At 70.0% G+C, this 56,742-nt stretch carries 49 protein-coding genes; 29 read left to right on the forward strand and 20 right to left on the reverse strand.

Annotation, left to right across the window (positions count from 1 at the left end):
• Window positions 1–201 precede the first annotated feature (201 nt).
• Complete coding sequence (locus ACFWNN_RS42980) at window positions 202–1,161, reverse strand: zinc-binding dehydrogenase (protein WP_382445755.1); 960 nt, start codon at window positions 1,159–1,161, stop codon at window positions 202–204.
• Window positions 1,162–1,230: 69 nt separating this feature from the next.
• Window positions 1,231–2,697 (reverse strand): aromatic amino acid ammonia-lyase, encoded by a 1,467-nt coding sequence (locus ACFWNN_RS42985; protein WP_382445756.1) that lies wholly within the window; start codon window positions 2,695–2,697, stop codon window positions 1,231–1,233.
• Window positions 2,698–2,727: 30 nt separating this feature from the next.
• On the opposite strand from ACFWNN_RS42985, the gene ACFWNN_RS42990 reads away from it, so the two are divergent.
• Window positions 2,728–5,706, forward strand: coding sequence for a DEAD/DEAH box helicase (locus ACFWNN_RS42990; RefSeq protein WP_382445757.1), 2,979 nt, complete (start codon window positions 2,728–2,730; stop codon window positions 5,704–5,706).
• Window positions 5,699–6,526, forward strand: coding sequence for an SWIM zinc finger family protein (locus ACFWNN_RS42995; RefSeq protein ID WP_382445758.1), 828 nt, complete (start codon window positions 5,699–5,701; stop codon window positions 6,524–6,526). The genes ACFWNN_RS42990 and ACFWNN_RS42995 overlap by 8 nt, the downstream gene beginning before the upstream one ends.
• Here ACFWNN_RS42995 and ACFWNN_RS43000 read toward each other — a convergent pair.
• The 3 genes from ACFWNN_RS43000 to ACFWNN_RS43010 all read right to left on the reverse strand — a co-directional run bounded on the left by ACFWNN_RS43000 (window position 6,523) and on the right by ACFWNN_RS43010 (window position 11,662).
• Window positions 6,523–8,346, reverse strand: coding sequence for an esterase-like activity of phytase family protein (locus tag ACFWNN_RS43000; protein ID WP_382445759.1), 1,824 nt, complete (start codon window positions 8,344–8,346; stop codon window positions 6,523–6,525). The genes ACFWNN_RS42995 and ACFWNN_RS43000 overlap by 4 nt on opposite strands.
• A gap of 1,643 nt (window positions 8,347–9,989) precedes the next feature.
• Window positions 9,990–10,472 (reverse strand): hypothetical protein, encoded by a 483-nt coding sequence (locus ACFWNN_RS43005; protein WP_382445760.1) that lies wholly within the window; start codon window positions 10,470–10,472, stop codon window positions 9,990–9,992.
• 143 nt (window positions 10,473–10,615) lie between these two features.
• Entirely contained in the window at window positions 10,616–11,662 is a 1,047-nt protein-coding gene (locus ACFWNN_RS43010; protein WP_382445761.1) for a DUF2786 domain-containing protein, read from the reverse strand.
• A gap of 62 nt (window positions 11,663–11,724) precedes the next feature.
• Between ACFWNN_RS43010 and folP the strand changes: the two genes are divergently transcribed.
• Genes folP through ACFWNN_RS43025 form a run of 3 tightly spaced genes read left to right on the forward strand, consistent with a single transcriptional unit; the run spans window position 11,725 to window position 13,835 of the window.
• Complete coding sequence (gene folP, locus ACFWNN_RS43015) at window positions 11,725–12,549, forward strand: dihydropteroate synthase (protein ID WP_382445762.1); 825 nt, start codon at window positions 11,725–11,727, stop codon at window positions 12,547–12,549.
• A 14-nt stretch (window positions 12,550–12,563) separates the two neighbouring features.
• Complete coding sequence (locus ACFWNN_RS43020; RefSeq protein WP_382445763.1) at window positions 12,564–13,502, forward strand: hypothetical protein; 939 nt, start codon at window positions 12,564–12,566, stop codon at window positions 13,500–13,502.
• A gap of 48 nt (window positions 13,503–13,550) precedes the next feature.
• The gene (locus tag ACFWNN_RS43025) at window positions 13,551–13,835 is read left to right on the forward strand and encodes a hypothetical protein (RefSeq protein WP_285638247.1); all 285 of its coding nucleotides are present in this window, start codon (window positions 13,551–13,553) and stop codon (window positions 13,833–13,835) included.
• On the opposite strand, the gene ACFWNN_RS43030 is transcribed toward ACFWNN_RS43025, so the two are convergent.
• Complete coding sequence (locus ACFWNN_RS43030; protein ID WP_382445764.1) at window positions 13,792–14,751, reverse strand: cytochrome P450; 960 nt, start codon at window positions 14,749–14,751, stop codon at window positions 13,792–13,794. The genes ACFWNN_RS43025 and ACFWNN_RS43030 overlap by 44 nt on opposite strands.
• A gap of 177 nt (window positions 14,752–14,928) precedes the next feature.
• Here ACFWNN_RS43030 and ACFWNN_RS43035 point away from each other — a divergent pair, with 177 nt between their 5' ends.
• The 3 genes from ACFWNN_RS43035 to ACFWNN_RS43045 are packed head-to-tail and all read left to right on the forward strand — an operon-like array spanning window position 14,929 to window position 18,258.
• Entirely contained in the window at window positions 14,929–17,211 is a 2,283-nt protein-coding gene (locus tag ACFWNN_RS43035) for a LuxR C-terminal-related transcriptional regulator (RefSeq protein WP_382445765.1), read from the forward strand.
• Between the two features lie 31 nt (window positions 17,212–17,242).
• Window positions 17,243–17,743 carry a hypothetical protein gene (locus ACFWNN_RS43040; protein ID WP_382445766.1) on the forward strand — a complete coding sequence of 167 codons (501 nt, stop codon included), beginning with the start codon at window positions 17,243–17,245 and terminating at the stop codon, window positions 17,741–17,743.
• Window positions 17,740–18,258, forward strand: coding sequence for a hypothetical protein (locus ACFWNN_RS43045; protein ID WP_382445767.1), 519 nt, complete (start codon window positions 17,740–17,742; stop codon window positions 18,256–18,258). The genes ACFWNN_RS43040 and ACFWNN_RS43045 overlap by 4 nt, the downstream gene beginning before the upstream one ends.
• Here ACFWNN_RS43045 and ACFWNN_RS43050 read toward each other — a convergent pair.
• From ACFWNN_RS43050 to ACFWNN_RS43060, 3 genes are read right to left on the reverse strand one after another with little or no spacing between them, the layout of a single operon-like run.
• Window positions 18,242–22,018, reverse strand: a complete 3,777-nt coding sequence (locus tag ACFWNN_RS43050; RefSeq protein ID WP_382445768.1) for an SbcC/MukB-like Walker B domain-containing protein — start codon at window positions 22,016–22,018, stop codon at window positions 18,242–18,244. The two genes, ACFWNN_RS43045 and ACFWNN_RS43050, sit on opposite strands and share 17 nt — an antisense overlap.
• Window positions 22,011–23,060, reverse strand: a complete 1,050-nt coding sequence (locus ACFWNN_RS43055) for a TIGR02678 family protein (protein WP_382445769.1) — start codon at window positions 23,058–23,060, stop codon at window positions 22,011–22,013. Before ACFWNN_RS43055 ends, ACFWNN_RS43050 begins: the two co-directional genes overlap by 8 nt.
• Window positions 23,057–24,463 carry a TIGR02677 family protein gene (locus ACFWNN_RS43060; protein ID WP_382445770.1) on the reverse strand — a complete coding sequence of 469 codons (1,407 nt, stop codon included), beginning with the start codon at window positions 24,461–24,463 and terminating at the stop codon, window positions 23,057–23,059. The genes ACFWNN_RS43055 and ACFWNN_RS43060 overlap by 4 nt, the downstream gene beginning before the upstream one ends.
• Window positions 24,464–24,637: 174 nt before the next feature.
• Here ACFWNN_RS43060 and ACFWNN_RS43065 point away from each other — a divergent pair, with 174 nt between their 5' ends.
• From ACFWNN_RS43065 to ACFWNN_RS43085, 5 genes are all read left to right on the forward strand, one after another.
• Window positions 24,638–25,249: a hypothetical protein gene (locus tag ACFWNN_RS43065; protein ID WP_382445771.1), complete on the forward strand. Its 612-nt coding sequence runs from the start codon at window positions 24,638–24,640 to the stop codon at window positions 25,247–25,249.
• A 115-nt stretch (window positions 25,250–25,364) separates the two neighbouring features.
• Complete coding sequence (locus ACFWNN_RS43070; protein ID WP_382445772.1) at window positions 25,365–26,681, forward strand: purine-cytosine permease family protein; 1,317 nt, start codon at window positions 25,365–25,367, stop codon at window positions 26,679–26,681.
• Between the two features lies 1 nt (window position 26,682).
• The gene (locus ACFWNN_RS43075; protein WP_382445773.1) at window positions 26,683–28,212 is read left to right on the forward strand and encodes a hydantoinase/oxoprolinase N-terminal domain-containing protein; all 1,530 of its coding nucleotides are present in this window, start codon (window positions 26,683–26,685) and stop codon (window positions 28,210–28,212) included.
• Between the two features lie 10 nt (window positions 28,213–28,222).
• Window positions 28,223–29,284 carry a DUF917 domain-containing protein gene (locus ACFWNN_RS43080; protein WP_382445774.1) on the forward strand — a complete coding sequence of 354 codons (1,062 nt, stop codon included), beginning with the start codon at window positions 28,223–28,225 and terminating at the stop codon, window positions 29,282–29,284.
• Window positions 29,281–30,807, forward strand: a complete 1,527-nt coding sequence (locus ACFWNN_RS43085) for a helix-turn-helix domain-containing protein (protein WP_382445775.1) — start codon at window positions 29,281–29,283, stop codon at window positions 30,805–30,807. Before ACFWNN_RS43080 ends, ACFWNN_RS43085 begins: the two co-directional genes overlap by 4 nt.
• On the opposite strand, the gene ACFWNN_RS43090 is transcribed toward ACFWNN_RS43085, so the two are convergent.
• Entirely contained in the window at window positions 30,808–31,863 is a 1,056-nt protein-coding gene (locus ACFWNN_RS43090; RefSeq protein WP_382445776.1) for a sensor histidine kinase, read from the reverse strand.
• Window positions 31,864–31,988: 125 nt separating this feature from the next.
• A complete protein-coding gene (locus ACFWNN_RS43095; protein WP_382445777.1) occupies window positions 31,989–32,672 on the reverse strand; it encodes a class I SAM-dependent methyltransferase in 684 nt (227 codons plus the stop codon).
• Window positions 32,673–32,814: 142 nt separating this feature from the next.
• Here ACFWNN_RS43095 and ACFWNN_RS43100 point away from each other — a divergent pair, with 142 nt between their 5' ends.
• Window positions 32,815–34,275, forward strand: coding sequence for an ABC-F family ATP-binding cassette domain-containing protein (locus ACFWNN_RS43100; protein WP_382445778.1), 1,461 nt, complete (start codon window positions 32,815–32,817; stop codon window positions 34,273–34,275).
• Here the strand turns inward: ACFWNN_RS43100 and ACFWNN_RS43105 are convergent.
• Window positions 34,235–34,606 (reverse strand): nuclear transport factor 2 family protein, encoded by a 372-nt coding sequence (locus tag ACFWNN_RS43105; RefSeq protein ID WP_382445779.1) that lies wholly within the window; start codon window positions 34,604–34,606, stop codon window positions 34,235–34,237. The two genes, ACFWNN_RS43100 and ACFWNN_RS43105, sit on opposite strands and share 41 nt — an antisense overlap.
• A 42-nt stretch (window positions 34,607–34,648) precedes the next feature.
• On the opposite strand from ACFWNN_RS43105, the gene ACFWNN_RS43110 reads away from it, so the two are divergent.
• On the forward strand, window positions 34,649–35,104 hold the full coding sequence (locus tag ACFWNN_RS43110; RefSeq protein ID WP_382445800.1) for a MarR family winged helix-turn-helix transcriptional regulator: 456 nt from the start codon (window positions 34,649–34,651) through the stop codon (window positions 35,102–35,104).
• Here ACFWNN_RS43110 and ACFWNN_RS43115 read toward each other — a convergent pair.
• Window positions 35,101–35,931 carry a DUF4082 domain-containing protein gene (locus ACFWNN_RS43115; protein WP_382445780.1) on the reverse strand — a complete coding sequence of 277 codons (831 nt, stop codon included), beginning with the start codon at window positions 35,929–35,931 and terminating at the stop codon, window positions 35,101–35,103. The two genes, ACFWNN_RS43110 and ACFWNN_RS43115, sit on opposite strands and share 4 nt — an antisense overlap.
• A gap of 110 nt (window positions 35,932–36,041) precedes the next feature.
• Between ACFWNN_RS43115 and ACFWNN_RS43120 the strand changes: the two genes are divergently transcribed.
• From ACFWNN_RS43120 to ACFWNN_RS43170, 11 genes are all read left to right on the forward strand, one after another.
• Entirely contained in the window at window positions 36,042–38,255 is a 2,214-nt protein-coding gene (locus ACFWNN_RS43120) for a molybdopterin cofactor-binding domain-containing protein (RefSeq protein ID WP_382445781.1), read from the forward strand.
• Window positions 38,256–38,268: 13 nt separating this feature from the next.
• On the forward strand, window positions 38,269–38,727 hold the full coding sequence (locus tag ACFWNN_RS43125) for a (2Fe-2S)-binding protein (protein WP_382445782.1): 459 nt from the start codon (window positions 38,269–38,271) through the stop codon (window positions 38,725–38,727).
• A 62-nt stretch (window positions 38,728–38,789) separates the two neighbouring features.
• Window positions 38,790–40,031: an SLC13 family permease gene (locus ACFWNN_RS43130; RefSeq protein WP_382445783.1), complete on the forward strand. Its 1,242-nt coding sequence runs from the start codon at window positions 38,790–38,792 to the stop codon at window positions 40,029–40,031.
• A 2-nt stretch (window positions 40,032–40,033) separates the two neighbouring features.
• Window positions 40,034–40,468 carry a universal stress protein gene (locus ACFWNN_RS43135; protein WP_382445784.1) on the forward strand — a complete coding sequence of 145 codons (435 nt, stop codon included), beginning with the start codon at window positions 40,034–40,036 and terminating at the stop codon, window positions 40,466–40,468.
• 53 nt (window positions 40,469–40,521) lie between these two features.
• Window positions 40,522–41,508 carry a hypothetical protein gene (locus ACFWNN_RS43140; RefSeq protein ID WP_382445785.1) on the forward strand — a complete coding sequence of 329 codons (987 nt, stop codon included), beginning with the start codon at window positions 40,522–40,524 and terminating at the stop codon, window positions 41,506–41,508.
• Between the two features lie 43 nt (window positions 41,509–41,551).
• On the forward strand, window positions 41,552–42,337 hold the full coding sequence (locus ACFWNN_RS43145) for a TIGR02452 family protein (protein WP_382445786.1): 786 nt from the start codon (window positions 41,552–41,554) through the stop codon (window positions 42,335–42,337).
• 191 nt (window positions 42,338–42,528) lie between these two features.
• Window positions 42,529–43,050: a ribbon-helix-helix protein, CopG family gene (locus ACFWNN_RS43150; protein WP_382445787.1), complete on the forward strand. Its 522-nt coding sequence runs from the start codon at window positions 42,529–42,531 to the stop codon at window positions 43,048–43,050.
• Between the two features lie 68 nt (window positions 43,051–43,118).
• The gene (locus tag ACFWNN_RS43155) at window positions 43,119–43,961 is read left to right on the forward strand and encodes a DUF4097 domain-containing protein (RefSeq protein WP_382445788.1); all 843 of its coding nucleotides are present in this window, start codon (window positions 43,119–43,121) and stop codon (window positions 43,959–43,961) included.
• 11 nt (window positions 43,962–43,972) lie between these two features.
• Window positions 43,973–44,908: an ATP-binding cassette domain-containing protein gene (locus ACFWNN_RS43160; RefSeq protein ID WP_382445789.1), complete on the forward strand. Its 936-nt coding sequence runs from the start codon at window positions 43,973–43,975 to the stop codon at window positions 44,906–44,908.
• Entirely contained in the window at window positions 44,905–45,687 is a 783-nt protein-coding gene (locus tag ACFWNN_RS43165; RefSeq protein WP_382445790.1) for an ABC transporter permease, read from the forward strand. Before ACFWNN_RS43160 ends, ACFWNN_RS43165 begins: the two co-directional genes overlap by 4 nt.
• Window positions 45,688–45,701: 14 nt before the next feature.
• Entirely contained in the window at window positions 45,702–46,895 is a 1,194-nt protein-coding gene (locus ACFWNN_RS43170) for a cytochrome P450 (RefSeq protein ID WP_382445791.1), read from the forward strand.
• 3 nt (window positions 46,896–46,898) lie between these two features.
• On the opposite strand, the gene ACFWNN_RS43175 is transcribed toward ACFWNN_RS43170, so the two are convergent.
• The 4 genes from ACFWNN_RS43175 to ACFWNN_RS43190 are packed head-to-tail and all read right to left on the reverse strand — an operon-like array spanning window position 46,899 to window position 50,808.
• Entirely contained in the window at window positions 46,899–47,600 is a 702-nt protein-coding gene (locus tag ACFWNN_RS43175) for an SDR family oxidoreductase (protein WP_382445792.1), read from the reverse strand.
• Between the two features lie 51 nt (window positions 47,601–47,651).
• Window positions 47,652–49,514 (reverse strand): hypothetical protein, encoded by a 1,863-nt coding sequence (locus tag ACFWNN_RS43180; protein ID WP_382445793.1) that lies wholly within the window; start codon window positions 49,512–49,514, stop codon window positions 47,652–47,654.
• A gap of 51 nt (window positions 49,515–49,565) precedes the next feature.
• Entirely contained in the window at window positions 49,566–50,570 is a 1,005-nt protein-coding gene (locus tag ACFWNN_RS43185; protein ID WP_382445794.1) for a fatty acid desaturase family protein, read from the reverse strand.
• A gap of 31 nt (window positions 50,571–50,601) precedes the next feature.
• Window positions 50,602–50,808, reverse strand: a complete 207-nt coding sequence (locus tag ACFWNN_RS43190) for a hypothetical protein (protein WP_382445802.1) — start codon at window positions 50,806–50,808, stop codon at window positions 50,602–50,604.
• Between the two features lie 25 nt (window positions 50,809–50,833).
• On the opposite strand from ACFWNN_RS43190, the gene ACFWNN_RS43195 reads away from it, so the two are divergent.
• Together ACFWNN_RS43195 and ACFWNN_RS43200 are read left to right on the forward strand one after the other, a co-directional pair.
• Complete coding sequence (locus tag ACFWNN_RS43195) at window positions 50,834–51,931, forward strand: 4-hydroxybenzoate 3-monooxygenase (protein ID WP_382445801.1); 1,098 nt, start codon at window positions 50,834–50,836, stop codon at window positions 51,929–51,931.
• 19 nt (window positions 51,932–51,950) lie between these two features.
• A complete protein-coding gene (locus ACFWNN_RS43200) occupies window positions 51,951–53,603 on the forward strand; it encodes a methyltransferase (RefSeq protein ID WP_382445795.1) in 1,653 nt (550 codons plus the stop codon).
• A 1-nt stretch (window position 53,604) separates the two neighbouring features.
• On the opposite strand, the gene ACFWNN_RS43205 is transcribed toward ACFWNN_RS43200, so the two are convergent.
• From ACFWNN_RS43205 to sigK, 3 genes are read right to left on the reverse strand one after another with little or no spacing between them, the layout of a single operon-like run.
• Entirely contained in the window at window positions 53,605–53,955 is a 351-nt protein-coding gene (locus ACFWNN_RS43205; RefSeq protein WP_382445796.1) for a VOC family protein, read from the reverse strand.
• Window positions 53,956–54,000: 45 nt separating this feature from the next.
• Complete coding sequence (locus ACFWNN_RS43210; protein WP_382445797.1) at window positions 54,001–54,726, reverse strand: anti-sigma factor domain-containing protein; 726 nt, start codon at window positions 54,724–54,726, stop codon at window positions 54,001–54,003.
• Window positions 54,723–55,322, reverse strand: a complete 600-nt coding sequence (gene sigK, locus ACFWNN_RS43215; RefSeq protein ID WP_382445798.1) for an ECF RNA polymerase sigma factor SigK — start codon at window positions 55,320–55,322, stop codon at window positions 54,723–54,725. The genes ACFWNN_RS43210 and sigK overlap by 4 nt, the downstream gene beginning before the upstream one ends.
• A gap of 295 nt (window positions 55,323–55,617) precedes the next feature.
• Between sigK and ACFWNN_RS43220 the strand changes: the two genes are divergently transcribed.
• On the forward strand, window positions 55,618–56,268 hold the full coding sequence (locus ACFWNN_RS43220) for a fasciclin domain-containing protein (RefSeq protein WP_382445799.1): 651 nt from the start codon (window positions 55,618–55,620) through the stop codon (window positions 56,266–56,268).
• Window positions 56,269–56,742 lie beyond the last annotated feature (474 nt).

Below are 56,742 nucleotides of genomic sequence, written 5' to 3' on the forward strand. Positions count from 1 at the left end.
GCTTTTCAGCCCGGCCTTTTCCGGCCGATGAGCGCCTCGCAAGGGCCCCGAAGTCAAGCCCCAATCTCTATCGACGCGCCAGCGGCGATGACGCAACCAAAACTCGTCAAAGTCTTTGCGCCCCAACGCAACCACCCAACAAAGGTGACGCACCCGACAGGGCTCGACGGGGCGAGGTCCCGAGCCCCCACCCCACCTCACCTAAACCAGCAGGAGCGACTTGCCAAGCGTCACGCGCTCCTCCAACGCCCGATGAGCCTTCTCCACCTCCACCAACGGATAAGTAGCACTGATCACCGGCCGGATGCGCCCCTCAACCGCAAGAGCAAGCGCATCAGCAAGGAGCCCCCGCACAACCTCAGGCCCCGGAGCCCCAGCCCCCAACACGTCGTCCACCACCACCCGCCGCCGCCCAGCCTCGGCCGGATCGATCGTGGTGAGCCCGTCCGACGAGCCGTAGGTGACGAACCGCCCGCCGTCCGCCACCGCCTCGAACGTGGCCTGGCCGAGTGCGCCGCCCGCGCCGTCGTAGGCGAGACCGACGCCGCCCGTCACCCCGCGGACCTCGTGCTGCCAGCCGTCCACCGAGTAGTCGACGGCCGCCTCGGCGCCCAGCTCACGAACCAGGTCCAGCTTGCGCTGACCACGAGCGGCGGCGATGACGCGTGCCCCCGCGCCGCGCAGCAGTTGGACGAGCAACGAACCCGCCCCGCCGGCCGCTGCCGAGACCAGCACCCAGGACCCGGCGGTGATCTCCGTGCGGCGCAGGAGCAGCAGGGCGGTGGCGCCGTCGTGGATCATGGCGGCCGCCGTCGTGGAGGGCAGGTCGGGAGGCACGGCCACGAGGTTCTCCGCCGCGAAGGCGACCTGCTCGGCGTAGGCGCCGGCACCTCGGGCGATGACGCGCCGGCCCACCCAGCCCGGGGAGACGCCCTCGCCCACCGACAGCACCACGCCTGCTCCGCCCAGGCCGGGGACGTACGGCAGGGTCAGCGGGAAGTACTCCTGGCCCCAGCCGCCGCGCAGCAGGGTGTCCAGGAAGATCACGTCGGCGACCTCCAGCGCCACCACGGCCTGTCCCGGGCCCACGGAAGGCGCGTCGATCTCTTCCACCCGGAGCGCTGAGGCTCCACCGAACTCGTGTACGCGGACAGCACGCATGAGCCAACCCCCACCTCGAACAACCTGGTCGGACCCACCGTAAAAGCTCCAGATTGGTCGAGATCAAGCTCAGACGGCCGCGAAGTCGTCCAGCAGCGCCGATGCCACCTCCACGTCCGGGCTCAGCTGGCGGTCGGACATGTCCGGGTTGAGTTTTGCCTCCGCCGCTTCGAAGGCGGCGCGCAAAGCGGCTGTGGCGGGAACGATGCCCCGGAGGCGGAGGGCGCGGACGGCGGCGACGACCTCGCAGGCGAGCACCAGGCGGAAGGCGCCCAGGGAGCGCAGCGCCTGGGAGGCGGACTGGAAGGCGAAGCTGGAGTTCTCCTCCTGGCCGCGCGACACCACGGCGTTGCCGATGCTCGCGGGCTCGGCGAGGGTGCGGACTTCGGCCAGGGCCGAGTTGGCGCTGTACTCCAGGATCATCACGCCCGAGCTGCCGCGCACGCCCTCGGCGAGGAACGGGCGCAGGCCCGTGAAGTTCGGTTCGACCAGGGTGGCCAGGCGGGCGGTCGAGATGTGGCCGGTGTGCAGCATCGACAGGCGCAGGCGGTCGAGGGCCTGGCCCAGGTACGCGCTGTGGAACGCGCCGTGGTGGTACGCGGCGTCGTCCTCGGGGCCGAAGTGGTCGGCGACGATCAGCGGGTTCTCTGCGGCGGCGTTGAACTCGACGTCGAGCACACGGCTGAGGTCGGTCGCGGCGTCGACGGCCGGGCCGTGGATCTGCGGGAAGCAGCGGTAGCCGAACGGGTCCTGGATGCGGGCCGGCGGACGCGGGGGATCGCCGATCAGGCGGCGCATCTCGGCGGCGACCGCGACCTGGCCGGGGTGCGGGCGGCCCAGGTGGACGCGTTCGTCGTAGGCCTCGACGGCCCCGTCGACCGCGAGGAACGACAGCGCGGCCACGACCTGGGTCGCCTTCAGCAGGCGGTGCGCGTCCTGCCAGGCGAGGCCCGCCATGCCGATCGTCAGGGCGTTGCTGCTGATCAACGCCAGCGCGTCGCCCGAGTCGAGCTCGATCGGGTCCGGGGTCTGGGTGGAGCCGAGCCAGTAGCGCTCGCCGAGCAACGTCAGGCCCGTCTCGGCCAGCGCGGTCAGGTCGCCGGTACCGATCGCGCCGTACTCGTGCACGCCGGGGTAGCAGCTGCTGTTCAACGCGGCCAGCAGTGCGTCGGCGACGGCCATCCGCACGCCGGCGCCGCCCGCCAGCAGCTGGTTCAGCCGGACGACCATCATCGCCCGCACCTGCTCCTCGGGCAGCATGCCGCCGAGACCGCCGGCGTGACTGCGCAGCAGGCGCAGGCCGTGCTCGGCCCACCCCTCCGTGCTGACGATCTGGTCGCGGTTCGCGCCCACGCCCGTCGTACGGCCGTACACCTGTCGTCGCACCACAAGACGCTGACTGGCCTGCCACGACGCATCGAGCCGTGCGAGTCCATCAGCGTGGAGGGTCACCGGGGCGTGATACCGCGCAACGCGCACCACGTCGTCGGCGCTCAGGGACTGACCGTCCAGCACGACAGGGGAGTCTTCGACCATGGCACCAATGTGAGCACATAGGGTTCAAAGGTGCTCGTACTGCATGGCCTCTGCACGACCGACGGCGTCCTCGCGCTGTGGGCCGAGGACTCCGGGCTGCCCGCCCGCAGCGAGAGCACGCGACGCGACGCGCCCCACCCGTTCGCCGCGAACGCCGAGTCGCTGGCCGCCGCCCTCGGGCTGGAGCCGCTCAAGACGACCACTCGCGCGTTGCTGCTGCCGTCGTACGCGTCGGGTCCGATGGCCTCGCCGGAGCTGGTCCGAGACCCGCTCACGGCCGGGCGGGCGCCGCGCGGCAAGGTGGCGCTGCGGCAGTGGGGCGTGCCCACGGTCCGCCTGCACGGCACTCCGGAACGCCCTGCGGAGATGCGCCTGAGCGACTCGGCGCGGTTCGTGTTCGACGTCGCCGGATTCGCCGCTGACCTGGTCGAACGCGGCCGCGTGCTGCCGTCGGTCGCGCCCGATCAGCCACGGGCCCGGTGGGTGCCGGTGCTGTCCGGCACGGACTCGGCGCGCTTCGCCGCGTTGCAGGCCGCGATGCCGCCCGCCTGCCGGTGCGAGGAGATCGTCAGCGACCCCGCCGAACTCGTGCGTGCGGCGCTCACGACAGCGGTGGACGAGCAGGTGCGCGCCCGTCTCGCCGGCGTCGCCCTCGCACCGAAACGACGCGGGCGCGTGACCACGGCCGAGGCGTGGCTGGCCGCGCTCACCGACGAGCCAGTGTTCGACGCCGACCCCGTGGAGCTCTACGAACTGCGCGAGCAGCTCGACCGGTGGCGGGACAGCGCGGGCAACGAGAGCCCGGTGCGCACGTGCTTCCGGCTGCGCTCGCCCGAGCAGCGCAACGACGAGGAGTGGGCCGTCGAGTTCCTGCTGCAGGCCGTCGACGAACCGAGCGTGCTCGTGCCGGCGCAGCAGGTGTGGTTCGCGGACGACGGCGTGCTGCGACGCTGGATTCCGGCGCCCCAGGAGCACCTGCTCGCCGATCTCGGGCGCGCCGGCAAGCTGCACCCGGACCTGGACGAGGCGTTGCGCGGGCAGCACCCGTCCGAGCTGGAGGTCGGCGCGGAGGGCGCGTACCGGTTCTTGACCGCGGCGCCCGCGCTGGCGCAGGCCGGGTTCGGCGTGCTGCTGCCGTCGTGGTGGCAGCAGACGACGAAGCTCGGCCTGAAGCTCACCACGAAGAGCCGCGGCACGGCCGGGACCGTCGCCAAGGAGAGCGAGATCGGCCTCAAGTCCATCGTGGACTACAAGTGGGAGCTCGCCCTCGGCGAGGACACGCTGACCGACGCGGAGCTCGCCGAGCTGGCCAGGGCGAAGGTGCCGCTGGTCAAGGTGCGCGGCCAGTGGGTGCAGGTCGACCAGAAGCGGCTCGCGGCCGGGCTCGCGTTCCTCAAACGGGGCGGTGGCCAGATGACCGCGGCCGAGGTGATGCTCCACAGTGGACTCAGTGAGGCGGACGAGAGCCTGCCGCTGCCACTGGTGGACGTCGAGGCGGACGGCTGGCTCGGCGACCTGCTCACCGGGAAGGCCGACGAACAGCTGGAACCCGTCGACCCGCCGGAGAGCTTCGGCGCGCGGCTGCGCCCGTACCAGCAGCGCGGCCTGGCCTGGCTCGCGTTCCTCGACAGGATCGGCCTGGGTGCGTGCCTCGCTGACGACATGGGCCTCGGCAAGACCGTGCAGCTGCTGGCGCTGGAGGCGCTGAACCGCGCGCAGGGCGAGCGGCCGCCGACGTTGCTGATCTGCCCGATGTCGGTCGTCGGCAACTGGCAGCGCGAGGTGGCGCGGTTCACCCCGGAGCTCAGGGTGCACGTGCACCACGGCGCGGACCGGCTGGACGGCGACGCGCTGCGCGAGGCCGTGGAGAGTCATGATCTCGTGCTCACCACCTACGCACTGGCCGCACGCGACGCGGATGCGTTGGGGGACTTGACTTTCGACCGCGTGGTGCTGGACGAGGCGCAGAACATCAAGAACAGCGCCACCCGGCAGTCGCAGGCCGTGCGACAGCTCAAGGCACGGCACCGCGTCGCGCTCACCGGCACGCCCGTCGAGAACCGGCTGGCCGAGCTGTGGTCGATCATGGACTTCGCGAACCCCGGCGTGCTCGGCACGGTCAACACGTTCCGCGCCCGCTACGCCGTTCCGGTGGAGCGGCACAACGACCAGGAAGCCGCCGAACGCCTGCGCAAGATCACGAACCCGTTCGTGCTGCGGCGGGTGAAGACCGACCCGCGCATCATCAGCGACCTGCCGGACAAGGTCGAGATGCGCCAGCTGTGCAACCTCACCACCGAGCAGGCGTCGCTGTACCAGGCCGTCGTCAACGACATGCTGGAGAAGATCGAGGAAGCGGACGAGGGCATCGAGCGGCGCGGGCTGGTGCTCGCGACCATGTCGAAGCTCAAGCAGGTCTGCAACCACCCCGCCCACTTCCTGGGCGACGGTTCCCGCGTCGCGGGCCGGTCCGGCAAGCTCACGCGGCTGGAGGAGGTGCTGGAGGAGGTGCTCGCCGAGGGCGACAAGGCGTTGTGCTTCACGCAGTTCACCGAGTTCGGCAGCATGCTCGTGCCGTACCTGGCCGCGCGCTTCGACACCGAGGTGATGTTCCTGCACGGCGGCACTTCCAAGGCTTCGCGTGATCGCATGGTGGAGCGCTTCCAGGACCGGAAGGGGCCGTCGCTGTTCCTGTTGTCGTTGAAGGCGGGCGGGACCGGGCTCAACCTCACCGCCGCGAACCACGTGATCCACCTGGACCGCTGGTGGAACCCGGCCGTCGAGGACCAGGCGACCGACCGGGCGTTCCGGATCGGGCAGCAGCGCAACGTGCAGGTGCGCAAGTTCGTGTGCATCGGCACGCTGGAGGAGCGCATCGACGCCATGATCGAGGAGAAGCGCGCGTTGGCGCAGCTCGTGGTCGGTGCCGGCGAGAACTGGCTGACCGAGCTGTCGACGTCCCAGCTGCGCGACCTGTTGACGTTGTCGGGGGAGGCCGTCGGTGAGTGAGCACTGGTCCGGCGAGAAGCCCCGCTACGGCAGGACCATCAAGGCGGACAACGGGATCAAGGCGCGGTCGAAACGCGGTGACATCGGTGCGACGTGGTGGTCGCGGCGGTTCATCGAGGTGCTGGAGTCGTTCGGGATGGGCGGGCGGCTCACGCGGGGCCGCAACTACGCACGGCAGGGCCAGGTCCTGTCGCTGTCGTTGTCCACGAGCATGGTCATCGCGCTGGTGCAGGGGTCGCGGCCGACGCCGTACAAGGCGCGCATCGCGATCAAGTCGTTCACCGGTGCCGAGTGGCAGCGGATTGAGCACGCTTTGGCCGGGAAAGCCTTGTACGCGGCCAAGTTGCTGGCCGGCGAGATGCCGTCGGACATCGAGTCGTTGTTCGCGTCGCTGGGGCTGGGACTGTTCCCGGCGACGCAGCGCGAGATGCAGATGGACTGCACGTGCCCGGACTGGGAGGTGCCGTGCAAGCACCTCGCGGCCGCCTGCTACCTGCTGGCGGAGTCGTTCGACAACGACCCGTTCGAGATCCTCGCGTGGCGCGGACGCGGTCGTGAGGAACTGCTGGAGCGGCTGCGGATGCTGCGCGGCACGACGCTGGCGGCTGCGACGCGCGAGGAGGCGCCGCCGTTGACCAGGTGCCTGGACACGTTCTGGAGCCGGCAGACCACGACGAACCTGAGCCTCGGTGATCCGACCGCGGTGGTGCGGACGGACGCGGTGCTCGACCAGCTCGACTCCGTGCCCATCACGGTGGGGGGAGCGTCGCTGGCCGAGCTCGTGCGTCCGGCCTATCTGGCGTTGAAGCCTGCCGACTAGCGGATCCAGCCGAGGCGCAGGAAGACCGACTCGCCCGGCGCGTCCTCGAGGCCGTCGTTGTCGACGACGCCGACGAGGCGCTGAAGCGGCCAGGTGCCGATGACGGCGAGGCCTTCCGGCTTGTCGTGCGTGGCGGCGCCGTCGGCCTTCAGCGCGGGGACGAGGTCCTCGGCGAGCTTCTTGGTGACCACCGGCTTCTCGGTGCCGGCGGGGACCGGCTTCAGGTTGCCGATGTCGACGCGGAAGACCTTCTTGGTCCTGGCAGCGTCACCGCGCTGGTTGTCGCGTTCGAGGACCAGCAGCGTGCGGTCGTTCAACGCCGTGATCTCGGACAGGCCGATCCACGCACCGGCCTGCGGCGCGTCGAGCGGGTACGCGGCGAACGCCCACTCGCCGGTCGCCGGCGTGTAGCGGGCCAGCGTGGCCTGGCCGGGATTGTCGGCCTTCCACTCGCGCTGGACCGCCAGCCACACCTGTTCGGTGCGGCCGCTGCCGACGGTGGTCACGCCCTCGAAACCGTTGCTGGTGGCGGTCTTCGCGACGGCCTCGGGCAGCGGGATCTCCTTGGTGACGGCGCCGTTCGCGCCGACTTCGAGCAGCAGGTTCGGCTTCTGCTTGCCGTCGCCCTCGACCGCGACCCAGTACCCACCGGCCTTGCGCGCGGCGATGCCCTCACCGTCGTAGCTCGCCGGCTGACCGTCCTTGGTGAGCGTCAGCTCCTTGCGGACCTTGGCGGGGGCCTGGACCGTGTCGATCGTCAGGATGCGGGTCGGCGTGTAGGCGGCGTCCGTGATGGACACGACGTCGCGGTAGTTGCCGGGGATGCCCGAAAGTCCAGACAGCGCACCGAAGTTGATGCCGTCCGACACGATCGAAGGCGTGCCTTGGTTGCGCTGCAACGACACCGCGAGCGGCGTGCGCGTGAGCTCGTAGCCGCTCAGCGATGACCGGATGCCGTCCTCGGCCGAGTCCTCCTCCGCCGCGACGACGAGCGTCCGGGTGGCGGGGATCGGCAGCAGGCCCTCCGGCCCCACCCCGGTCGGCAGCGCCTGCAGGAACCGCGGCTTGCGGGGGTTGTTCACGTCGTACACCGCGACGAGGTTCGCGCGCTCCAAGCCGACGAACGCGTACTTGTCCTTGCCGAAGGTCGCGACTGCCAGACCCTCCGGCTCCACACCCTTGTTGTCCGACCGGCCGTCCGGGTACTGGCCCTGCTTGACGGCGATCTGCTGCAACTCGTTGCCCGACGAGAACACGACCTTGCCGGAGTCGGCGTCGAACACGGTCCACGTGCGTGACCCACCGAGGTAGTCACCTTCATCGGCGGTGCCGAGCGTGTGGTCGTCGAGCCACGCGACGGCGTCCGGCTCGCGCGCGGCCGTGATGGTCTCGCTCGGGTCGAACTTGCCGTCGTCCTTGGTGTCGGTGTTGCTGACGGTCGCCGTGCCTGCGGAGAAGTGCTTCACGATGTTGCCGGACTTGAGGTCCACGATCGCGATGTGGTTGTTCTCCTGCAACGTGACCGCTACCTGGTTGCGGCCGTTGATGCTCACGTACTCGGGCTCGGGGTCGGTGGGGGCGACCTCGGCGATGTTCGTGAGCTCGACCTTGCGGAGCTGGTACTTCTTCGGGTCCTTCGTGAGGTCCACGATGGTGAGGTAGCCGGCCGGCGCCTGGGGGATGGCGCCGTCGTTGACGTCCTCGTCCCGTTCGTTCTCGATGGCGATGGCCGCGTATCGGCCGTCCTTCGAGATGTCGATGGAGTCCGGTTGGCCGCCCAGTTCGTAGGTTGCGACTACTGCCCGGGTTTTGAGGTCCACCAACAGGAGTTGGCCGGACGGGGTGGTGAAGGATTGTGAGGTGTTCACCGCTACCAGGGCCAGGTTGCCTTGGATGTCCACCGACGTTGGCTCGCCTGGCATTGCGAGTACGCCGTCTGGGGTCAGCTTTGTGCCGGCTTTCGCGTCGGTCCTCGTGAAGCCGATTCGTCTGCCTGGTGAGTCGGTGTAGACGATCAGTTTGCCGTCTGGGGTGGCGGCGGCGATTTCGGATGCGGTGTGTTCGGATTCGGAGGTGTTGCGGAACACCGACATCGTGTCGAACCGCTGGAAGCGTTGTGGTGTTGATGCTTGGGCTGGGGCGGCGGATGCCAGCAACACTGCGGCCACCAGGCCTGTGCACAACCGGACCACTGGTCCTCCTCGATTGGGGCGGAGGCGCGCATTGTGGCTGACGGAGTGGGCTGGTGGGTGAACGTTTGCTGATCATCTGGGGTGGGTTGCGTTGGGTTGCAAAGACGAACTGCGGACGAGCCTTGGTCACGTCATCGCCGCTGCGCGACGATAGAGATTGGGGCTTGACTTCGGGGCCCTTGCGAGGCGCTCATCGGCCGGAAAAGGCCGGGCTGAAAAGCGCCCGGCCGAGCTCGAGAAGCTAGCACCTCGCACCCAAAGTCAAGCCCCAATCTCTTTGCAGCGTGGGCACGTTGGGCGGGTACGTCACCCCATACCGCTTGCCGTGATTCGCCCAGGAGGGACGCCTCGCCTTCGGCATTGCGTTGAGGTCAGGTAGCTCGGCTTCGCCATTGCGTTCGCGCGCTCTGACGGGCTCGCCTTCGGCTTCGCATGTCCTAAAGCCATTGGTACCCGGCAAGGCTCCATCCGTCTTGGCTCACCACACCTGCCGCCGCATCTCGCCCGGCACGTCTGGCTCACCACATCTCATCCGGCGTACCTGCCCGCCACACCTGGCTAGCCATTGCTGCCGCACCTGGCTAGCCATTGCTGCCGCACCTGGCTAGCCATTGCTGCCGCCTCATCTCGCCCGACGTGCCTGCCGCCACACCTGGCCAGTCGTTGCTGCCGACGTATCTTGCTCGGCACGCGCGCTCACCACGTCTCGCCGCCGTGCTCGCTCTCCGGCCTCCTCCTGCATGCCGCGCTGCATCGGTTCTTTGTGCCTCGGCTCGCTGCCCTGCCTGGGTCACCCCGTCTTGCTCGCTGCGCCTCGGTTGGCCTTGGCTTGTGGCGCCGCCCTGACCCGTTGGTGCCTGGCTGGCCTGCGCTGGGGCTTGGGTGCGCTTGGCGGGCCTGGCGGCTTGGGTCTGGCGGCGGTTGGGGTTGGGGTGGGTTAGCGGGGGAGTTTTGGCTTTGAGCGGTTGGCCCAGAGGGTTACGCCTGCTCCGGCCAGGCCCACTTGGAGGGCCAGTTCGATCCAGTCGATTCCCGGGGTGTCCGCTACTCCCAGGACTGTGGCGGCTGCCGTGCCCAGCAGGGCGGCGACTATGCCTACGAGGATGGTTGCCAGCAGGGAGACGTGTTGCCTGCCTGGGATCACCAGGCGGCCCAGGCCTCCGATGATGGCTCCGAAGAGCAGGGCTGTGAACAGGCCGCCGATTTCCACTGGGTACCCCCTGAGAGTTGTGGTTGCTACTTCAGGGTGTGCTGGGGCTTGGGTTGGCGGATCAGGTTCTTCCCTGACTTTGCCCTGAGGTCGACCCCAGGAGGGTTGCGGCTGCTGGCGAGAGTTCTCGGCCTGGGACGTCCGGGTCGCAGCCGATTCTGGCCAGGCGGGCTCGAATCGCGGTGGCTGAGCGTTGCATGGCGTCGGCGGTCGACCTGATCAGCTTTGCCGCGTCCGGGTCGGTGGTGGTGAGCCAGGCGGTGCGGAGGGTGTCGTCGAGGGTGTCGGTCCAGGGTTGGTTGGCGTTCGCGTGGCGGGACGGGCGGGTGCGCAGGCGGGTGTGGGCCGTCAGGACTCGGGCCAGGAGTTTGCCCACTGTGGCGCCGCCCTCTACTGGGAGGCGCAGGCGGCCGTCCGCCACCACCTCGCCGGAGTCGAGTGCGCCCAGCAGGTCCAGCACCAGTGCGTCGGTCGAGTCGGTGGTCGCGCTCAGGCGGTAGTTGACCTCGCCCAGCTTGGTTTCGTTGTGGTACGTGGATGTCATGGGCTCGACGTTAGGGAGGGGGTCTGACGGGAAATCGGGGGTGGAGGCCTTCGGACGCGTTTGTGGAGGAGGAGTTCACTCGATGGGGTGGCGGGGCTTTCCGCGTGCTCAGCGGGAACGGTGGCGCTCCGCCTGCGCAGGGGTTATTTGGAGGTCACGGACTTGCGGCCGGTGCCGATGTCGGCGACGTCCGCGGCGGCGCGGCCCGCGCCCCAGCCGGCGGCGGAGCGGACCGTCACGCGGGAGGTGCGGGTGCGGGTGAACATCTGCTCGAACAGGGTGTCGACGGCCTGCTTGCGTTCGGCCAGGACGGGCAGCAGTCGTTCGTCGTCCACCTCGGGGACCTCGTCGACGGCCGTCAGCCGCTCGCCGATGCGTGAGGCGTACGCCACCAGGAACGACTTGCGGAACGGTCGTGAGCGAGCCTCGCTGCCCTTTCCGGACTTGCCGCCCACGGCGACCATCGCGCGGGTGGCCTGCACCAGCAGGGACGTCGACAGGAGCTCGATGCTCTCCAGGTCCACCTCGTCGCCCACGAGCGCGACGAACCCGAACCCGTCGTAGGCCACCGCACGGGACCGGAACGCCCCGGACACCACGTGCACCAGCTGCGACTTCTCCTTGAAGTAGCTCTTGTCCAGCCACATCCGCCGCGAGGTCGCGAGGGCGGGCAGGTCGGCGTCGAGCATCGCCCGCTCCAGCGCGTGGCGGTTCATCAGCTCCTGCGCCTTGGCCGACAGCGCCTCGGCCTCCTCCGGGAACGCCGTGGACTCGGCCTTCGCCAGCAGGCCTCGCACGCGGTTGAGCACCTTCGGGTCCAGCCCCGCGCGCACGGCGGACATCAGCGCGTCGCCCGGCAACGGCAGGATGAGCGGCAACGAGGGCATACGACCGATGAACTTCAGCAGCTCGGCCGCTGTGCGTTCGGCGTACGAACGAGTCTCGATGTGCCGCGACGCCCACGCGTCCAGCAGCGGTCCCTCCCACCACACGGTGGCGCCGATCTCGTCCAGCTGAGCCTGCCACCGCGGGTGCACGGTGCTCGCCGCATGCGGCGAACAGGACAAAGCGATCACGTCCACCACGAGCGAGGCGGCGGACTCGTCAAGAGAACGCGACACGATCTCGCGCACGTCGTACGGCAGCCAACCGCGCTCCCACAGCGCATCGACCGCTTTCACCAGTTCCACGCCACGCAGTATGAGACGTCCGCCATGTGCACAGGTCGGGGACCACCTGGTAGACACGGGATGTGATCGAGCTCCAGTTCCGCGGCCGGACGGTCGTCCGCGACCACGCGCTGGTGATGGCGATCATCAACCGCACCCCCGACTCGTTCTACGACAGGGGCGCCACCTACGCCGAGGACGTGGCCATGGAGGCCGTGCACCGCGTGGTGGCCGAGGGCGCGGACATCGTGGACATCGGCGGCGTGAAGGCCGGTCCGGGCGATCTGGTCGACTCCGGCGAGGAAGTGCGTCGCGTCGTGCCGTTCATCGCACGCGTGCGCGCCGCGTACCCGGACCTCATCATCAGCAGCGACACGTGGCGTGCGGACGTCGGCAGGCTCGTCTGCGAGGCCGGCGCCGACCTGCTCAACGACACGTGGGCGGGCGCGGACCCGCAACTGGCGGAGGTCGCCGCGGAGTACGGCGCCGGCTACGTCTGCTCGCACACGGGCGGCGCGCGGCCCCGCACGCGTCCGCATAGGGTTAGTTACCCGAACCTCGTCGCGGACGTCGTCGCGGAGACGACGACGCGCGCGGAACGGGTGGTCGCACTCGGTGTGCCTCGCAAGAGCGTGCTGATCGACCCCACACACGACTTCGGCAAGAACACGTGGCACAGCCTCGCGCTGGTGCGCCACACGGACGCCTTGGTGGCGACGGGGTGGCCGGTGCTGATGGCGCTGTCCAACAAGGACTTCGTCGGGGAGACCCTCGGCGTGGAACTGCACGAGCGCGTCGAGGGCACCCTCGTCGCGACCGCGATCGCGGCGTTGGCGGGCGCCGCGGTCTTTCGCGCGCACGAGGTGGCGCGAACCAGACGAGTACTCGAGTCCGTCGCTCGACTGTGAGCTGGAGGTATCAGGTGGACGACGTCTTCGCCCGGTTTTCGGATGACCGGTGGGACGACTTCCTCGACGAACTCGACAAGATCCGCGTGAGCGTGGTGGATCCCGCGGAACGGCAGCAGCTGAAGGCGACCGCGCGCCGCGACGCACGGGAGGCGGCGGCCCAGCCGTTGCTCGTGCGGATGGCACTCGCGGACCACTACCTGAACCTGCTCGCCGTCGGCGTGTGGGCGGGCGACGAGAGCTGGCGTGCCGAGCTGCGCGACCTGGTCGTCTCTCTCGTGCCCGAGGACGACGAGACGCGCGATGACGCCCTGTTGAGCTCTGTCATCGCCGTGGTGCTCGCACAGCTGCTTCAGGACGCACGGCTGCGTGGTGGCTCCGAGGCCGATGTCATCGCACGGTCGGCGTGGGAGAAGGCCCAGGAGTGGGCCGCCTACGCGGAGGACCGGCATGTGGAACGCCTCCTGCACCACTCCACGGAGGCCGGTGCGCGCGTGGTGACGGCGTCGGAGGTCCAGGAGGTCGTGGAGCTCGCCACGGCCGCCGCGGACGACTCGCACGCCGAGACGATCGCCGCGCTGGAGACCGAGGGCTTCACGGCGGAGTTCATGAACGGCGTGTGGGTCGTGGAGGGTGAGTTCCGCAACGCCGTGCGGGCCGCCGCGCGCGCGATCACGCTCACGGGCCACGGCTGCGTCCTCGCGCGCAACATCCGGCAATCGACCGTGATGTTGTGGCACGAGAACACGCTCGCCATGGCGGACTCGAAGGTTCCGCGCTGGCGCGTCTACCCGATCCTCGCGCCCGTTACGCCGCAATCGAAGTTTTCAGGCGGTGAAGGCCTGCCGTTCACCCGCGAGACACACCCGTTGGCACCCGCTCCAGAAGTCGTGCGCCGGTTGGCCGACGCCGTAGGTGTCAACCTGTCCCATCTGCTGGCTGCATTGCGGTAAAGGGGTGATCTTTGCCTTTCCGCTACCTCGACTCGTTATCTTGGTGTCATGCCCAGATTTGCCGAGTTCGATGTGGAAGGCCTGCGCAAATCCAGCGCTGTCGCCGACTTTCCCTGGTCAGAGACGTGGGTCACGCTGATCCGCGTGGACTCCAAGGGAGTTGTCCGGCAGGCCAAGTCGTTGACTGAGAAAGTGTCTTTGCTGACTGTCGCGTCAGACAAGGACCTCGTCATCGCGTCCTGCCCGGAGATTTACGCTGTCGACGACCTGTCGGCCGCCCGTGCCGCCGTCAAGGCTTCGGTCGCACGCGAAATGATCCCAAGCCTCGGATGAATGACTCCCTCCACTCGGGCTCAGCGGCGAGCACGAGTTCCGGGAATCGCCGAAGGAGCGTTGAGAACGCGATCTCACCCTCGATGCGAGCCAGCCGCGCCCCCACGCAGTAGTGGATGCCGTGACCGAACGCGACGTGTGGGTCTCGACCCAGCTGCAACACGTCCGGATCGGAATACCGGGAAGGATCCCGGTTCGCCGCTCCTAGTGAGACGGTGACCTGCGAAGATCTCGGAATCGTGACCCCTCCGATCTCCACGTCGGCAGTGGCGACACGACCCACGCCCAGGGAGAGAGGCCCGTCGAGGCGCAGGAACTCCTCGACGGCGTCCGGAACCAGGAGCGGGTCCTCGATCAGCGCCCGCCTCAGCGCGGGATCGCGGAGCAGGGCGACCAGGCCGTTGCCGATGAGCTGCACGGTCGTCTCGTGCCCTGCTGTGATGAGCAACACCAGCGTCATCACCAGGTTCGGTTCGTCGCGGAGCTCGGTGATGACGTCGTCGCCGGGCTCCCTGGTCGCCAGCAGGCGCTCGACGTAGGCGGCGAACCTGCCGAACGCGCCGGCCATCGTCGCGGGCGTGATCAGCTCCTCTGACAGCTGCCGGACATCATTTCTGTCCTCTTTGGGCAGACCTAGAAGTTCACAGATGACGGTGATGGGCAAGGGATGGGCGAACGTCTCGATGACGTCCACCTCCTCCGCGCCCTGCCACGCGTCGAGGAGTTCGTTCGTGATCTCCTCGATTCGTGGTCGGAGGGCTTCCATGCGCCGTGTGGAGAACGCGCGCGCGATGGGCTTGCGCAACTGTGTGTGGTCCGGCGGGTCGGTGTGGTTGAGCATGCCGCCGGGGAGGACGGCGCTGCTGAGATCGGGGTGGCCGAGTGCCTGCACGACGTCGTCGTAGCGGCTGATCACCCAGGACCACTGGCCGTCCGGCATCTCGGTCAACGAGGGCCCGCGCTCGCGCCACTCGTCGAAGTACGGGGTCGGATCGGTGTAGAAGCTCATGCGCTCATCGTCGTGTTCACGCTGGTCAGAGGCATGAGTAGGCGATCACCCATCTTGGCTGCGCCCATCACCTAGCCTGACCGCATGGGGTGGCCGTTCGTGGGGAGGGACGCCGAACTGACCGCGGTCCGGCGTGCGGTGCGCGGTGCGGGGCTGATCGTGGCGGGCCCGGCCGGCGTCGGCAAGACACGGCTGTTGGACGAGGTCGAATGCGACGTCCGGTTGCGGGCCACGGCGGCGATGTCGGAGATTCCACTTGGGGTGATGGCGCCCTTCCTGCCGTCGGTGGACCCCTCGCCGTTGGCGATGCTGACCAGCGCACGGTCCGCTTTGCGCAGTCGTGTCGTGGTGGTGGACGACGTTCATCTGCTCGACGACGCGTCGGCGGCGCTGCTGCACCAACTCGTGCAACACCGGGAAGCCGTCGTGGTGGCGACGCTGCGGTCGGGCGAACGCGCACCCGCCCCGGTGGTGGCGCTCTGGAAGGACGAACTGCTGCCGCGCATCGAGCTCGACCCGCTCGGCCGCGCGGCGGTGGTCGAGGTGCTGGAGACGGTGCTCGGCGGGGTGCTGGACAGCGTCACGGCCGATCGGCTGTGGACAGCGTCCGCCGGGAACATGTTGCTGCTGCGAGAGATGCACTTCGCCGCGCAGTGGGTGTCGCACGGCGGTGTGTGGTCGTTGGACGGTCCGCTGCCGTTGTCGCCACGGCTGGTCGAGCTGATCGAGGCACACCTCGCCGCCGTACCCGCCGAGGAACGCCGGGTGCTGGAGCTGCTCGCGTTCGGCGAGCCGCTGGACCTCGCCGCGTCGGAGGCGCTGGACGGGCTCGTGACCGTGACGGACGAGGGGCTGCGGCTCGCGCATCCGTTGTACGGCGAGGTGTTGCGCGCGCAGTGCCCTCCTCTGCGCAAGCGCAACCATCAGCGGCACTTGGCGTCCGTGCTCGATGACCCGTTGCGGGTAGCCGTGCTGCGGCTCGACAGCGGTACGGCCGACGATCCCGCGCTTCTCGTGCAGGCCGCCAGCCTCGCCAGTGCAACGGGTGGTGTTGTTCTGGCAGAACGGCTCGCACGCGCCGCATGGGCCGTCGGTGGTGGTGTGGAGGCCGGACGGCTGCTGGCCCAGGTGCTGCTGTTCACCGACCGCCCGGAAGAGGCCGAGGAGGTCTTCGCGATGGTCGCCGCGGACGACGACCCGGTCGAGGTGCGCACGATGCGGGCGTTGAACCTGGGCTGGGGGCTCGGCCGCAGCGAGGAAGCCGCCGCCATGCTGGAGAACGACCTCGCGCGGTGTGTGCTCCTGTTCCACGCGGGCAAGTACGACGAGGTGCGCGCGCTGCTCTCGTACGACAAGCCGGAGGAGGCGGCGGTCCTCGCGATGGTCGACGTGGTGCAGGGCCGGTACGTCGGCCCGTTCCCGGTCGTCCCGCCGAATCCGGTGGCAGGGCTCGGCGCGGAGACGACCGTGTTCGCCGAGGTGTTCGTGTACTCGATGCACGGCCATCTGGCAGAAGCGGAACGTCTTGCCGTGCAGGCACGCAAGGAGAAGACCGAGTGGGACTCCATGCGGTCGACCTGGACGGTGGCGCTCGCCGGGCTGGCGCGCGCGGGCGGCAGGCTGACGGAGGCGCGCCGGTTGTTGCTGGAGGCACGGCCCGCGCAGCCGTTCGCGCGGCTGTGCGAGCTGGCACTCACGGAGGCGATGCTCGGCAACGACGCGCGACCGCTGCTCGCCCAGGCGGAGGCGGTGGCGCCACCGGGGATGCGGCCCTACCGCCACGGGTTGTGGCTGGCGCGGATCTGGGCCGGCGGCGTGTCGCCGTTCGAGGCCGCGGCGGACGCCCGTGCGCACGCCGAGTTCGCCGCCGAGGCGACGTACCTGCACGAAGCCGCGCGACTCGGCCAGGCCGCGGAGGCTCTCGACCGGCTGCGGGAGCTCGCCTCGACCACGACCGGACTGCTCGTGGAGATCTTCGCCGCACACGCCGAGGCGTTGGTGCGCAACGACTCCGCCGGGCTCGTGCGAGTGGCGGAGCGGTTCGAGGAGAACGGCTTCCTGCTGTTCGCGGCGGAGGCGGCGGCCGAGTCGGGTGATCGCGCGTTGTGCACGCGGCTCGTGGCGCACTGCGAGGGAGCGCGGACACCGGCGTTGGCGCGGATGACGCTGAACCCGCTGACGCCTCGTGAGCGTGAAGTGGCCGTGCTGGCCGCACGGGGGCTCACGAACAAGGAGATCGCGTCGTCGTTGGTGATCTCCGTGCGGACCGTGGACAACCATCTGTCCAATGCCTACTCGAAGCTCGGCATCACGACCCGCGGCGAGCTCGCGTTGGTCCTATCGGATGACGCGGGCGGGCAGGGATAACGTCCGGCACGGGTCCGAACGACATCCCGGCATGGGCAAGGGGTACGCGGTCGTCGACGTCGCCACCACGGGACCCGCTCCGGGAGACAGGGTGATCGAGGTGGCCGTCGTGCACCTCGACCGGGCGGGCCGCCGCACCGACGAGTGGTGCACGCTCGTCGACCCGCGCCGCGACTTCGGCCCCCGGCACGGCCTCAGCCCCGCCGACGTGCGCAGGGCACCGCAGTTCGCCGGGATCGCCGGCGAGCTCGCCGCCCGTCTGTCCGGCCGGGTGCTGGCAGCCCAGGACCTGGCTTTCTGCCAGGGCTTCCTCACCGCCGAGTACGCCCGTCTGGGCCACGACGTCACCGTCCCGGGGCTCTGCACCGGGCCGCTCGACGTGCCGAAGGGAACGGCGTTGCAGGACGCACGGGCGTCGGCCCGTGTGCTCGTGCGGAGGCTTGACCGCATAGGAGCCGTGGAGACCGTACGGCTTGAGGTGCCGCGGACTGTGCGTGCGTATGCCATGCAACGCAGCGGAGGAGTGCGATGACGGAGGACGTGAGGCGCGTGGCGAAGCTGATCGGGGCGCGCAACAGCATCGACGCGGCGCTGTCCGCGTGCATCCGGCGCCCGGCCACGACCGGGCACCTCGGCGACTGGATCGCGGCCCGGATCCTCGGCATCGCACTGGAGCCGCAGGCCAACGCGAGCATCGACGGACGGCTGCCCGACGGCCGCACCGTGACCATCCGGTGGTACCCGAAGCGGGAGAGCATCCTCGACCTCAAGGAGGAGGGCGGCCCGGAGGTCTACCTCGTCCTGACCGGTCCGAAGTCAGCCCCGGAGAGCTCCGTGGGCACCGCACGGCCGTTGGTCATCGACGCCGTGTACCTGTTCGAGGCCAAGGACCTCATGGACGACCTGCGCGCGCGTGGACGCAGGATCGGTACGGCGTCCAGCGTGCGCGAAGAGCTGTGGGAGGCCGCGGAGATCTACCCGCGACCCCACCCCTTGCTCAACGAAGACCAACGAGAACTGCTGGCGTTGTTCAGTCATCGGCCGTGAGGCTGTGACCGTCCCAAGTGAAGCGCACGGTCGTGACGGCGTCGTCTCCGTCCGTGCCGGTCGTGAGCTGGTGGATGGCGATGCCGGTCAGCTCCCGGTAGTCGCACCACTCGTGGTCCGACGTGAGCACCAGGTCGAGGTCGAAGTTGACCAGCAGCTCCAGCAGTTGTCCGCGGTTGGTCGCGTCGACGCCGACGAACACCTCGTCCAGCAGGATCAGCCGGGGTGCGGTCGGGGTCGCGTGGTAGTGCGCGGCCGCCGCGGCGAACAACGGCAGGTGCAGCACGATGGCCTTCTCACCGCCGGACAACGCGCCGTGCACGCGTTTGGTCACCGGCACCCAGCCTTCGCCCCGGTCGACCTTCACGACGAACTGGTGCCACGTCGTGTAGTCGAGCACCTGGGCGAGTTGTTGTTCCCAGCCCGTTGCGGAGTCGTGTGCGCGTGCCTCTTCCACGCGCTCGCGGAAGAACTGGTGCAGCAACGCGCGTTCGTCGTCGTTCAGGTCTGAACGCAGCAGGAGGTCGCGGGCCTCGCGGGTGCCGGGAGGCAGTTGCGGATCGACCTGCCAGTCGAGCTGCACGCGGATGCCCGACGCGGTCTGGACGCGTTCCAGCCGGTGGTTCATCGTGCCGACCAGCTCGGACGCGCCCTGGATGCGCTGGGCGATGTGCCTGCGGGTGTCGCCGGTGAGGGTCTGGTCGAAGAGGTCGCGCTCGACGTCCGTGATGTGCGTGCGGATGCGGTCGCGTTCGGCCTTCAACGTCTGCAACAACGCGTGTGCGCCCATGCGCGCGCCGTCCAGCGTCGCGGTCAGAACGGTCACGTCGTCGTCGGGGTCCAACGACAGTTCGATGCGTCCGGCCAGTTGCTGCTGCGCCTCGTGCACGGCCATGCCGAGCTTGGACTCCGAGTCGCGGATCAGGCGCGGGTCGATGACGACGTCCGGCACCTCCCCGGCGTCGGCGGGCAGGTGGGCGCTGGTCAGGTGGCGATAGCGCGTTTCGGCCGCTTCGTGCACCACGGTGGCTTCCGCGGCACGTGCGGTGTCCGTTCTGCGCTTCTCCTCCAACGTGCCGAGTGTGCGCGCCAGGCCCGTTTGCTTGTCTTGCAGCAGATCGCGTTGCTCGGCGATGTCGTGTGCCTTGGCGCGCAACGAGATGAGCTGCTGGTCGAGGGCGTGGAACTCCGCGCCCGCCGCCCGTTCGACGGTCTCCAGCGTGATGGCGAGGTCGGTGGCCTCCTGCTGCCGGGCGGCCGACGTCTCCTCGGCCTCGTCGGCCAGCGTGCCGGAGAGCGACGCGCGGCTGCCGGCCTCGACCGCCAGCGCCTCGGTGGTGAACGCGTCGTGCCGGTCGTCGAGCCAGCGGTGGCAGGAGCTGCCGAACGCCGCGAGCTCGTCGGCGTCGGGGACCTCCGTGCTCGCCGTGTGCCGGGCGACGGCGGCCTCCGCCTCGGCCACCAGCCTCGTGGCCGCCGCGACGGCGTCCTCCCGTGCCGCGCACCGCAGCTGGGCCTTGTCGCGCTGCTCCTCGGCGGCCTCCATCGGGTCCTTCGAGGGCTGCCGCGCGAGCTCACCCGCGAGCGTCGCGCGGCGCACGGCGATCTGGTTGCGCGCGGCGTCCACCCCGGACAGATCGGTCGCGAGCTGCTCGATCAGGCCGGTGAGCTCGGCGATCCGGCCGCTGCGGGCGCGCTTGCGGGAGTCGGCGCCGATGTAGGTGGGGAAGGGCTTGGACCAGCTGCCGTGGGCGTTCGCGAGACGCCACGTGCCGTCCGCGCCGATCGCGGCCGAGTGCCCGGCCGCCGTGTCGCCGAACGCGACGGTCTCCAGGAAGCGGTGGCAGCGCTCGTCCTCGGTGACCAGCACCTCCAGCAGCGTCGTGCCGGCAGCGGGGCTGACCAGCAGCGGTTCGCCGAAGCGGTCGTGGTCGCGCACGTCGAACGACGGGTCCTGGGTGATCCACGCGTCGAGCAGGCCGGACGCCTCCAGCGCGGCCTCGACCGCGGCGCACACCGCCGGTGGGGTTCCGGGACGGAAGTCGACCAGCCGCCACAACGGAGCGCCCGCGGCGGACGCGCGATAGGCGCCGTCACGGGTGTAAGGCGCCGGTGGTGGCACGTCGACCTGGTTGGCGAGCTTCTCCCGGATGGACCGGTACTGCAGGAGTTGGCCGTTCAACGACTCGCGCGTCTCGTCCAGCCGTGCCTCGATGCGGCTGAACTCCTCCCGCGCCATCGCGGCGGCCTCGACGATCGCGCCGTGCTCGATGACGTTCAGCTCCGCGCAGCCGCGCGCCCACGTGTCGAAGTCCGCGAGGAACCTCGCAAACGCTTGCTCGAACGCCTTCTGCGCCAGGACCTCCGCCTCGTTGGCCTGCTCCAGCTCGTCGCGGGTCTCATCGAGCCGTCGGCGGGCGGCGTCCCGTGCGTCGACAGCTCTCTTGTGCGCGGCAACGGTCCGCGTGATCGTGTTGATCTCGGCCGAACGGGCCTCGACGGCCGTCGTGAGCAGCTGCCGTGCCGCCCGCGCGTCGGTACCCGACTCGATCTCCTCGAACACGGAGTGCATGCCCGCCGGGTCGGCGGCCTCCCGTGCGAGCGTGGTGGACCGGCGCAGCTCATCAGCGCGTGCGGCCGCATCGGACTTGGCCTGCTGGGACTGCTCCTCGTCGGCCACGGCCCGTGCGCGCAGCTTCGCGGCGTGTGAGGCCGCCTCCGACGCACGCGCGTTCGCGGCGGAAAGCTGCTGCCGCAACAGGTCGAGCTGCTTGCCCTCCTGGTAGCCGGGCAGGTCGGAGATGCCGGAGATCTCCGCGTCGACCGCGCTCGCCTCCCGGCCGAGCGCCGCGAGCTGGTCGAACGCCTCGTCGGTCAGCGTGATCTGACGCTGGTAGCGGCGCTCGCTCATGCGCGCGGCCCTGGTCAGGTCCTCCAACTGCTCGGTGGACGTCTCCAGCGCCCTGGAGGCGACGCCGAGCACCCGCTGGGCGTAGACGCGCTGCACGCCCGCCAGCCGTTCGGCGGTGGTGATCTCGTCGTCGAGCCGCCGCAGCCCCTCGCGCTGGCGGTCGAGGCGTTCGAACCCCTCGGCGATCTCGGTCAGGTCGGACTGGTCGAGCGGCGGAAGTGCCTTGGACAGCAACGACGACAGCACGCTCGGGTCGAGCCGCTCGGACAGCTTCGGCGTCCGCAGCTGGAGCAACGCCGTGATCAGCGAGTCGTACCGTTGCTCGGTCACGCCGGGGAACAACGTCGTCCGCACCGTGTTCCGGTAATCGGCCGGTGAGGTGTGCACGACGCCGTGCTCGCCGATGGCGGCCGCGAGGTCGGTGGTGGTCAGCGGGCGGCCGGACTCGTTCACCAGCGCCAGGTCGCCGACCCGCTGGGACGTCGTGAAGTAGGTGGCGCCGACGTTCGAGGTGTTCGTGGTGGCCTGGAGCCGCGCACCGCACGTGAACCACTGCTCGCCCTGCTGGAACTCCAGCCACACGTACCCGACGCGCGTGCTGTTGCCCTGGGCGCCCTCGCCCATGAGGTTCCAGTGCATCGTGCGGTCCGCACTGCCGAACGTCGACAAACGGTGCGGACGCAGGTTCGCGTCGAACAAGTACGGCAGCAGCAGCTCGAGCGCTTTGGACTTGCCCGTGCCGTTGGGGCCCCTGAGCAGCAGTCTGCCCTGGTAGAACGAGAAGATCTCGTCGTAGTAGCGCCAGACGTTGATGATGCCGGCGCGGCTGGGTTGCCACCGGTCAGTCATGCAGCTCCTCGACCGCGTACCGGGCTGCGGCGGGCAGCCTGTGAACGGTGCCGTTCTCCGTGCGCGCGAGCCCGAACGCCTCCAGCAGTTCGATCCCGTCCGCCGCGAGCCTGTCCGCACCGCCGTCCGACTGGTAGGCCTTCGCCCACGTCCGGAACTTGGTCAGCAGCTCGCGTGATTCCTCGACCAGATCTTCTGTTGTCGCGGGCCCCAGTGCCAACCGGTCGAGCAACAACAACGCGGCGACCTTCGCGTTGTTGTCGTCGTCCGGGAACCTCGTGTCCGTGGCGATGGCGTCGGTGTCCACCACCACGTACCCCTCTTTGCGCTCCTCCAGCGTGCAGCCGGCGAGCGTGATGCCCGTCTGGACGACCTTACGTCCGGCCGGCGAGCTGAGGAACGCGAGTTGGGTGGCGCTCAGGTCGTCCTTGTAGAGCACCGGATCGTCGATGAGCCTGCGCATCACCGAGTGCCGTTGCCACAGGCTGCGGTGCGCGGTGTCGTAGCGGGTCTCGCGGGTGAGATCCTCGAGCGTGTCCACAGTGGAGGGCGGCACCGGCGCGGACAGCAACCGCGTGATCAGCGTCGGATCGGCCTGGACCTGCTCGTTCAGCTCCACCGCGCCGTGTTCTTCGAGGAACGTCAGCACGTCGTTGAACGCGTTGCGATCGCTTCGTCGCGCTGGGTCGAAGTCGGGGAGTTGCGCCGACAGGTCGTCGAGCGTCGTCGTCGGAGTGGTCAGCAGCTCCGCGCACACCAGACACAGCAGCACGTACCGGCGCCGGTCGAACGCCGGACGCGTGCGATCAGGCCGTGACGTCGTCTTGAACAGCCGCGCGTATCCGGCCCGTGGCTCGACCACGACCCGCCAGCCGCAGTAGTAGTCGAACCACTTCGTGATCGGTTCGCGGCGCCTTCTGATGAGGTCGAACCCGTCGCGGTCCTGCCGTGCGGTCAGCAAGGGCCGTGCGAGCAGCAGCCGCACACCCCGTGCGACCTCCTCGCTCTCCAGCCGTGCGAGCTGGTTTCCCGTGCGGCTCATCGGCTCTGCACGTCGATCACGTAGTCAGGCCCGCTCAAGGTGCCCTTCTGGGTGGTCATGGTCGCCCAGCCGCGGGCGTTGCGGAGGTTGATCTGCATCCGGCCGTCGCTCGTGCCGGCCGAGCGCGTGCCGGTGCTGTCCGGATCGCTGCCGAGCGCCCGTCCGACCAGGTCGATCAGCCGGTGGAACGTGTCGTGGTCGAGGTTGGTGAGCGTGGAGATCCGGATCGCGCCGTCCGTCTGGATCAGCGACCACGCGTGCTCCAGCTCCGCGCGCTCCCGTTCCGCCTGCTCACGGCGGTTCCGCCGCACCTCGCCGACGTCGCGGACCTTGCCGGTGGCGCCGATGTGCTCCTGCTTGCCGGTCGCCCGCAGCTGCGGCGACACGGGCACCGGCGGCGTGTTCTCCCAGGCCTCGGCGCTGGGCAGCAGCTCGCCGTCCGCGTGCGCGAGGTGCGCGTGCCGTGCGGAGTAGAGCCCGAACGCCGCGTTGAACAGCTCGTGCGCCTCGTCCTCGGTCTCGGTCCGCGCGAACCACTGCGCCAGCGCGCGGAAGTCGGCCGCGGTGTTCGTGGGCTTCTTGCGCTGCTCGCTGATGCGGTCGAGCACGCGCAGCAGCTGCACGATCGCCTTGCGTGACACGTCCTGCAGCTCATCGACGCGCGGAGGGTTGTCCAAGAACCACGCTTTGAGGCTCTTCCACCGCTCCTTGCGTTCCTGCAGCCACACGTCGTCGTCGCTCAGCAGACCGGCTCCGTTGAGCGCCTTCGCGTGCAGCTCCGCGGGGTCGAGTGCCGACGCCGTCTCGCGAATCCTCACCTTGCGCGCGTCCAGGTCCGCGATGAAGTCCCGCAGGTAGGTGACCGTCGTGCGCTTGACGTCCTGGAACGTGTCGAGGTCCGCGTGCTCGTCCCGGAGCAGCCGCTGGAGGTCGGCGTTGAACCTGGTGGTGCCCGTCGTCAACGCGTCGAGGTGCCCTTCGAGCTCCATCACCGCGCTGAACGTCCTGCTGTCGCTCAACGGCTCCGCCAGCTCCGCGAGCCGCGCCGCGATCGCGTCGAGCACCGCGGTCTGCAACGACCCGGTGGCGGCCAGCGTGGTGACGGCCTGCTTCAGCCCCTCGCACGCCGCCTCGCCGAGTTTCGTCAGCCCGTACCGGTGCTGGCTCGCGTCCACCAGCCCCCACTGGCGGAGAGCGGTGAGGGACGCCTGCAGCTCCTCGTCCGTCACCTGCTCGGCCCAGCCCACGCTCCGGAGCCGTTGCTGCACGTCGTCGGCGGTGAGGACGGTCTCCAGGCGCTCGTTCGCCACCCCGAGCACGCGCATCACCGCGGTGTGCAGCTCCGCCTGCGGGGTCGTGGTGAAGCGGAACAGGTCCGCGGGCACCCGTGGAAACGTCGTCACCTGTGCCACCGTAGCTGGCGCAGTAGGGCTTTCGGGTGACAGGTTGGGCGCCGGGGTCGGTGCGGAGCGAGCGGTGATCACCATCGGGTGATCCACGTGGTGGCGTTGATCGGCGAACGCCCCGCGTTGCGCCGATCGGCCTAATCTCCCGCCATGCGGACGAGGCTGACCCCCATGCAGCAGGCGGTGGTGGACGCCGGTCGCCCGCTGCCGCAGCTGACCGATCCGCTGGAGGTCGAGCTTCAGGTCAGCGCGTTCGCGGGGCCCTTCGCCGACAACGAGGAGTTGTGGGAGGTGGTGGTCCGGCACCTGGAGGAGGTGCCGAGCCGGCGCAGTGCCGCGCTCCTCACCGCGCTCGGTCACCTGCTGCCCGGGCGGCCAGGAGGGTGGGCCAAGGAGGCGGCCGCTCACCAGGCCGGGCCGCAGTGGGATCTGGGAGCGCTCACATTCGGGGAGTGCTGGATCGGGGACCGGTCCATCGACGCCGGGTATTTGGCACTGTTGTGCAGTTATGCGTACGGGGATGTGCCTCATGCGATGGTTTTCATGATCGACGAAATCAGCGGGAGTCTCACGCGGCACGCCTTTCTCACGCGTCAGGTGGAGGAGGCGCTGGCCCGGCTGCGGGACGAGATGCGGTTGGAGTTGATCACTCCGGAGGCCGCTCACTGGCTGCTGAGCCGCAGTTATGACCGGTTCGAGCGGCGGCCGGGGCTCGGGGTGAGCCTGGACGTGCATCAGACTCGGCTGGTGGCGCGGCGGCGTATTGCGCTGGCGATGAATTAGTCGGGTGTGCGCTTCGCAACGTGGTTGTTCAGCCGACTGTGCAGATTGTCTGTAGCTCGATCGTGGGTGGGCTATTACTGTCCGGGTTGTCGATCACAGGGGCGGAGGGATGGTCGTGGCCGCTCTTCTCGGGCGTGATGATCAGGCCCTCAGCCGGGTGCCGGATCAGGCGCGGCACGGGTGGTTGTCCGTTGCCACGCAGCGGTTCGGGCAGACGACGGCGCTCAGCCAGTTGCTGCTCGGGGCGACGCTCGGGTTCGGGATGTCGTTCTGGGACGCGTTCCTGGCGTTGACGATCGGGGCCGTGCTGCTCAACGTCGTCGCGGTCGGCGTGGGGGTGATCGGGCAGCGGGAAGGGCTTTCCACGGCGCTGCTCAGCCGGTGGACCGGGTTCGGGCACGCCGGGTCGGCCGTGCTCGGGTTGATCATCGCGTTGTCCTGCACCGGGTGGTTCGGGGTGCAGACCGGGCTGGCCGGGGCGGCGCTCGCGAGCACCGCCGGGGTGTTGCCGGCACCGGTGTGGGCCCTGGTGTTCGGGATCATCGCCACGGTCATCGCCGCCTACGGGGTGCGGTGGATGGCGTGGACCTCGTACGTGGCGGTGCCCGCGTTCCTGGCGTTGCTGGGCTGGGTGCTGCTCGTGCACGTCAACGATGTCGGGGCCGCGTTCAGCGCGCCGCCGGGCGGTTCGATCGGGATGCTGACGGCGATCACGCTGGTGACCGGCAGCTTCATCGTCGGGGCGGCGATCGCGCCGGACATGACCCGCTTCCACCGCAACGGGTGGGACGTCGTCAAGCAGACGGTTCTGGGGATCACGGCCGGCGAGTGGGTCATCAGCCTGGTCGGCGTGCTGCTCGCACGGGCGTTGGGCACCACCGACGTCATGGGCGTCATCACGACGTCCGGGGGGTGGATCGGGGCGCTGATCGTCGTGACGGCGGTGCTGAAGATCAACGACTGGAACCTCTACTCGGCCTCGCTCGGGCTCGTGAACTTCTTCGACGCCGTGTTCGGCCTGCGGATCAGCCGCGCGCAGGTGACGGTCATGGTCGGGTGCGCGGGCAGCTTCCTCGCGGCGGCCGGGATCGTGCAGCAGTTCACCCACTTCCTGGTGCTGCTCGGGGTGGTGTTCCCACCGGTCGCGGGGATCATGATGGCCGAGTACCACGTGGTGCGGAGGTGGCGGAACGAGATGATCTCGACGCGCCCGTTCGTGCCGCGGTCGGCGCCCTCGTGGGTGCCCGCGACGGTGGTCATCTGGCCCGCTTCGGCGATCGTCGCCGAGCTGCTGCCGTTCGGACAGTCCAGTGTGAACTCGCTGGTGCTCGCGTTCGGCCTGTACGTGTGCGCCGGGCGGCTGGACCTGCTGCGGATGCGGACGCGCCGGGCCACCACCCGCAAGGTGGCCGGGGAAGCGAAGGCCGCCTGACATGCACATCGGGATCGACGTCGGCGGCACCAACACCGATGCCGTTCTCGTGCACGGCCGCACGGTCCTGGCCGCGAGCAAGGCGACGACGACCGCGGACGTGACGGGCGGGATCGTCGCGGCGGTCAGCGGGCTGCGGCACGCGTTCGAACCGCGGCAGGTCACCGCCGTCATGATCGGCACCACGCACTTCGTCAACGCCGTCGTCGAAGGCCGCAACCTCGCGCGCACCGCGGCCGTCCGCCTGGGACTTCCCGCCACCACGGCACTTCCGCCGTTCGTCGACTGGCCGCAGCCGCTGCGGGAGGCCATCGGCGGGCACGCGTACCTCTGCCACGGCGGCCACGAGTACGACGGCCGGGTCATCTCACCGCTCGACGAGGACGAACTGCGCGCGGTCGCCGCCGACCTCGTCGCCAGGAACGTCGAGTCCGTCGCCATCTCGTCGGTGTTCTCGTTGGTCAGCAACGAGTTCGAGCGCCGGGCGGCGGAGATCCTCACGGAGGAGAACCCGGGCCTGCTGGTCAGCTTCAGCCACGAGATCGGACGGCTCGGCCTGCTGGAGCGGGAGAACGCGACGATCATCAACGCCGCCCTGCGCGTGCTGGCCGGGCAGATCGCCGACGGGCTAGTCGAGTCCCTGACCGCGCAGGGCGTCGACGCCCCGCTCTACCTCAGCCAGAACGACGGCACGCTGATGGACCTGGACCACGCGCGCCGCCACCCGGTCGCCACGTTCGCGTCCGGGCCGACGAACTCCATGCGCGGCGGCGCGTTCCTGTCCGGGACGGACGACTGCGCGGTGATCGACGTCGGCGGCACGACCACGGACATCGGCGTGCTGCACAACGGTTTCCCGCGCGAGGTGTCGTCCGAGGTGCTGATCAACGGCGTGCGCACCAACTTCCGGATGCCCGACGTGCTCTCGGCCGGGCTCGGCGGCGGCAGCGTGGTGCGGGACGGCCGGACCGGCCCGGACAGCGTCGGCTTCCGGCTGGCGACCGAGGCCCTGGTCTTCGGCGGCGACACGCTCACCGCCACCGACGTCGCGGTCGCCGCGGGCCTCGCCGAGATCGGCGACCCGAGCCGGGTGCGCCATCTCGACCGAACGTTCGTGCGGCAGACGCTCGACCAGATCAACGCCAAGATCGCCGAACGGCTCGACCGCATGCGCACGAGCCCGGAACCGCTGCCCGTGGTGCTGGTCGGCGGCGCGGGCTTCCTCGTCCAGCGGCTCGAGGGCGCGAGCAAGATCGTCCGGCCGGAGCACCACGCCTTCGCGGGCGCCATCGGAGCCGCGATCGCGCAGGTCGGCGGCGAGGTCGACCGCGTCTTCACGATGGCGCCCGGCACCCGTGACGAGGTGCTCGACGGTGCCCGGCAGGAGGCCGTGGACCGGGCCGTCGCGGCGGGCGCGCGGGCCGGCAGCGTGCGGATCGTCGAGGTCGAGGAGATCCCGCTCGCCTACCTCCCGGGAAACGCGAGCCGGGTGCGGGCGCGTGCGGTGGGTGATCTGCTGCCCGGCCACTAGTGTCTCGCGCATGCACCTGCTCGGGCCTGACGACGTCGACCGGCTCGCCCTGGGCGTGGTCGTGCTCGGCAGCGGGGGCGGTGGCGGCGAGCACGAGACCCACGCGTTCGCCGCGATGCTGCGGCACGAGATCCGGCAGAGCGGACCCGTCACGGTCCTCACGCCCGAGGAGGCCGACCCCGAGGGGCACGGCATCCGGGTGGGCCTGATCGGCGCGCCGACCGTGATGATCGAGAAGCTGCCCAGCGGCCGGGAGGCCGAGGAGGCGCTCAAGGCGTTGCAGGCACACGACTCCACGCCCGTCACGGCCGTCATCGGGTGGGAGATCGGCGGGTGCAACGGCCTGTTGCCGCTGATCCTGGCCGCCCGGCTGGGCCTGCCGTACGTCGACGTGGACGGCATGGGGCGAGCGTTCCCCCGGATCGACCAGACGACCTACGCGGCGGCCGGGCTGCCCACGACCCCGCTCGCGATCACCGAACCCGGCGGCAACCGCGCGGTGCTCGACGCGACCGGCATCGAGAAGCTCGCCCGCACCGTCATGGTCGACTTCGGCGGCTGGGCGATGATGGTCGCGAAGCCGCTCAAGCTCGCGGACGCGGTCGGAGCAGGCATCACGGGCTCACTTGCGAGAGCGCTCTCACTTGGCGAGATCTGGTCGTGCGCCGAGCTCTCCGTCGAGGAGCGGGCCAGGAGATCCGGCGGTTTTCTGCTCGCCAGGGGCAAAGTCGTCGAGGTCTGGCGTGAATCTGTCGGCGACTTTCCACGCGGAACGGTGGCGCTGCGCCGCCTGGACGCCGACGATGCGTACGTGCGCCTGGAGATGCAGGGTGAGTACCTCGTCGCGCTCGTGGACGGCGAACCGCTGGTCACGACGCCTGATCTGCTGTGCTGTCTGGACGCCGAGACCGGTCACCCGCTGACGACCGAACGGCTCGGGTTCGGCGCGGTGATCGACGTGGTAGCGCTCCCATCGCCACCCGAATGGGTGCCGGAGGAACTGCGCGCCAGGGTCGACCCGAGAGCGTTCGGCTACGACCTCGGCTACGTGCCGTTCCGGGGCGCCGAGTGATCGAGGACGCCGGCTCCCTGACCGTCAGGGACCTGCTGGAGATCGGCGTGCTCGGCGGGGCGGAGCTGCTCGCGGGCGAACGCGGGATCGGCACCGAGGTCGGGGACGTGCGGCTGGCGGCGGACCTCACGGCCGTCGAGGCGTGCGCGGCGGGCGACCTGGTGATCCTCACCGGGCACCAGCCGTACCTGGTCGAGGTGGCGCTGCGGCGGGCGTACAGCGCGGACGTGCGCGCGGTCGTGCTGGTGAAACCGACGACCGGCGCCTACCAACCACCCTCGGCCGCCACGCTCTCGTTCGCGAACCGCCTCGGCGTGCCGTTGCTGCACATCACCGCCGACGACCCGTTGCTGGTCGCGGACGCCCTCCGGACGGCCGTGCGGCGCCCGGAGATCAGCGCGGCCAGGCTGCTCAACGCCGTCACCGCGCGGCTCGGCCGCAGCCGGACCGACCCGCGTTCGGTGATCACGATCCTGTCCGGCGAGCTGCACGTGAGCTGCGCGGTGATCAGCGCGGACGGCACCGCGATCGAGGGCGCCTCCCCGCCCGGCCTGCCGGCGGACCTGCTGGCCGGGTCCGTCGCCGCCACCGCCGAGATCGACGAGGGCTTCGCGGTCGCCGTGCCGGTGGAGGTGGACCGGACCGGGCACGTGCACCTGTGGCTCGTCTCGCACGGCCCCGGCCGCAACAAGCGCTGGGCCGAGACCGTGCTGCAGATCAGCCAGGTCGCGTCGTGGGCGCTCGGGAGCTGGGTCGCCGCCGAACGCCTCGACACCGAACGCCAGGCCCGTTCGCGCGGCTCGCTGCTGGCCGAACTGCTCGCTTCCGGCGACGACGTGCCACCGCAGCTGGTGCAGCAGGCGGTGCTCGCGGGCTGGCGCCTCGACGGCTGGCACACGGGCATCTACGCGATGCCGGTCACCGGCCTGCCCGACGCCGCCACCACCGAAAGCCTGCGCGTCGAACTGTCACGCCGCGGCCTGCACGGCCAGCTGGTCGAGGGCGCGGAGGGCTGGAGCTTCTGGCTCACCAACGACTCCGAGCCGCCGCAGTCGCAGCACCGCGAGCTCACCACGAGGATCGCCCAGGCGCTCGGCTGCTGCCCGCTCGTCGCCGGCATCGGCCGCCCGCACCACGGCGTGTCCGGCGTGGGCAGGACGCTCGCCGAGGCCCGCGAGGCCGCCGGGATGACCGGCACGGCCAAGGTCGTGCACATCGACGAGCTGGGCGTGCGGCGACTGCTGTCGATGGCGGCCGAGACGCCCGCACTGGTCGAGCAGGCCACCCGGCTGCTGGAGCCGCTGGCGGGCGTGGAGGACGGCCAGCTGCTGCGCACGCTCGCGATCTACCTGGACGAGGAGTCCGTGACGTCGTCGGCGGCCGTGCGGCTCAAGGTCCACCGCAACACCGTGGCGCAGCGGATCAACCGCGTCGAACAGCTGCTCGGCGTCAGCCTGCTGAACCCGGACGAACGGCTGGCCGTGCACCTGGCCTGCCGGGCGGTGCGCGCCGGCGACGAGTGATCAGGTCGGCACGAACGCGGGCAGCACGGCGTCCACCTCGAAGCCGCCGTCGTCGGTGGGACCGGCGGTGAGGGTGCCGCCGACCATCTCGACGCGGCCGCGCAGCCCGAGCAGCCCGGAGCCGGTGCCGGGCAACGCGAGCCCCGGCGTCGCGGACGGCCTGGTGTTGCGGATGACCGCGCGGACCGTGCTCGGTCCACTGTGGATGGTGATCTCCGTGTGCGCGCCGGGGGCGTGCTTGTGCACGTTCGTCAGCGACTCCTGGACGACCCGGTACATCGTGCGGCGCACGGCGGGGGAGATGGTGTCGGCGTCGCCGTGCTCGGTCAGCGTGACCTCCAGCGCGGAGTCGGCGACGAGCCGGGACAACCGGTCCGGCAGCACGTCCGGGATCCGCGCGGCCTGGCCGGACCGCAGCACGCCGACCAGGTCGCGCAGTTCGGCCAGCGCCTGGCAGCCCGCCGTGCGCAGCTCCTCGGCGGCGTCGCGCACGCCGTCGTTCGGCGCGGCGATCCGCAACGCCCCGGCGTGCAGGATCATCAGGTTCAGCCGGTGCGTGACGACGTCGTGCATCTCGCCGGCGAGCCGCGTGCGCTGGTCCGCGCGGACCTTCTCGGTCAGCAGCTCGCGGTTCAGCTCGGCGAGCGCCTGCCCGAGCATCCGCCGCGTGCCGACGTAGAGGCCCGCGAGCCCGGCGATCACGATCAGGCCGGGGGCGGCGAGGTTCGGCACCACCCACGCCCCGGCGCCGATCGCCCACGTCACGGGGTGCGCGAACACGAGCCAGCGGTGGCGCGGGGCGTACGCGGCGACCGAGTACGCGGACACCAGCGAGGCGTAGGTCGGGGTGAGCAGGGAGAGGAAGGCGACGGCCAGGCTCGACTCGACCGGACGCGTGCGCCGCCACCACAACGCCACCGCGGACAGCAGGTGGATCGTCACGTAGAACGCGATCGACGTGACCACGAGCCGGTCCGGCAGGTCGAGCGTGAGCTCGCGCCAGATCCCCAGCGCTGCGACGAGCAGCGCAGGCGTCAGATCCGCGGCTCGCCTCACGCGGGTGACGATACTGCCGGTTTTGTGCCTTGGATCACCTACGGGAGCAGGGGGATGACCCTACTTTCGCAGGTGGCGACACCCGCTCGTTCCGCCTGCCGGACGCGCACGTCCGGTGGCTGCACCTAGGCCTTTCGGAAGAGCGCCGTCCAGAGGAAGTCCTTGCCGAACCTCGGGGAGTCCGGCGGCTGTTCCGTCATGCGGCGAAGTTCGACCTCGGTGAGGTCCTGGAAGATCCACCGCAGTTCGCCGGGCGTGTAGCCGACGCCGCCTGCCAGCCCGCCGTGGCGGTACAGGTCGGCGTCCGGGGACGCCGTGCCCTCGTCGGACGTGAAGCAGGTGAGGGCGAAGTGGCCGCCGGGGACGAGCGCGCGGTCGAGCAGCGCGAGGTAGGCGACGCGGCGGTGCGGCGGCAGGTGGTGGAAGCAGCCGGAGTCGTAGATCAGGTCGTACGAGCCCTCGACGGCGAACGCGTCGCCGTGCCGGAAGTCGACGTCCAGGCCCTCAGATCGTTCGCGCGCCCAGGCGATCGCGGTGCCCGAGATGTCCACCGCGTCGACCTGGAAGCCCCGACGGGCCAGGAAGATCGCGTTGCGGCCGGGTCCGCAGCCGATGTCGAGCGCGCGGCCGGGCTCGAGCAGCCCGGTCTCCACGTGTGCGGCCAGGTTCTCGTCCGGTTTGGCGACGAAGAACGGCACCTCGCGGGTGCGGTCCGCGTAGAAGCGGTCCCACCAGTCATCAGGCTGCGCGGGCAGCAAGGCGTCGAGCAAAACCATGACGTCGTCGATCGTGCGCACGTGCCGATTCACGGCAAACCCCCAGGTGGATGCGGGTTCCAGGCTATCAAGGTTGCCTCCTCGTACGGTGTATGGCAACATCGGTTAGGTGATCTACTGACCCCGCCTTCAGCGCATCCGTGCCCGAATTCCTTCGGCGGTGTGGGGGTCCCTCATGTCAGCTCAGTTGACGATCAAGAAAATCACCAGGAACTACGCGTTCAAGCGCGTGCTCGACGCTGTGTCGTTGACGGTCCGGCCGGGCGAACGGCTCGGCGTGGTCGGCGAGAACGGCTCGGGCAAGTCGACGCTGCTGCGGCTCGTGGCCGGGCAGGACGTGCCGGACGACGGCGAGATCACCGTGGTGGCGCAGGGCGTTGGCTATCTCGGGCAGGTGCTCGACCTGCCCGAGGACGCGACCGTCGGCAACGCCGTCGACGCCGCGCTGGTCGAGATCCGCCTGCTGGAACGGCAGATCGCGGTCGCGGCCGAGGAGGAACGGCTGGACGACCTCGGCGAGCTGCTCACGGCGTTCGAGCTGCGCGACGGCTACGCGGCCGACGCGCGGGTCGAGGCCGCGATGTCCGTGCTGAGCATCGGCGATCTCGCGCGCGACCGTGCGCTCGGCACGTTGTCCGGTGGCGAGAAGGCCAGGCTCGCGCTCGCCGGCGTGCTGAGCGCCGAACCGGAGTTGCTGCTGCTCGACGAACCCACCAACCACCTCGACGACCAGGCGCTCGCGTGGCTGGAGAACAGGCTGGTGAAGCACAACGGCACGCTGGTCGTGGTGACGCACGACCGGTTGCTGCTGGAACGCGTCACGACCGCGATCGTCGAGGTCGAGAACCGCGCGATCACCCGCTACGGCAACGGGTACGCGGGGTACGTCGCGGAGAAGCGCGCGGCGCGGCAGCGGTGGGAGCAGGCGTACGCGGAGTGGGTCGGCGAGATCGGGCACTGGACGCAATGGCGTGGCACGACGGCACATCGCGTCGCGCCGGGCAGGCCGATTCCCGACCACAACAAGTGCAAGTACAACGGCGACGGCCGGCGCGTGCAGGCGTCGATCAGGACGCGGGTGCGCAGCGCGTCCGAACGGCTGGAGCGGCTGCGCGCCGATCCGGTGCCGAGGCCGCCGGAACCGTTGCGTCTCAACGCCCCGCTCGGCGCGGCGGGGCAACGGGTGCTGGTGACCGGCCCGAACGGCTCGGGCAAGTCGACGTTGCTCAGGGCGTTGGCATGCACGGCGACCGGCAACGTCGGGTACCTGCCGCAGGAAACCGTTGTGCGCGAACCGAAGCAGACACTGCTGCGGGCGTTCGGTGGCACCCCGGAGCAGCTGGAGTCGTTGGGTTTGTTCCACCGCAACGATTTCGCGACGCCCGTCGGTGCGTTGTCCGTCGGGCAACAGCGCAGGCTGGCACTCGCGCGGTTGCTGAGCCGGGAGTCCGACGTGCTGCTGCTGGACGAGCCGACGAACCACCTGTCGCTCGCCCTGGTCGAGGAGTTGGAGGCCGCGCTCGCCGACTATCCCGGCGCAGTTGTCGTGGCGTCGCACGACCGGTTGCTGCGGCAGCGGTGGAAGGGGGAGGAGTTCAGAACGGCTCGTAGCAGTCGTACGTCTCGATGGCGCTGATGAGCCCGTCGCGCGTGTCCACGAACTGGGCGATGTGCGCGACGAGCTCGCGGCCGTCCCGGAGCGTGCCGGTCCAGGTCAGCCGCAGGATCGCGGTGTCACCCGACACCAGTGCCGAGTGCACGTCGTACTTCTGGCGCGACAGCAGTCCGGTGCCCTTCTCGGAGTTGGCGAGCATCTCCTCCAACGGCGATCGCGCGCCGTTCGGCTTGATCAGGTTGGGGCGTTCGACGGTCACCGCGTCGGCGGCGAAGTGGCGACGCAGCGCGGGACCGGACTCCCCGGCTTCGAGCGCGCGGTGCAGCGAGGTGGCGAGGTCGACTGGATTCATATTCACAACCATAGTTGTACAACCGTGGTTGTCAATGTGAGGATGCAGGTTGTGGACCTGATGGGCATCGACATCGCCACCCTCGCGTACCTCGCGGGCAGCTCCGCCAACGACGAGATCGTCAAGCGGCTGCACGAGATCGGGCACAAGGGCGTCCGGATGTCACACGGTTACGTGATCCAGCACCTCGTCGACGGGGAGCCGAAGGTGGGGGAGCTGGGCGAGCTGCTCGGCGTCACCCAGCAGGCCGCGTCGAAGCAGCTGCTGGAGCTCGAACGCCTCGGGTACGTGCGGCGCGTGCCGGACCGCGCGGACGCCCGGATCCGGCGCGCCCAGCTGACCGACAAGGGCCGGCGGCTGGTCGACGACAGCCGCCGGCTCCGGCGCGAGCTCGACGTGCACGGTGACGACGAGACCAAACGCGCGCTGGTCAGGCTCCTGGTGGCGACCGGTGGCGCGGAGAAGGTGCTGAAGCGCCGGGTCGTCGAGGCGGACTAGGGCTTGAAGACCGGCTGGATCCAGTAGTTGCTGCCGAACCACGTGTCGGTCGGGAAGCCGCCGCCGTAGCTGTACACGCCGGCGTTCGGCGGGATCTTGAACGGCGTCTGCACGACGTTGCCGGTGAAGTAGTTCTCCGTCGCCCGGTAGCCACCGGCGGGGGTGTAGTAGGAGACGACGTACTCGGTGCCCGCGGTCACGGGAACCGGTGTGCTGAAGGTGATCCGCTGGCTGTAGGCCGCGCCGGGAGCCTCTTGCTCGGCCAGCAGCACGCCGTCCGCCCAGAGTCGCGCGGTCACCGGTCCGGTGTAGCTGCCGCGCCGGATGATCAGGGCCGTGACGGAGCCGGGGCGGTCGAAGGCGACGCGCATGCCGAGCTCGACGGCCTGCTCGTCCGGGTCGTTGATGGTGGGGCTGTGCGTGTCGTTCAGGTAGAGCGAGGTTTCGTACTGCAACGGCGGGACGGTCGTGCCGCCGACGTGGATGGTGCGGGACACGGTGACGGGGCCGGTGGTGGACGCGGTCTTGGCGCGGGCGTGGATCGTCAGCGGGCCGGGGACGGACGGCCACAGCAGGACCGACCAGCGTTCGCCGGTGGCGTCGACGGGGGTCCAGTTGGTCTGGCCGTCGGTCGAGAACTCGACCTCGGTGATGCCACCGGACTCGCCGTTGACGGCGCCGCCGATCACGAGCAACGGCTCGTTCAACGGGACCGAGGCCTGCTCGGTCGGAGCCCAGATCATCGCCATCGGACCGGCGTCCGCGAGGGCGGGAGCGTTGGGAGAGACCAGGAAGAGTGCCAGCAGCAGTACTGCTAATCGTCTCATGTACGGCAGATCGTCCGCTGCGGAGACGCAGTTACGGCGTTGCGCTGTTCGGCCTGAACTCGATCGGCTGACAGTCGTACCCCGGTCCGCCGGATGTCGTTGACGAGTACATGACCTGTGACAACGAAGTCCCGGTCCCCGAGACGCGGGTCCCGGTTCGTCGTCGGCAGTTCCTCACGTTCCTCGTGGCCGCGCCGGTGCTCACCGTCGCGGTTCCTGGCACGGCCGAGGCCGTCATCCCGACGCTGCCGCAACCGGCCGAGATCCTCGATCTCGGCGACGTTCTGATCCTGGCCGGTACCCCGACGGCGGGCGCTCTCGCGGTGCTCAGCGTCGGCGAGGACGGCGTCGTGACCCTCGACCTGCCCCGCGCGGAGGTCGGTCAGGGCATCACCACGGCGTGCGCGATGCTCGTCGCCGAGGAGCTCGACCTGCCGCTCGACCAGGTTCGGGTGACTTTGGCCGACGCGCGGCCCGAACTGCTGATGAACCAGCTGACCGGCGGTTCCAACACGATGAGGTCGGTCTACGGGCCGGTCCGCCAGGCGGCGGCGGCCGCCCGCGCCAGACTGCTCGCGGCGGCGGCGAAGCAGCACGGCGTGGCGGTCGAGCGACTGTCCACACGCGACGGTGCGGTGATCCTCCCGGACGGGCGGCCGATCCTGTACGGCCTGCTGACGTCCGCGGCGGCGCAGCTCACCGGAGTCTTCGCCGCGCAACCGAAACCGGCGTCGGAACACCGGATCGTCGGCACCCCGCAGTCGCGCATCGACGCCCGCGCGATGGTCACCGGGCAGTTCAAGTACACGCTCGACCAGGACGTCCCCGGCGCGATGCCGACGGTCGTGCGGCGCCCGCCGACGATCAACGGGTCGGTCAAGGCGGTCGACTCGGCGGCGGCACGGGCGATGCCCGGTGTGCTCGCCGTCGGGGTGGTGCCGACGGGTGTCGCGGTGGTCGCCGAGACGTTCGGGCAGGCGCTGGCCGCCCGGGACGCGCTGAAGGTCACCTGGAACCCCGGCACGATCGACTCGTTGTCGGACAAGGAGATCCGCGACAAGCTGAAGGCCGCCGCGCTGCCGTTCGTGGTGCCGCCGCTGCTGACCCAGCACGTCGACATGGAGTTCGACTTCGCGTTCGTCAGCCACGCGCCGATGGAGACGAACTCGGCCATCGCGGACGTCCGCGAGGACCGGGCGGAGATCTGGGCCGGGCTGAAGTCGCCGATCGTGGCGAAGCAGACCATCGCGGCGGCCGTCGGGCTGCCGGAGTCCGCGGTGACCGTGCACGTCATGCAGGGCGGCGGATCGTTCGGGCGCAGGCTGTTCTTCGACGCGGCGATCGAGGCCGCGCAGATCTCGAAGGCGTTGAAGCGCCCGATCAAGCTCATGTGGGACCGCAAGGACGACATGCGGCACGGCCGGGCCCGCGCGGCGAGCCACCACAAGCTGCGGGCGACGTTCGCGCTCGGCAACGTGCTGACGTTCGAGCACCGCGTCGCGTCCGTGGAGACCGACTTCCGGCACGGCCTCGGCGAGATCCTCACGGCCACCGCCGCGAAGCTGCCGGTCGGCGGCAACCTGTCGTTCGCGCAGACGGTGTTCCTCACGACGTGCAAGGTGCCGTACAACTTCGGCGTCGTCACGTCGTTGCTCAACGAGGTGCCGCTGCGCATGCACACCGGCTCGTGGCGGTCGGTCTACTCGGCGAACACCCGTGGCGCCGAGGAGATCCTGGTCGACCAGCTCGCCGCGAAGATGGGCAAGGACCCCGTCGCGTTCCGCCGCGAGTTCCTGAAGAGCGCCCGGCAACGCGCGGTGCTCAACAAGGTCGTGGACGAGGGCCAGTGGGGCAAGACGATGCCTCGCGGTTTCGCCCAGGGCATCGCGTTCCACGACGAGTACAAGTCGTGCACCGCCTGCCTGGTCGAGATCGACGCCCGCGACCCGAAGAACCCGCGCGTGGTCAAGGCGACGATCGCGGTCGACGTCGGCCGTCCGATCAACCCGCGCGGCCTCGAGGCGCAGATGCTCGGCGGCCTGACCGACGCCATCTCCACCACGTTGCGCGCCGGTCTGCACATCGACAAGGGCCTGCCGCTCGAAGGCTCCTACTCGCAGTTCCACTACGCACGGCAGAAGGACGCGCCGCTCGACGTTCGCATTCACGTGATGCCGGCGACGGGCGAACCCGGTGGTGCGGGGGAGCTGGGCGTGCCGGCCGCGGTCGGTGCCATCGCCAACGCCTACGCCCGCGCGACGGGTGTGGTGCCGCGCAGCTTCCCGATCATCTTCCCGGTCGACTTCGAGCCGTTCCCGCGCTGAAGGAGCGTCAGCTGTGCCTACTTACACGTTCGTCGTCAACGGGGAGCAGGTCGAGGTCGACGCTCCGTCCGACCTGGCGCTGCTCTGGGTGCTGCGGGACAAGCTCGGGGTGCGCGGGCCGAAGTTCGGCTGCGGCATCGGGGTGTGCCGGGCCTGCACGTCCCACCTGAACGGGGCCGAGATCCAGCCGTGCGTGACGCCCGTCGGGGAGTGCGCGGGGCAGGAGGTCACCACGATCGAGGGGCTCGCGTCCGGCGACGACCTGCATCCGGTCCAGGAGGCGTGGCTGGAGCAGGACGTCGCGCAGTGCGGGTACTGCCAGCCCGGGCAGATCATGGCCGCGGCGGCGTTGCTCCGGACGAAGAAGGAGATAACGGACGAGGACATCGACCGCATCGCGAACGTCTGCCGGTGCGGCACGTACTTCCGGATCCGCAAGGCGATCAAGAGCGCGGCCGCCAAGATGGGCTAGCGCCGCCGGCAGGACCTAGAGTCAGCGCGGCCGGGAATCCCTTCCGGCGCAGGAGGATTCCCGTGCTCGCGCTGTCCGTTTTGTTGCTCGTGGCCGTTCTGGTGTGCGCGGTCGTCAGACCGTGGGGCTGGCCCGAGGCCGTCGTGGCGGTGCCCGCCGCGATCGTGGTCGTGGTGGCCGGGGTGCTGCCGGTCGACCACGCCGTGGACGAGGCGGTGCGGCTGGGGCCCGTGATCGGGTTCCTGGCCGCGATCCTCGTGCTCGCCCAGCTCTGCGACGACGAAGGGCTCTTCCACGCCTGCGGCACGTGGATGGCGCGGGCATCGGGCGGGCGGCCGCGGACGTTGCTGGGCGGGGTGTTCGTCACGGCGTCGGTGACGACGGCGGTGTTGAGTCTGGATGCGACGGTCGTGCTGTTGACGCCCGTCGTGTTCGCCACGGCCGCACAGCTCGGTGTCCGGCCGAAGCCGCACGTCTACGCGTGCACGCATCTGTCCAACAGCGCGTCGCTGCTACTGCCGGTGTCGAACCTGACGAACCTGCTGGCGTTCGCGTCCAGCGGGCTGAGCTTCACGCGGTTCGCGGCGTTGATGGCGTTGCCGTGGGTGGTGGCGATCGGCCTGGAGTACCTCGTGTTCCGGAGGTTCTTCCGCACCGATCTCGACGCGCCGGTGCACGCGCCGCTGGAGCAGCCCGTGCCGGAACTGCCGGTGTTCGCGCTGACCGTCGTCGGCCTCACGCTGGTCGGGTTCGTGGTCGCGTCGGCCACCGGCGTCGACCCGGCGTGGGCGGCCTGCGCGGGCGCGCTCGTCATGGCGGGCCGGGCGTTGGTCCGGCGCAAGACGACGGTCACCAAGATCGTGAAGGCGACCTCGTTGCCGTTCCTCGCGTTCGTGCTCGGGCTGGGGATCGTGGTGCGGGCGGTGGTCGACAACGGTCTCGACGACCTGCTGCGGCACGCGATCCCGGACGGCACCGGGCTGCTCGCGCTGCTCGGGGTGGCCGCGGTCGCCGCCGTGCTCGCGAACGTGATCAACAACCTGCCCGCGGTGCTGGTGCTGCTGCCGCTGGTGGCGCCGTTCGGGCCGGGAGTGGTGCTGGCGGTGCTGCTCGGCGTGAACCTCGGGCCGAACCTCACCTACGCCGGGTCGCTCGCGACGCTGCTGTGGCGGCGGATCGTGCACGACCACGACACCGAGGTGAACCTGGCGGAGTTCACGAAGCTCGGCCTGCTCGCCGTGCCTGCCACCCTGGTCGGCGCGGTCGTGGCACTGTGGGCGTCCCTGCAGCTGATCGGAGGATGACCATGACGGTGGTCGTGTGGATCGCCGACGACACCTGGCAGGACTGCGTCGACGCGGCCCGCGGGTGCTCGGGCGAGAGCTTCGTGTTGCTGCACGTCAGCGACCACGACGTGCCCGGGGCGGCGCACGGTGCGTTCGCCGGGCTGTTCGGGCGGAGCTCCTCGCTGGACCCCGGCACGCGGCTGGACGACCTCGCCGCGGACCACTCGACCCGGCTGCTGGCGGCCGCCGCCGAACGCCTCGGGGTGCCGTGCGAGGTGCGGACGCGGGTCGGGCGGGTGGAGCACGAAGTCGTTGCGGCGGCGGAAGGCGCGTCGCTGCTGGTGCTGTGCCGCGACGGAGACGTGTCGCACGCCGGCCCGCGCAGCCTCGGCCCGGCGACGCGGTTCGTCGTGGACCACGCGACCTGTCCGGTGCTGCTGGTGTGGCCTTCGTAGATTCGTCCGCGCAAACTTGCGCGCACGCACTTTTCGCGCCTACCCTCTGAGGTATGCGCGCCAAAGGCATCGCGTACGACACCGGTTTCGTGCGCCACGGAGAGAACTCCGTCCCGAAGTTCGACCTCGACGCGGTCCACCGGGACCTGACCGCGATCAGAGATGACCTGCACTGCACCGCCGTCCACCTCGTCGGCGGTGATCCCGAACGGCTCGAGCGGGCCGCCGGGATCGCCGCCTCCCTCGGGCTGGAGGTCTGGTTCTCGCCCTACCCGCTGGAACTGACGCCGGCCGAGATCCTGGAGCTGTTCACCGACTGCGCCGTGCGGGCCGAGCGGGTCCGGGCGGCCGGCGCCGAGGTGGTGTTCGTGACGGGAGTGGAGCTCAGCGTCATGAACTCCGGTTTCCTGCCCGGCGACGACGTGCTGGACCGGGTGGGGCAGCTGCTGGGTCACCCGGAGCGGATGCGGGAGGCCGGTGAACGGCTCCGCGAGTTCCTGGCGGCGGCCGTTTCCGTGGTGCGACAGCACTTCGGGGGTCCCGTCACCTACGCCTGCATCCCGTTCGAGAACCCGGACTGGGAGTTGTTCGACATCAAGTCGTTCGAGCTGATCCGCTCGGCCGAGGTCGCCGACGTGTACGCCGACAGCATCAGAAACGTGGTGGCGCAGGGCAAACCGGTCGCCATCACCGGTTTCGGCACGGCCGCGTGGCGTGGTTCGGGAGCCGTCGCGCCGCGCAGCATGGAGATCGTCGAGCACGACGAGGCCGGTCTGCCGGTGCGGGTGAGGGACGGTTACGTCCGCGACGAGACCGAGCAGGCCACGTACCTGCGCGAGGTGCTGGAGACGTTCGAGGAGACGGGGGTCGACGCGGCCTTCGTGTACATGTTCGCCCTGGCCAACTACCCGCACCGGCCCGGCGACCCGAGCCGTGACCTCGACATGGCGGGCCCCGGCATCGTGAAGGTCCACGACGACGGCACCTGGGAGCCGAAGGAGGCGTTCGCCGCCGTGGCCGAGGTCTACGCCCGGACGTAACTCGCTTGGCTGCCCACGTCCTGCCGGTCACACTCGGGACATCATGAGCAGCAGGTTGCGAGCCATCGCCCACGACACCGTCGCCATCTCGGAGCGAGGCTCCTACACCACCCCGGCGGGCGCGGTGCCCGTCGACGTCGCCCCGGCCGTCGCCGGAACCCGCCTGCACCTGCCGGACGAGGTGCTCTCGCTGCCCTCGCAGACCGGCGCCACGCGGGTCGACGTCACCAACGAGTCCACTTTGGACGCCACCCGCCGGCTGGGCGGGGACGTCGCCGCGCTGGTGTTCGCCTCGGCCCGCAACCCCGGCGGTGGCTTCCTGAACGGCGCGCAGGCGCAGGAGGAGAGCGTCGCCAGGGGATCGGCGCTCTACCTCAGCCTGCGCGCGGCCGGCGACTTCTACGCCCACCACCGCGCCCGCGAGGACCTGACCTACAGCGACCGCGTGATCTACTCGCCGCGCGTCCCGGTCTTCAAGGACGACAAGGGCACGTTGCTGCCGGAGCCTTACGAGGTCTCGTTCCTCACGTCCGCCGCGCCGAACCGCTCGGCGATCCTGCGCACCCAGCCCGAACGCGCCGAGGGCATCGAGGTCGCGTTGCTGCGGCGGGCCATCCGGGTGCTGCACGTGGCGGCGTCGCACGGGCATCGGCGGCTGGTGCTGGGCGCGTGGGGGTGCGGTGTGTTCGGCAACGAGCCCGAGGCGGTGGCGCGGATCTTCGCGCTGGCGCTGCGGGACAACCGGTACTTCGAGCACGTGGTGTTCGCGGTGCTGGACCGCGCGAAGGGCACGCCGACGTTCGCCGCCTTCGAGGCCGCGCTCGCCTGAGCCACCAGTGCTTCAGCTGAGCCATCGCGGTGCCATCCCGGAGCCGCGATGGCTCTTTGCTGTGTCAGCGGCCTGTCCGTGCGCCTGTTGAAACCGCCACCGCACCTGCCCTGACCTGCAATGAGCCAAAATGATGCCACGCTGAGCCAGAATTGCTTGCCGGTGGTGCCACCGTGTGTCATAGTGGTGCCATGGATCTGACCCCGTACGTGGCTTCCCTCGGTCGCGAGCTGCTGACCGCCGTCGAGACCGGCGGCGACGAAGCGAACGCGCTGGTCGAGCGGTTGACCGTGACGATGGAGTCGGCGATCCGGCTGGCGCTGCTCGAAGCGCTCTCCGCGGCCGCCGACGAGATCACCGCGGACCTGGCACCGGACTCGGTGCAGGTGCTGCTGCGGGGCCGTGACCCGAAGTTCGTCGTGTCGCGCCAGGTGCCGGCCGCACCCGCCGCCGCGCCGGAGCCGACCCCCGCGGCGCCCGCCGAGGACGTCGCCGCCAGCTTCGACGACGGCAGCACCGTGCGCATCAACGTCCGGCTGCCCGAGCCGCTCAAGGCCGCGATCGACGAGGCCGCGGCCAAGGAGGGCCGTTCGGTCAACGCGTGGCTCGTGCGCGCGGCCACCGCCCAGCTGAGCCCGAAGCGCGAGACCCTCGCCGAGGCCATCACGTCGGAGATCACCGGCTCGACGCGTTTCGTCGGCTGGGTCCGCTAACCACAGCCTTTCACCACATCGCCCCGACCTGCGGGGATGCACCACTGACACCTTCTGAGGGGACAGCCATGCCTTCTTACGACACGCCGGAACCGATTTCCGTACTGCTCGACGTCTACGCGGGCCACGTCCAGATCGTCGCGACCGACCGCACCACCACGACGGTCGACGTGCGGCCCTCCGACGCGCACGACTCGTCCGACGTCGACGCCGCGCGCAAGACCACCGTCGACTACGGCGACGGCACGCTGATGGTGCGCGGGCCGAAGCGCACGTTCGACTTCTCCAAGAAGACCAGGTCGGTCGACATCACGATCGAGCTGCCGACCGGGTCCAAAGTGGACCTCGACGTCACGGCTGGCAGCGTGCGCACCAGCGGCGTGCTCGGCGTGACCGAGGTCGACCTGTCCGCGGGCAACATCCACCTCGACCGCACCGGCGCGTTGAAGGCCGACACCGGCGCGGGCCAGGTCAAGGTCGGCGCGGTCACCGGCAACGCCGAGGTCAAGACCGGCAGCGGGCACCTGCGCGTCGGCACGGTCCGCGGTTCGCTGGTCGTCAAGAACTCCAACGGCCACATCGACGTCGGCACGGTCGAGGGCGACCTGCGGGCCCGCTCGGCCAACGGCGACATCAACGTCGAGCGCGCCGAGGCGTTGGTGGAGGCCCGGACCGCGATGGGGTCCATCGAGGTCGGCGAGGTCGTCAAGGACACCGTCACGCTGAACACCGCGATGGGCGGCATCGAGCTCGGCATCGCCGAGGGCACCGCCGCGTGGATCGACGCCAAGACCTCGTTCGGCCGGGTCAGCAACACGCTCGAAGGCAGCGACGGCCCCGGCAACGCCGCGCAGACCGTGAAGGTCACCGCCCACACCGCTTTCGGCGACATCGCCGTGCGCCGGGCCTGAGGGGGAACGACATGCACGCGATCACGGCCACCGGCCTGCGCCGGTCGTACGGCGACACCGAGGTGCTCAAGGGCGTCGACCTGAACGTCCAGCGCGGCACCGTCTTCTCGTTGCTCGGCGCGAACGGCGCCGGCAAGACCACCACCGTCAAGATCCTCTCCACGCTGATCGCGGCCCACGGCGGCAGCGCGACCGTCGCGGGGCACGACGTGGCGGGCGACCCCGACTCCGTGCGCGGCGCGATCGGTGTCACCGGCCAGTTCTCCGCCGTCGACAACCTCATGACCGGCCGCGAGAACCTCAAGCTGATGGCCGACCTGCACCACCTCGGCAAGGCGGAGGGCAAGGCGAAGGCCGACCACCTGCTGGAGCAGTTCGACCTGGTGGACGCGGCCGACAGGTCCGCTTCGACGTACTCCGGCGGCATGCGGCGCCGGCTCGACCTCGCCATGACGCTGGTCGGGTCGCCCGAGGTGATCTTCCTCGACGAACCGACCACGGGCCTCGACCCGCGCAGCCGCCGCACCATGTGGGGCATCGTGCGCGCGCTGGTCGCGAGCGGCATCACGATCTTCCTGACCACCCAGTACCTGGAGGAGGCCGACGAGCTCGCCGACCGGATCGCCGTGCTGGACCACGGGAAGATCGTCGCCGAGGGCACCGCGGACGAGCTCAAGCGCCGCATCCCCGGCGGGCACGTCCTGCTCCAGTTCCACGACCCGGCGCACGTCGACGCCGCGCTCCGGATCGTCCGCAACGCCACCCGCGACGGCGAGGCGCTCGCCCTGCGCGTGCCGAGCGACGGCAGTGTCAGTGCGCTCAAGGCGTTGCTCGACCACCTCGACGCCCACGCCGTGCAGGTCGACTCGCTCAGCACCCACACGCCCGACCTCGACGACGTCTTCCTCGCCCTGACGGGAAACCCGGAGAAGGTGGCCCAGCCATGACCTACGTCCTCGCGGACTCGGCGACGATGATCCGCCGCAACCTCAAGCGGATGATCCGCTACCCGTCGCTCACGTTCCAGCTGCTGATCATGCCGGTCGTGTTCCTGCTGCTGTTCGTCTACGTCTTCGGCGGCACGCTCGGCGCGGGCCTCGGCGGACCGTCCGGCGGCCGGGCCGAGTACCTCAACTACGTGACGCCGACGATCATCCTGATGGCGATCACCGCGGCCGTGCAGGGCACGAGCATCTCCATCGCGATGGACATGACCGAGGGCATCGTCGACCGCTTCCGCACCATGAGGATCGCGCGGGTGTCCGTCCTCACCGGACACGTCGTGGGCAGCCTGGTGCAGACCGTGCTCGCCATGACGTTCGTGTTCGGCATCGCCGTCGCGATCGGGTTCCGGCCGCAGGCGAGCGCGCTGGAGTGGCTCTTCATCGCCGTGCTGCTGGTGGGCATGTCGTTCGCGCTGATCTGGTTCTCCGCCGCGCTCGGGCTGGTCAGCAAGTCCGTCGAGTCGTCGAGCAACGTCGGCCTGCCGTTGATCCTGCTCCCGTTCTTCGGCAACGGTTTCGTGCCCACCGACTCGATGCCGACCGTGCTGCGCTGGTTCGCCGAGTACCAGCCGTTCACCCCGTTCATCGACGCCCTGCGCGGCCTGCTGATGGGCACGCCGATCGGCAACAGCGGCTACATCGCGTTTGCCTGGTGCGTCGTCATCGGTGTCGGCGGCTACCTCTGGTCCAAGAAGCTCTTCAACCGCGAATCCACTCGCTGAAGGAGAAACCTCTGATGTTGCACGGACTTCCGATGGAACGCGACGTCACGCCGTTCGATCCGCCCAGCGAGATCACGAAGGTGCGCGAGTCCCGTCCGGTCAGCCCGATGCTCTTCCCGGACGGCCACGAGGGGTGGCTGATCACCGGCTATGAAGCCGTTCGGCAGGCATTATCCGACACCAGGTTCAGCAGTCGGCAGGACCTGGGCATCATCCACGTGCCGTTCCCGACGCCGGGCATGCCCGAGATGACCGAGCCGGTCCCGCAGACGCCGGGCCTGTTCATCAGCATGGACCCGCCGGACCACACCCGGTTGCGCCGCAAGCTCACCGGGGCGTTCACGGTCAAGCGGATGAAGGCCCTCGAAGAGGGCATCCACGAGATCACCGAGCGGCAGCTCGACGCGCTGGCGGAGCTCACCCCGCCGGTCGACCTCGTCCAGGAGTTCGCGCTGCCGGTGCCGTCACTGGTGATCTGCGAGCTGCTCGGCGTGCCGTACGAGGACCGCGACACCTTCCAGCACAACTCCTCGAAGTTCATGGAGAGGCAGGTGACCCTGGAGGACAAGATGGCCGCGTACATGGCGATGAACACGTACCTGTACGAGCTGTGCGCCACCAAGCGCGCGGAACCGGCCGACGACCTCCTGTCGGACCTGGCGCGCGACGAGGACCTGAGCCTCGAGGAACTGACCGGCATGGCGTTCCTGCTGCTGCTCGCGGGCCACGAGACGACCGCGAACATGCTGGCGCTGGGCACCTTCGCGTTGCTGGAGCACCCAGGCCAGCTCGCGGCCCTGCGCGAGCAACCGGCGCTGATCCCCGACGCCGTCGAGGAACTGCTGCGCTACCTCGCGGTCGGCGACATCTTCTTCCGGTACGCGGCGGAGGACGTCGAGTTCTTCGGGGAGACGATCCGCGAGGGGTCGATGGTGGTGCTGTCGTTGCTGGCGGGCAACCACGACCCGGCGCGCTACGACGACGCCGACTCGCTGGACGTGCACCGCAACGCCCGCGGCCACCTGGCGTTCGGCCACGGCGTGCACCAGTGCCTCGGTCAGCAGCTGGCCCGCATCGAGATGCGCGCCGGGTTCGAGGGGCTGCTGCGCCGGTTCCCGAGCCTGCACCTCGCGGTACCGGCCCGCGAGGTGAAGCTCAGGACGGACATGAACATCTACGGCGTCCACGCCCTGCCCGTCGGGTGGTAGCCGTCAGACGGTGAAACCGCCGTCGACGTTGATGCTGGCACCGGTGACGTACGCACCGGCCTCGCCGGCCAGCGCCGCGACCACCGCGGCGATCTCCTCCGCGGTCCCGTAACGCCCCAGCGCGGTCAGGCCGCGGATCGCGTCCGCCATCGGACCGTCCGCCGGGTTCATGTCCGTGTCCGTCGGGCCCGGGTTGACGACGTTCGCGGTGATGCCCACCGGGCCCAGGTCCCGCGCGAGTCCCTTCGTCATCCCGACCAGTGCCGTCTTGCTCGCCGAGTACAGGGCGAAGCCGGGGAACGGCGCGTGCACGGCGACGTTGCTGCCGATGCTGATGATCCGGCCACCGTGCACCATGTGCTTCGCGGCCGCGCGCGCCGCGAGGTACGGCGCACGCACGTTCACGGCCATGGTGTGGTCGAACTCCTCCCTGCCGAGCTCGTCGAGCGGTCCCACCTGGAAGACCGCCGCGTTGTTGACGAGCACGTCCAACCGTCCGAAGTGGACGGCGGTCTGCTCGACCGCCGCCACCACGGCGTCCGGGTCGGCGCTGTCCGCCCGGATCGAGAAGCCGTTGTCCGGCTTGGTGTTCTGGTACGTCACGGCGACCAGGGCGCCGAGCTCGGACAGCTTCCGAGCCACCGCCGCCCCGATGCCGCGGCTCCCGCCGGTGACGAGAGCCGCTTTCCCCTCAAGTGATCCCATGCCGTCGAGCCTGCCGGGATCACGGGTGAGAATCTGGCGGGAATCGGACCGTCAGTTGCTGCCCTTGGTGTAGCCCCACGCCGTGCGGTTGAGGGTGTCCTCCAGACCGGTGAAGCCCTCGTTGGGGTTCAGCACGTCCTCGTGGAAGTCCACGTCGACGTCGTCCGCCGTGCCACCGATGGCGTCCGGGCCCACGCCGAACATGCCCTTCGGGTTGCCGCCCTGGTCCATGATCGCGTCGAGGGCGTTGAACTGGTCGGTGTGCCAGCTACCCGACATGTGCCCGGCCTCGTGCGCCACGATGTTGCCGATCGCCCGGCCGATGAACGTGACCTTGTCGCTGGCGGGCGTGATGTAGCGGTTCAGCGAGGTGCCCGTCTGGGCGGACGGCGCGCTCAGGATGTCCAGCAGCACCAGGGCGGTCTCCTCCTTGCCGAAGTTGCCCGCGTCGATCGACTGCGCGATGCCGACGGTCTGGATGCCGGACTCGGCGATCGAGCCACCGACGACCACGCGGCTCACGTTCGGCTGACCCCACGGGTCGGCGTGGTCGCGGCTGTTCAGGATCCGCACGCCGAACCGCTTGTTGGTGCCCTTCGCGGCGAGGTCCTTCTCGATGTTCTCGCGCACGGTGGCGACCACGCCGTCGATGACCTTGTTCTCGTCGGCGTCGGTGAGACCCCAGCCGGGCAGGAACTTCTTCAGCGGTGAGAGGTCCTTGTTGCCCGCCGTCGGCTCGTTGCTGTAGACGCGGGTGTTGACCCGTGCGCCGTTGAAGTCGAGGAAGACCGTGAGCACCTCGGGCCGCGGGTTGAGCTCGGAACCGGGGCGGTAGGCCTCGACCGTGATGTCGTAGCGGCCGTCACCGTTCTCCGCGCCCACGGTGTAGCGGCCGTCCTTCGGCGCCACGAAGTCCGCGACGGCGTTGCCACCGGCGGGCAGCGGCGAGTTGTCCGCGTACAGGAAGCTGAAGTCCTGCGACGAACCGAAGACCTCGCGCCCGGCCGGGTCGTGGATCACGACCCTGGTCGCCTTGCCCGCCGCCGACGCGCCGAGCACGTCACCGGCCTTGAGGTCGACCGAGAAGTAGTCCTTGTCGGGCTGGGTCTCGGCGAACGTGATGTCGTACGCGCCCTCGGTGAGGACCTGCTTGCCGGTGCCGGGCTTCATCGGGTCGGACGGGATCCCGCCGGGACCGGCCGACGTGACCAGCAGGTAGATGTCCTGGTTGGCCGGAACGCCCACGACGAGCCTGCTGTCCGTGGTGCCGGCGAGGTTGTCGTTGTTCCCCAGCAGCAGGCCGTTCGCGTCGAACGTGACGAGCAGCGTGTCCAGGTCGCCGGACGGCGTGTCGGTCGTGACGACGACGGTCTTGCCCGTGGCGCCACCGGACAGCTTGTAGAAGTCGTGGTCGCCCGTGTGGGCGCCGCTGCCGGTGCTGCCGTGCGGGCCGTCACCGATCCTGCCGCTGGTCTTCAGCGGCGTGCTGACCGCGCTCGCGAGCGGGATGGCGTCGTTGGTCTCCGCGAACGGCTGCGCGACCGGCGTCGCCGGGTCGCCCGCGAGGCCACCCGTGATCGTGAGCTTCGGGTTCTTGCCCCGGCCGGTGCCGAACCCGGCCACGTGCTCGGCCTTCGAGGGCGCGTCGTTCGCGCCCAGGCCGGTCTCCTTCTCGGTGTAGCTCAACGGCTGGCTCGCGCTCTTCGCCGCCGACCGCGTCTGCGCGCGGTTCTGCTTGCGGACCTCCCGGCCGCGCTGCACGGCGGCCCAGTCGACCTGGGCCTCCGCGGGCAGGAACGCGAGCATCGGATCGGGCTGGACCGGCGTCGCCACGGGCTCGGCCGCGGACTGCCCGCCGGCTACCAGAGCCAGGGCCACCCCGGCCGTGAGCACGCCAAATAGCCTTTTGCGCATCTGAACTCCCCAGTTCGGACTCTCCGGACCGAGGAAATCAGCGCAGCGGGGTCAGGCGGGTGCTTTCAGTGACCTCTGTCCACTTTCGGACAACGCGGCCCCGACCTCGTGCAGGTGCTCCAGCACGTACCCGTACGACCGGAACAGGCCGCACTGGGCGTAGGAGATGCCCCGCTGCTCGCAGAACTCGTGAACGATCACCTGCGCGTGCCGCAGCGCGGGCCGGGGCATGCTCGGGAACAGGTGGTGCTCGATCTGGTAGTTCAGCCCGCCGAGCAGGACGTCGGTGAACCAGCCGCCGCGGATGTTGCGCGAGGTCAGCACCTGCTTGCGCAGGAAGTCGAGCGTGTGCCCGGCCGACAGCACCGGCATGCCCTTGTGGTTGGGGGCGAACGAACATCCCATGTAGAAGCCCCACAACGCCTGGTGCACCAGGACGAACGCGATGGCGTAGACGGGGGAGAGCACCCAGAACACGACCGCGAGGTACACCACGACGTTCGCGATCATCACGGCCCGCTCGCGGCCGGAGTGGCGGATCGAGTGCCAGTGCAGCGCGAAGCCTTCGAGGAACAGCAACGGGAAGAACAGGAAGGCCTGGCGTGCGGCGATCCAGCGCAGCACACCGCTCTTCGCCTCGCCCTGCCGTTGCGTGAACGCCAGCACCGAGATGTCGACGTCCGGGTCCTCGTCCTCGTGGTTCGGGTTGGCGTGGTGGCGGCTGTGCTTGCCGACCCACCAGTCGTAGCTGACGCCGACGATGCCGCTGTGGACGTAGCCGACGACCTCGTTCCACCGCCGGGAGGCGAAGATCTGCTTGTGGCCCGCGTCGTGGCCGATGAACGCGAGCTGCGTCGTCATCGCCGCCAGCACGGCCGCCACCAGGATCTGCCACCACGAGTCGCCGAGCAGCGCGAACGCCACCCAGGCCGCCGCGTAGACCGCGAGGTTCACCCCGATGCGGGCGTAGTAGTGACCGCGTCGTCGTTCGAGGAGCCCGGCCTGCTTGATCAGGCTGGACAGCTGGGCGAAGTCGCTCGCCGGGCGAAGCACCATTTGCGCAGAATGCCGGATGGCGGCGACGAAGTCATGCACGGCCGATGAAGTTGTTACGAATCACTTGAGGCGCCCCGGAACCGGTACCGCGCAGTTCCGCACGGGACACGATGGAGTGATCATGATCTTCATCTTCGGCGAGCCGCACGCGCACGCCCGCGACGGTGTTGTCCAGTGCTGCCGAAATTGATCGGTAGAGAGGACCAACAGGCGTGGTCGACCACACCGCCGTGCTCATCGCGGGCGCGGGGCCGGCAGGGCTCGTGTTAGGCAACTTGTTGCAGGCGCAAGGGATTCGCACTCTCGTCGTCGAACGGGCAAGCCGGGACCAGGTGCAAACCCGCGCCAGGGCAGGATTTTTGGGTCCGAACAGTGCTCGCGTGCTGATCGAGCACGGCCTCGGCGCCGGAATGCTCCACAAAGGACGGTCGCACGGCGTCTGCGCTTTCCGGGGCGAGGACGGGGAGTTCGAGCTCGACTACTCCGCTCTCGGGCGGGGTGAGGTGCACACCGTCTACCCGCAGCAGGACCTCGTCACGGACCTCGTCGCGGAGTACCTCCACCGCGGCGGCGAGATCCGGTTCGGCGCCACCGTCACCGGCGTGGATTCCGGTACCGCCACGATCCGTTACCGTGACGAGCAGGGCGAAAGCGTTGTCAGCGGCCGGTTCCTGGCCGGGTGCGACGGCGGCAACGGGATCTCCCGCACGGCGTTGCCGGGCCGCCGGTTCGCGCAGGACCACGGCGTCAGCTGGCTCGCCGTGCTCGCCGAGGCACCGCAGAGCATGGCCGCGGTGACGTACGCGATCCACGACGACGGCTTCGCGGGTCACATGGCGCGCAGCCCCGGGGTGACCCGCTACTACCTCCAGGTGCCTCCCGGCGACGACGCGGAAGCCTGGACCGACGACCGGATCTGGGCCGCGCTGCGCACCCGCATGCGCGTCGACGACTTCGGGCAGCTCAAGGAAGGCCCGATCACCGAACGCCGGATCGTGCGGCTGCGCTCCGAGGTCGTCGACCCGATCCAGCACGACAGGCTGTTCCTCGTCGGTGACGCGGCGAGCCACATCAGCCCGTCCGCCGCCAAGGGCGCCAACCTGGCGATCATGGAGGCCGAGGTGCTGGCGTCCGCGTTCACCTCCGCTCTGCTGCGCGACGACGAACGGCCGTTGGCCGAGTACTCGCGCACCTGCCTGCCCCGCGTCTGGCGGGCGCAGGAGTTCTCGCGCTGGATGATCGACCTCCTGCACGCGCCGGACGACGACTTCCACCGCGCTCTGCGGCGCGCCCGGCTGCACAGCCTGCGCGACTGCCGCGCCCACCAGAACTTCTTCGCCGAGCACTACGTCGGCATCTGAGCCACCGGGAACCGTCACCATGATCTCGACCACCGCACCCGTCATCGCCGCCGCCGACCTCGGCCGGTTGACAGCCGCGATGTCCCTCATCGGCAGACACGACACGCATACGGCCCTCGCCGCCGCCGTGCCGTCGCTGCCGAAGGACCAGCGCGTCGCCGTCACCCGGCACGCCAGTTTCGACCACGCCGCGTTGCTGATCTTCCCGGAAACCCTGGTGGGGCTCACCGACGAGCTCGCCCGCCTCGGCCTCCAGGTCGGCACGATGACCCCGAGCGTCGTCGTCCGCGAACGCCTGAGCGCCCGCTACTCCGTGCCCGTCGCCGACCTGAACATCGGCATCCTGCGCGCGCCCGTGCCCGACCGCAACGGCTGGCCGTGCGAGCTGGAGATCTTCGTGATGGTGACGCCGCCGGAGCTGGCGCACATCGCCGAGGACGAACGCCGTCACCAGCACGAGAACCACGTCGCACTGGCCGTGCGGAGGCCGGATCCGGTGCTGCTGCGCGGGTTGCGCACGATGATCGCCGGCGTGATGCGTCCCGACGGCGGCGGCTACAACGGCTACGAGAACAACTCGGTCCTCTACTTCCGCGACGAGCACAGCGCCGACACCGCGTTCCGCCGCCTGGAACTGATCGCCGCCGGGCGGTTCCCGCAGCTGCAGGCCGTGCACCAGCGCGAGTCCTGCGCGGGCACCGAGTTGCTGCGCCTGCTGACCGGAGCGTGGGCGACGCAGGCCATCGCGACCGCGGCCGAGCTGAGGCTGCTCGACCACCTCGGAACGGTCGAGGACCTGCCGGGTCTCGCGGCCGCCACCGGCACCGAACCCCAGAGCCTGGCGAGGTTGTTGCGCTACCTGGCTTCCCTGGGCGTCGTGCACGTGTCCGGCGAGCGGTACGCGCTCACCGACCTCGGCGCGTTGCTGCGCTCGGACCTCGCCGGGTCGATGCGCCCGCTCGCGCTGATGTACGGCGGGCCGTTCTACCGGTCGTTCGCGGAGCTCACCGAGTCGGTGCGCAGCGGCGAGGAGTCGTACGCGAAAGCCTTCGGGGCGCACCACTTCGCGCACATGGCGACCGATCCGGCGCTGGCCGAGCTGTTCCACGGTTCCATGGCCGCGAGCAACGCCATGTTCACCGGCGTCACCAAGGTCGTGGACTTCTCCCGCGCCCGCACGGTCGTGGACGTGGCCGGGGGCAACGGCGAGCTGCTCTCCCGCGTGCTGCACGCCAATCCGGCGTTGCGCGGAGTGCTGCTCGACCTGCCGAACGCCCTGGCGGCGGCCGAACCGCGGCTCGCCGACCTCGCGGACCGGGTGTCGCTGGTGCCCGGCGACTTCACCCGCGCGTTGCCCGGCGCCGGTGACATCTACCTGCTGTCGCGCGTGCTGCACGACTGGGACGACGAGCAGTGCCGCACGATCCTGGCGACGTGCGCGCGCAGCATGCCCGCGCACGCCGAGCTCCTGGTGATCGAGCGGCTCCTGCCCGAGGCGGGCGAGGTCGACTCGCTCGCGATCCCGTGGGACATCCACATGATGTGCAACACCGGTGGCCGCGAGCGCACCGAGTCGCACTACCGCGCGTTGCTCGCCGAGGCCGGGTTCGAGCTCGTCGAGACGAACGCGCTGCCGTTGGACGCGCACGTGATGCGCGCCCGTTTGAAGTAGATCACCAGGCCACGAGGCAGAAGGGGTGCCCGGCGGGGTCGGCGTAGACGTCGAACGACTCGCCACCGCCGGGCAGCCTGCGCGCACCCAGTTCCAGCACCTGCTTGCCCGCGACCTCGCGGTCCTCCACGCGCACGTCGAAGTGCATGTGCGCGGTTTCGTCCGGCCAGTTCGGCGGTACCCACCCCTCGACCCGTGCGAACGCGACGCCGGGCCGGTCGGGGGCGTCCCCGATGACGACCCAGCCGTCGTCGTCCTGCACCCGGACCATGCCGAGCAGCTTCTCGTAGAACTCCGCGAGCCCCTGCGGGTCAGGGCAGTCGATCACCAGGCCGTGCCAACGTCCGATCATGCGCGGCATGGTGCCTGCCAATGAGGACAACGACTGCCCTGGTTGCTACACGAGATTCATCGACATCACCGGGATCGTCGTGGGCCGCTCCGAGCCGCCCACCGGTTCGACGGTGAGCGCGACCCGCTCGGTGCCGGCCAGCCCCGTCACCACGGTAGGCCCTGACCCCGGAGAGATCAGCCCCGCCGAGTGCTCGCCGTTCGCGTCGATCTTCCAGAGCTGGTAGGTCTTGCCCTCCGCCGGCTGCGGCAGGTTCTTGGCGAGGAACAACGCCTCGTCCCTGCTCGCCGAGATGACGGCCGTGCCGGTGGCGCCGTTCGGTGCCGTGCCGCTGATCAGCTTCGCGTCCGGAGTGGACAGCAGATCGGAGAACCGGCTGTACTCGCTGGAGAGCTGGGCCAGCCTGCGTTCGTCGGCCGTCTCGACGTTCTGCACGCTCACGACGACCACGGCGGCGAGGCAGGCGGCGGCGACCAGCCCGCCGGCCCACCTGAGTCTCCTGCGGTCGGAGAGCCTGGTGACGGTGACGTGCGGGGAGACCTGCCGCGTCTCGGCCGCGGCGGCGAGCACGCGGGCGCGCAGCTGCGGCGGGGGCGGTGACTCGACGGCGACGCCCAGCCGTGCGGCGGTCGCGGCCAGTTCGGCGACCTCCAGCGAGCACGACGTGCACCCGGTCAGGTGCGCCTCGAACGCGATGCGTTCGTTGTCGGACAACGCGTTCACGGCGTAGGCGCCGGTGAGCGTGTGCAGATCGGCGGATGTGGTCCTCATCCGGTCACCCCCATGCAGTCCCGCAGTCTGATCAGGCCGTCCCGCATCCGCGTCTTGACCGTGCCGAGCGGGATGCCCAGCAGGCTCGCGACCTCCGGATAGGAGTAGCCCTGGTAGTAGGCGAGCAGCACGGACTCGCGCTGCAGGTCGGTCAGGAAGCTCAGGCAGCGGCGCACCTGGCGTTGTTCGAGCCGGCCGTCGACCTGCTCGCTCACCTCGTCGAACGGCCGCGCCGGATCGAGACGCGCCGCACGGTCCTCGCGATGCGTCGCGGCCTGGGCGGACCGAACGCGGTCGACGGCTCTGCGGTGCGTCAGCGTGAGGATCCAGGCGGTCGCGCTGCCGCGGCCCGGATCGAACCTGGTCGCCGTCCGCCACACTTCGAGCATCACCTCCTGAAACACCTCCTCCGACTGCGCCTGGTCCCGCACGACCCGTCTGATCAGCCCGAACACCGAGCCCGACACCACGTCGTAAAGCCGCTCGAACGCGGTCTCGTCACCCCGTGCGACCAGGGCGAGCAGGTCGTCGGCACCAGGGCCGACGTCTCGCGGAGTGCTCTGCAGGCTTTGCAGCGCCCGCTCACGCTCAGGCATCCCAGGGTCCTCTCCACAGCGTCGTCCTCAGGTGTTCGCAGCCGAAGCGCTGTTGGATCGGTCCTGAATGAGTCATCACACCCAGTCGGAGCAGCCGAAGGCGTCCAGGCAGCCCCCGGACGCCGCTCCCGTCCGTTGATTCGGTGACGTTCCTGTTCCGGATTGGCTTTGAACTGGCGTTTGCCGAAAATGGCCCGCCGCTCGGTAACGGATCGATAACCGCGCCAATCTGCCCTTCAAGGGGCGGCGAATCACGAGTAGCAACTGCTCGATCACCCTTTGGAGATGTCTCGTCATGAACAAGACCGTCCGTAACACCGTTCTTGCCCTCGGCGCCGCCTCGCTCGCCCTGTTCGGCGCGGCGTGCGGCTCGGGCGACATGGCCAGCAGCGGCAGCTCCTCGACCGCGGCAGCGCCGACCACCACGTCCTCGTCCGCGGCGATGGCCGACCCGGCCAAGGACCTCGTGGGCCCGGGCTGTGCCGACTACGCGAAGCAGGTCCCGTCCGGCGCAGGCTCGGTCGCGGGCATGGCCGCCGACCCGGTCGCCGTCGCCGCGTCGAACAACCCGCTGCTCAAGACCCTGGTAGACGCCGTCTCCGGCAAGCTCAACCCGAAGGTCAACCTCGTCTCGACGCTCAACGGCGCCGAGTTCACCGTCTTCGCACCGGTCGACTCCGCCTTCGCCAAGATCGACGCCGCGACGATCGAGAAGCTCAAGACCGACGACGCGCTCCTCACCAAGATCCTGACCTACCACGTCGTCCCGGGCCAGATCTCGCCCGACAAGATCGTCGGCGACCAGAAGACCGTCGAGACCGGCACCGTCAAGGTCAGCGGCACCAAGGACGCGCTGAAGGTCAACGACGCCAACGTGATCTGCGGCGGCGTGCACACCGCCAACGCCACCGTCTACCTCATCGACTCGGTCCTCCTCCCCGCCTGATCAATCCCGCCTGATCATTCCGGGAATTCCCGAGGACCTTCCAGAAATACGCGATCCGGGGCCGACACGACGTCGACCCCGGAATTCGCGCGCGCACGCAAAGGCAAATGCAAGGACGAGAGGGGCAGGCAGGGCAGACGGGGTGGGCCAAGACTCAGGTCACCAATGGCTTGAGGTGTCCGCGATGCCGAAGGCGAGCCCGACCGAGCGCGCGTACGGCGATGGCGCAGCCGAGCTACCCGACCTCAACGCAATGCCGAAGGCGAGGCGACCCTCCTGGGCGCACCACGGCACCGGTAGTGACGTGACGTGCCCACTCAACTCAGCCACGCACGCTTGAGATTGGGGCTTGACTTTGGGTGCGAGGTGCTAACTTCTCGAGCTCGGCCGGGCGCTTTTCAGCCCGGCCTTTTCCGGCCGACCAGCACCTCGCAAGGGCCCCGAAGTCAAGCCCCAATCTCTATCGACGCGCCA

The organism is Lentzea sp. NPDC058450, from assembly GCF_042721395.1.
In the GTDB taxonomy this organism is placed as follows: Bacteria; Actinomycetota; Actinomycetes; order Mycobacteriales; family Pseudonocardiaceae; genus Lentzea.

What these genes read in the sequence shown, in the direction of transcription:
- ACFWNN_RS42980 (WP_382445755.1), bottom strand. Translation starts at nt 1,161, where the DNA reads ATGCGTGCTGTCCGCGTACACGAGTTCGGTGGAGCCTCAGCGCTCCGG.
- ACFWNN_RS42985 (WP_382445756.1), bottom strand. Translation starts at nt 2,697, where the DNA reads ATGGTCGAAGACTCCCCTGTCGTGCTGGACGGTCAGTCCCTGAGCGCC.
- ACFWNN_RS43005 (WP_382445760.1), bottom strand. Translation starts at nt 10,472, where the DNA reads ATGACATCCACGTACCACAACGAAACCAAGCTGGGCGAGGTCAACTAC.
- ACFWNN_RS43025 (WP_285638247.1), top strand. Translation starts at nt 13,551, where the DNA reads ATGCCCAGATTTGCCGAGTTCGATGTGGAAGGCCTGCGCAAATCCAGC.
- ACFWNN_RS43035 (WP_382445765.1), top strand. Translation starts at nt 14,929, where the DNA reads ATGGGGTGGCCGTTCGTGGGGAGGGACGCCGAACTGACCGCGGTCCGG.
- ACFWNN_RS43040 (WP_382445766.1), top strand. Translation starts at nt 17,243, where the DNA reads ATGGGCAAGGGGTACGCGGTCGTCGACGTCGCCACCACGGGACCCGCT.
- ACFWNN_RS43045 (WP_382445767.1), top strand. Translation starts at nt 17,740, where the DNA reads ATGACGGAGGACGTGAGGCGCGTGGCGAAGCTGATCGGGGCGCGCAAC.
- ACFWNN_RS43050 (WP_382445768.1), bottom strand. Translation starts at nt 22,018, where the DNA reads ATGACTGACCGGTGGCAACCCAGCCGCGCCGGCATCATCAACGTCTGG.
- ACFWNN_RS43055 (WP_382445769.1), bottom strand. Translation starts at nt 23,060, where the DNA reads ATGAGCCGCACGGGAAACCAGCTCGCACGGCTGGAGAGCGAGGAGGTC.
- ACFWNN_RS43065 (WP_382445771.1), top strand. Translation starts at nt 24,638, where the DNA reads ATGCAGCAGGCGGTGGTGGACGCCGGTCGCCCGCTGCCGCAGCTGACC.
- ACFWNN_RS43075 (WP_382445773.1), top strand. Translation starts at nt 26,683, where the DNA reads ATGCACATCGGGATCGACGTCGGCGGCACCAACACCGATGCCGTTCTC.
- ACFWNN_RS43080 (WP_382445774.1), top strand. Translation starts at nt 28,223, where the DNA reads ATGCACCTGCTCGGGCCTGACGACGTCGACCGGCTCGCCCTGGGCGTG.
- ACFWNN_RS43100 (WP_382445778.1), top strand. Translation starts at nt 32,815, where the DNA reads ATGTCAGCTCAGTTGACGATCAAGAAAATCACCAGGAACTACGCGTTC.
- ACFWNN_RS43105 (WP_382445779.1), bottom strand. Translation starts at nt 34,606, where the DNA reads ATGAATCCAGTCGACCTCGCCACCTCGCTGCACCGCGCGCTCGAAGCC.
- ACFWNN_RS43110 (WP_382445800.1), top strand. Translation starts at nt 34,649, where the DNA reads ATGCAGGTTGTGGACCTGATGGGCATCGACATCGCCACCCTCGCGTAC.
- ACFWNN_RS43115 (WP_382445780.1), bottom strand. Translation starts at nt 35,931, where the DNA reads ATGAGACGATTAGCAGTACTGCTGCTGGCACTCTTCCTGGTCTCTCCC.
- ACFWNN_RS43120 (WP_382445781.1), top strand. Translation starts at nt 36,042, where the DNA reads ATGACCTGTGACAACGAAGTCCCGGTCCCCGAGACGCGGGTCCCGGTT.
- ACFWNN_RS43135 (WP_382445784.1), top strand. Translation starts at nt 40,034, where the DNA reads ATGACGGTGGTCGTGTGGATCGCCGACGACACCTGGCAGGACTGCGTC.
- ACFWNN_RS43140 (WP_382445785.1), top strand. Translation starts at nt 40,522, where the DNA reads ATGCGCGCCAAAGGCATCGCGTACGACACCGGTTTCGTGCGCCACGGA.
- ACFWNN_RS43145 (WP_382445786.1), top strand. Translation starts at nt 41,552, where the DNA reads ATGAGCAGCAGGTTGCGAGCCATCGCCCACGACACCGTCGCCATCTCG.
- ACFWNN_RS43150 (WP_382445787.1), top strand. Translation starts at nt 42,529, where the DNA reads ATGGATCTGACCCCGTACGTGGCTTCCCTCGGTCGCGAGCTGCTGACC.
- ACFWNN_RS43155 (WP_382445788.1), top strand. Translation starts at nt 43,119, where the DNA reads ATGCCTTCTTACGACACGCCGGAACCGATTTCCGTACTGCTCGACGTC.
- ACFWNN_RS43160 (WP_382445789.1), top strand. Translation starts at nt 43,973, where the DNA reads ATGCACGCGATCACGGCCACCGGCCTGCGCCGGTCGTACGGCGACACC.
- ACFWNN_RS43165 (WP_382445790.1), top strand. Translation starts at nt 44,905, where the DNA reads ATGACCTACGTCCTCGCGGACTCGGCGACGATGATCCGCCGCAACCTC.
- ACFWNN_RS43170 (WP_382445791.1), top strand. Translation starts at nt 45,702, where the DNA reads ATGTTGCACGGACTTCCGATGGAACGCGACGTCACGCCGTTCGATCCG.
- ACFWNN_RS43175 (WP_382445792.1), bottom strand. Translation starts at nt 47,600, where the DNA reads ATGGGATCACTTGAGGGGAAAGCGGCTCTCGTCACCGGCGGGAGCCGC.
- ACFWNN_RS43180 (WP_382445793.1), bottom strand. Translation starts at nt 49,514, where the DNA reads ATGCGCAAAAGGCTATTTGGCGTGCTCACGGCCGGGGTGGCCCTGGCT.
- ACFWNN_RS43185 (WP_382445794.1), bottom strand. Translation starts at nt 50,570, where the DNA reads ATGGTGCTTCGCCCGGCGAGCGACTTCGCCCAGCTGTCCAGCCTGATC.
- ACFWNN_RS43190 (WP_382445802.1), bottom strand. Translation starts at nt 50,808, where the DNA reads ATGAGCACGGCGGTGTGGTCGACCACGCCTGTTGGTCCTCTCTACCGA.
- ACFWNN_RS43200 (WP_382445795.1), top strand. Translation starts at nt 51,951, where the DNA reads ATGATCTCGACCACCGCACCCGTCATCGCCGCCGCCGACCTCGGCCGG.
- ACFWNN_RS43205 (WP_382445796.1), bottom strand. Translation starts at nt 53,955, where the DNA reads ATGATCGGACGTTGGCACGGCCTGGTGATCGACTGCCCTGACCCGCAG.
- ACFWNN_RS43210 (WP_382445797.1), bottom strand. Translation starts at nt 54,726, where the DNA reads ATGAGGACCACATCCGCCGATCTGCACACGCTCACCGGCGCCTACGCC.
- sigK (WP_382445798.1), bottom strand. Translation starts at nt 55,322, where the DNA reads ATGCCTGAGCGTGAGCGGGCGCTGCAAAGCCTGCAGAGCACTCCGCGA.
- ACFWNN_RS43220 (WP_382445799.1), top strand. Translation starts at nt 55,618, where the DNA reads ATGAACAAGACCGTCCGTAACACCGTTCTTGCCCTCGGCGCCGCCTCG.